Source organism: Luteimicrobium sp. NPDC057192, assembly GCF_042670205.1.
GTDB lineage: Bacteria > Actinomycetota > Actinomycetes > Actinomycetales > Cellulomonadaceae > Luteimicrobium.
The window spans coordinates 57,672-115,342 of sequence record NZ_JBHUWD010000005.1 but is presented as its reverse complement, the minus strand read 5'-3'; the positions used below and the strand labels follow the sequence as shown (position 1 = coordinate 115,342).

40 protein-coding genes (2 of these 40 cut by a window edge) are annotated in these 57,671 nt (G+C 73.7%); 31 read left to right on the top strand and 9 right to left on the bottom strand.

Annotation, left to right across the window (positions count from 1 at the left end; genetic code table 11):
* Positions 1-2,911, top strand: partial view of a glycosyltransferase gene (locus tag ACFT5B_RS04460; protein ID WP_386796774.1) — the 3' portion only. The gene continues 503 nt to the left of window position 1, outside the view; only the last 2,911 of its 3,414 coding nucleotides appear in the window; the start codon falls outside the window, past its left edge; its stop codon occupies positions 2,909-2,911.
* Positions 2,908-4,581: a DUF5719 family protein gene (locus ACFT5B_RS04455; protein ID WP_386796773.1), complete on the top strand. Its 1,674-nt coding sequence runs from the start codon at positions 2,908-2,910 to the stop codon at positions 4,579-4,581. Before ACFT5B_RS04460 ends, ACFT5B_RS04455 begins: the two co-directional genes overlap by 4 nt.
* Positions 4,582-4,636: 55 nt before the next feature.
* Here ACFT5B_RS04455 and ACFT5B_RS04450 read toward each other — a convergent pair whose 3' ends face one another.
* Complete coding sequence (locus ACFT5B_RS04450; protein ID WP_386796772.1) at positions 4,637-5,134, bottom strand: metallopeptidase family protein; 498 nt, start codon at positions 5,132-5,134, stop codon at positions 4,637-4,639.
* A gap of 84 nt (positions 5,135-5,218) precedes the next feature.
* Between ACFT5B_RS04450 and ACFT5B_RS04445 the strand changes: the two genes are divergently transcribed.
* The 13 genes from ACFT5B_RS04445 (at position 5,219) to rfbB (ending at position 23,292) form a co-directional block, all read left to right on the top strand.
* Positions 5,219-5,563, top strand: a complete 345-nt coding sequence (locus ACFT5B_RS04445) for a DUF3499 domain-containing protein (RefSeq protein ID WP_386796771.1) — start codon at positions 5,219-5,221, stop codon at positions 5,561-5,563.
* A gap of 120 nt (positions 5,564-5,683) precedes the next feature.
* Entirely contained in the window at positions 5,684-7,606 is a 1,923-nt protein-coding gene (locus ACFT5B_RS04440; RefSeq protein WP_386796770.1) for a polysaccharide pyruvyl transferase family protein, read from the top strand.
* Positions 7,607-7,674: 68 nt separating this feature from the next.
* The gene (locus ACFT5B_RS04435) at positions 7,675-9,504 is read left to right on the top strand and encodes a hypothetical protein (RefSeq protein ID WP_386796769.1); all 1,830 of its coding nucleotides are present in this window, start codon (positions 7,675-7,677) and stop codon (positions 9,502-9,504) included.
* Positions 9,501-12,464, top strand: coding sequence for a polysialyltransferase family glycosyltransferase (locus ACFT5B_RS04430; protein WP_386796768.1), 2,964 nt, complete (start codon positions 9,501-9,503; stop codon positions 12,462-12,464). The genes ACFT5B_RS04435 and ACFT5B_RS04430 overlap by 4 nt, the downstream gene beginning before the upstream one ends.
* A 15-nt stretch (positions 12,465-12,479) precedes the next feature.
* Positions 12,480-13,940 carry a polysaccharide pyruvyl transferase family protein gene (locus tag ACFT5B_RS04425; RefSeq protein ID WP_386796767.1) on the top strand — a complete coding sequence of 487 codons (1,461 nt, stop codon included), beginning with the start codon at positions 12,480-12,482 and terminating at the stop codon, positions 13,938-13,940.
* Positions 13,941-13,955: 15 nt separating this feature from the next.
* On the top strand, positions 13,956-15,119 hold the full coding sequence (locus ACFT5B_RS04420) for an FkbM family methyltransferase (protein WP_386796766.1): 1,164 nt from the start codon (positions 13,956-13,958) through the stop codon (positions 15,117-15,119).
* A gap of 25 nt (positions 15,120-15,144) precedes the next feature.
* Positions 15,145-16,626, top strand: coding sequence for a phosphomannomutase/phosphoglucomutase (locus tag ACFT5B_RS04415; RefSeq protein WP_386796765.1), 1,482 nt, complete (start codon positions 15,145-15,147; stop codon positions 16,624-16,626).
* On the top strand, positions 16,623-16,817 hold the full coding sequence (locus tag ACFT5B_RS04410; RefSeq protein WP_386796764.1) for a Trm112 family protein: 195 nt from the start codon (positions 16,623-16,625) through the stop codon (positions 16,815-16,817). Before ACFT5B_RS04415 ends, ACFT5B_RS04410 begins: the two co-directional genes overlap by 4 nt.
* Positions 16,818-17,001: 184 nt before the next feature.
* Positions 17,002-18,942 (top strand): N-acetylmuramoyl-L-alanine amidase, encoded by a 1,941-nt coding sequence (locus ACFT5B_RS04405; RefSeq protein ID WP_386796763.1) that lies wholly within the window; start codon positions 17,002-17,004, stop codon positions 18,940-18,942.
* A gap of 95 nt (positions 18,943-19,037) precedes the next feature.
* Positions 19,038-20,042: a glycosyltransferase gene (locus ACFT5B_RS04400; RefSeq protein WP_386796762.1), complete on the top strand. Its 1,005-nt coding sequence runs from the start codon at positions 19,038-19,040 to the stop codon at positions 20,040-20,042.
* Complete coding sequence (locus ACFT5B_RS04395; RefSeq protein WP_386796761.1) at positions 20,039-21,001, top strand: glycosyltransferase; 963 nt, start codon at positions 20,039-20,041, stop codon at positions 20,999-21,001. The genes ACFT5B_RS04400 and ACFT5B_RS04395 overlap by 4 nt, the downstream gene beginning before the upstream one ends.
* Before the next feature lie 58 nt (positions 21,002-21,059).
* Entirely contained in the window at positions 21,060-22,235 is a 1,176-nt protein-coding gene (gene glf / locus ACFT5B_RS04390; protein ID WP_386796760.1) for a UDP-galactopyranose mutase, read from the top strand.
* A 40-nt stretch (positions 22,236-22,275) separates the two neighbouring features.
* Positions 22,276-23,292 carry a dTDP-glucose 4,6-dehydratase gene (gene rfbB / locus ACFT5B_RS04385; protein ID WP_386796759.1) on the top strand — a complete coding sequence of 339 codons (1,017 nt, stop codon included), beginning with the start codon at positions 22,276-22,278 and terminating at the stop codon, positions 23,290-23,292.
* A 13-nt stretch (positions 23,293-23,305) separates the two neighbouring features.
* Here rfbB and ACFT5B_RS04380 read toward each other — a convergent pair whose 3' ends face one another.
* Positions 23,306-23,920 (bottom strand): dTDP-4-dehydrorhamnose 3,5-epimerase family protein, encoded by a 615-nt coding sequence (locus tag ACFT5B_RS04380; RefSeq protein ID WP_386796758.1) that lies wholly within the window; start codon positions 23,918-23,920, stop codon positions 23,306-23,308.
* 75 nt (positions 23,921-23,995) lie between these two features.
* Here ACFT5B_RS04380 and rfbD point away from each other — a divergent pair, with 75 nt between their 5' ends.
* The gene (gene rfbD / locus ACFT5B_RS04375) at positions 23,996-24,892 is read left to right on the top strand and encodes a dTDP-4-dehydrorhamnose reductase (RefSeq protein WP_386796757.1); all 897 of its coding nucleotides are present in this window, start codon (positions 23,996-23,998) and stop codon (positions 24,890-24,892) included.
* A gap of 9 nt (positions 24,893-24,901) precedes the next feature.
* On the opposite strand, the gene rfbA is transcribed toward rfbD, so the two are convergent.
* Positions 24,902-25,777 (bottom strand): glucose-1-phosphate thymidylyltransferase RfbA, encoded by an 876-nt coding sequence (rfbA, locus tag ACFT5B_RS04370; protein ID WP_386796756.1) that lies wholly within the window; start codon positions 25,775-25,777, stop codon positions 24,902-24,904.
* A 118-nt stretch (positions 25,778-25,895) separates the two neighbouring features.
* Between rfbA and ACFT5B_RS04365 the strand changes: the two genes are divergently transcribed.
* The 4 genes from ACFT5B_RS04365 (at position 25,896) to ACFT5B_RS04350 (ending at position 31,590) form a co-directional block, all read left to right on the top strand.
* Positions 25,896-27,413 (top strand): glycosyltransferase, encoded by a 1,518-nt coding sequence (locus tag ACFT5B_RS04365; RefSeq protein ID WP_386796755.1) that lies wholly within the window; start codon positions 25,896-25,898, stop codon positions 27,411-27,413.
* An 8-nt stretch (positions 27,414-27,421) separates the two neighbouring features.
* Entirely contained in the window at positions 27,422-29,194 is a 1,773-nt protein-coding gene (locus ACFT5B_RS04360) for a glycosyltransferase (protein ID WP_386796754.1), read from the top strand.
* 100 nt (positions 29,195-29,294) lie between these two features.
* A complete protein-coding gene (locus tag ACFT5B_RS04355) occupies positions 29,295-30,548 on the top strand; it encodes a CDP-glycerol glycerophosphotransferase family protein (RefSeq protein ID WP_386796753.1) in 1,254 nt (417 codons plus the stop codon).
* 139 nt (positions 30,549-30,687) lie between these two features.
* Positions 30,688-31,590, top strand: coding sequence for a TylF/MycF/NovP-related O-methyltransferase (locus ACFT5B_RS04350; protein ID WP_386796752.1), 903 nt, complete (start codon positions 30,688-30,690; stop codon positions 31,588-31,590).
* A 42-nt stretch (positions 31,591-31,632) separates the two neighbouring features.
* Here the strand turns inward: ACFT5B_RS04350 and ACFT5B_RS04345 are convergent, their stop codons facing one another.
* The 6 genes from ACFT5B_RS04345 to ACFT5B_RS04320 all read right to left on the bottom strand — a co-directional run bounded on the left by ACFT5B_RS04345 (position 31,633) and on the right by ACFT5B_RS04320 (position 40,195).
* A complete protein-coding gene (locus ACFT5B_RS04345) occupies positions 31,633-32,805 on the bottom strand; it encodes an acyltransferase family protein (protein ID WP_386796751.1) in 1,173 nt (390 codons plus the stop codon).
* A 76-nt stretch (positions 32,806-32,881) separates the two neighbouring features.
* Positions 32,882-34,456 carry a glycosyltransferase gene (locus ACFT5B_RS04340; RefSeq protein WP_386796750.1) on the bottom strand — a complete coding sequence of 525 codons (1,575 nt, stop codon included), beginning with the start codon at positions 34,454-34,456 and terminating at the stop codon, positions 32,882-32,884.
* Complete coding sequence (locus ACFT5B_RS04335) at positions 34,453-36,159, bottom strand: CDP-glycerol glycerophosphotransferase family protein (RefSeq protein WP_386796749.1); 1,707 nt, start codon at positions 36,157-36,159, stop codon at positions 34,453-34,455. The genes ACFT5B_RS04340 and ACFT5B_RS04335 overlap by 4 nt, the downstream gene beginning before the upstream one ends.
* A gap of 14 nt (positions 36,160-36,173) precedes the next feature.
* Positions 36,174-36,881 (bottom strand): SDR family NAD(P)-dependent oxidoreductase, encoded by a 708-nt coding sequence (locus ACFT5B_RS04330; protein ID WP_386796748.1) that lies wholly within the window; start codon positions 36,879-36,881, stop codon positions 36,174-36,176.
* A complete protein-coding gene (locus tag ACFT5B_RS04325) occupies positions 36,874-37,563 on the bottom strand; it encodes a 2-C-methyl-D-erythritol 4-phosphate cytidylyltransferase (RefSeq protein WP_386796747.1) in 690 nt (229 codons plus the stop codon). Before ACFT5B_RS04325 ends, ACFT5B_RS04330 begins: the two co-directional genes overlap by 8 nt.
* Positions 37,564-37,606: 43 nt before the next feature.
* Positions 37,607-40,195, bottom strand: a complete 2,589-nt coding sequence (locus ACFT5B_RS04320; protein ID WP_386796746.1) for a glycosyltransferase — start codon at positions 40,193-40,195, stop codon at positions 37,607-37,609.
* Between the two features lie 199 nt (positions 40,196-40,394).
* Between ACFT5B_RS04320 and ACFT5B_RS04315 the strand changes: the two genes are divergently transcribed.
* From ACFT5B_RS04315 to ACFT5B_RS04265, 11 genes are all read left to right on the top strand, one after another.
* Positions 40,395-41,375 (top strand): ABC transporter permease, encoded by a 981-nt coding sequence (locus ACFT5B_RS04315; protein WP_386796745.1) that lies wholly within the window; start codon positions 40,395-40,397, stop codon positions 41,373-41,375.
* Positions 41,368-42,219: an ABC transporter ATP-binding protein gene (locus ACFT5B_RS04310; protein ID WP_386796744.1), complete on the top strand. Its 852-nt coding sequence runs from the start codon at positions 41,368-41,370 to the stop codon at positions 42,217-42,219. The genes ACFT5B_RS04315 and ACFT5B_RS04310 overlap by 8 nt, the downstream gene beginning before the upstream one ends.
* Before the next feature lie 54 nt (positions 42,220-42,273).
* Entirely contained in the window at positions 42,274-43,227 is a 954-nt protein-coding gene (locus tag ACFT5B_RS04305) for a cation diffusion facilitator family transporter (RefSeq protein WP_386796743.1), read from the top strand.
* A gap of 133 nt (positions 43,228-43,360) precedes the next feature.
* Complete coding sequence (locus tag ACFT5B_RS04300; protein ID WP_386796742.1) at positions 43,361-46,507, top strand: CDP-glycerol glycerophosphotransferase family protein; 3,147 nt, start codon at positions 43,361-43,363, stop codon at positions 46,505-46,507.
* Between the two features lie 12 nt (positions 46,508-46,519).
* Complete coding sequence (locus ACFT5B_RS04295; protein ID WP_386796741.1) at positions 46,520-48,577, top strand: capsular polysaccharide synthesis protein; 2,058 nt, start codon at positions 46,520-46,522, stop codon at positions 48,575-48,577.
* A gap of 10 nt (positions 48,578-48,587) precedes the next feature.
* Positions 48,588-49,376, top strand: coding sequence for an acyltransferase (locus ACFT5B_RS04290; protein WP_386796740.1), 789 nt, complete (start codon positions 48,588-48,590; stop codon positions 49,374-49,376).
* Between the two features lie 149 nt (positions 49,377-49,525).
* The gene (locus tag ACFT5B_RS04285; RefSeq protein WP_386796739.1) at positions 49,526-51,175 is read left to right on the top strand and encodes a stealth family protein; all 1,650 of its coding nucleotides are present in this window, start codon (positions 49,526-49,528) and stop codon (positions 51,173-51,175) included.
* Between the two features lie 109 nt (positions 51,176-51,284).
* A complete protein-coding gene (locus tag ACFT5B_RS04280; protein ID WP_386796738.1) occupies positions 51,285-53,966 on the top strand; it encodes a CDP-glycerol glycerophosphotransferase family protein in 2,682 nt (893 codons plus the stop codon).
* Complete coding sequence (locus tag ACFT5B_RS04275) at positions 53,963-55,993, top strand: hypothetical protein (RefSeq protein WP_386796737.1); 2,031 nt, start codon at positions 53,963-53,965, stop codon at positions 55,991-55,993. Before ACFT5B_RS04280 ends, ACFT5B_RS04275 begins: the two co-directional genes overlap by 4 nt.
* Positions 55,990-56,811 carry a hypothetical protein gene (locus ACFT5B_RS04270; protein WP_386796736.1) on the top strand — a complete coding sequence of 274 codons (822 nt, stop codon included), beginning with the start codon at positions 55,990-55,992 and terminating at the stop codon, positions 56,809-56,811. The genes ACFT5B_RS04275 and ACFT5B_RS04270 overlap by 4 nt, the downstream gene beginning before the upstream one ends.
* Positions 56,808-57,671, top strand: partial view of a hypothetical protein gene (locus tag ACFT5B_RS04265; protein ID WP_386796735.1) — the 5' portion only. 759 nt of this gene lie beyond the right edge of the window; 864 of the gene's 1,623 nt are visible here — the first part of the coding sequence; it begins with the start codon at positions 56,808-56,810; its stop codon lies off the right edge, out of view. Before ACFT5B_RS04270 ends, ACFT5B_RS04265 begins: the two co-directional genes overlap by 4 nt.

Genomic DNA, 57,671 nt, shown 5'->3' with positions numbered 1-57,671 from the left:
GCTGCTCGAGGTCGGGGTGACGACCTCGCGCGGCGGGCGGCGCGTGTCCGTCGTCGAGCCGCACGAGATCGACCAGGGCCAGCACGACGCGCGCGACGACGTGCTCGGCGTCGGCCTGGCAGGCGCGCTGGTGCGCCGCAGCGTCTGGGACGAGCTCGGCGGCACGGACCCGGAGCTCGGGCCGTTCGGCGACGGGCTCGACCTCTGCCGTCGTGCCCGGCTCGCGGGCCACCGCGTCGTCGTCGTGCCGGGCGCGGTCGTCGAGCACGCGCAGCTCAGCCTCCACCGCGTCGACCCGGCCGTCGGTGCCCGCCCGGGCGACCCCGAGCTCGACGACGGCGGGGACGCGTCCTTCGGCGCGCGCCGCCGCAGCGAGCTCCACCTGCGGCTTGTGGGCGTGCCGCTCGCGCTCCTGCCCGCGCTCGTCGTGTGGCTCGTGCTGTCGGCGCCGTTCCGCGCCATGTACCGGCTCGTCCTCAAGCAGCCCGGCCACGCGCGCGACGAGCTGCTCGCCCCGCTCCTCGTCCTCGTCCGCGTGCCGGGGATCGTGCGGGCCCGGCGGTCGGTCCGCCGCACCTCGACGGTCCCGCGGCGGGCCGTCCGGCCGCTGCAGCAGGACTGGCGCGAGGGCGCGGCGCAGCGCCGCGACCGCCGGCTCAGCGCCGCGGAGCAGCGCCGGTCCGCGTACGCCCCGAGCGAGCTGGAGCGCGCCGAGCTGGCCCAGCTCGCGGGTCGTCGTCGCGTGGCCCTGGGTGCGGTCGCGCTCGCCCTCGTCGTGCTCACCGGCCTCGTGTTCGCCTCGCTCACCGGCGCGCTGGCGTCGGGAGAGCGCCTCGTCGGCGGGGCGCTCCTGCCGGCGTCGTCGACGTGGGGCGAGCTGTGGTCCGCGACGACGACCGGGTGGGTGCAGTCCGGCTTCGGCCACGCCGCGCCGGCCGACCCCCTCCTCGCGGTCGTGCTCGGCGCGTCCGTGCTCACGGTCGGGCACGTCCAGGTCGCCGTGAACCTCCTGCTCGTCGCGTCGTTCGTCGCGTCCGGCCTCGGCGCGTGGTTCGCCGCCGGTGCCCTCACCCGGTGGAACCCGGCGCGCGCCTGGGCGGCGCTCGTCTGGGCCGCGTCGCCCGCGCTGCTCCTCGCCGTCGGGCAGGGGCGGCTCGGGGCGCTCGTCGCGCACGCCGCCCTGCCCTGGTTCGTCCTCGCGACCCTGCGCGGGGTGGGCGTGGTCGTCGACGACCGCATCTCGCCCGCGTCCGGGCCCCTCGACGCCACCGGCCGCGGCCCCGCCCGCCGGCTCGGCGCACCGTCGCTCGGCGCGCTCGCGGGCGCGGCGCTGCTGCTCGTCCCCGTCGCGGCTGGCGCGCCCGCGCTGCTCGCGGTCGCCGTCGTGGTGGTCGTCGTCGCCGCGCTCGCGACCGCCGTGACGTCCGCGCCGCCCCGACGGTACGTGCGGCTCCTGCTCGTCCCCGTGCCCGCGCTCGTCGTGCTCGGGCCGTTCCTCTGGCACGTCGGCCGCACCTGGGGACGCGAGGGCGGCGGCTGGCGCCTCCTGCTCGCGTCGTCGGGCAACCCGACCGGCTACGACGCCGTGGCGCCGTGGCAGAGCGCCCTCGGCTGGCCCGCCCCGCCCACGACGGCGCTCGGCACGTCCGGCGCCTGGGTCACGGTGGTCTCGTGGGCCCTCGTCGGCTCGGTGGCCGCGGTCGCCGTCGTCGCGCTCGTCCGGTCGCGCCGGCCCGTGGCGGCCCGCGTGGCGTGGCTGGTCGCCGCGGCGGGGCTGGCGCTCGCGGTCGCGGCGCCGCACGTCGCCGTCGCGACCAGCGTGTCCGGCCTGGTGCGGGCGTGGCCGGGCCCCGGCACGACCCTGGTCGTCGCGGGCCTCCTCGCGGCGGCCCTGCTCGGGCTGCCCGAGCGGACCGTGCTCCGCGGTCGCTACGACGAGCGGCACCGCGGACGCCAGGCCGCCCGGGCGGCCGTCGTCGTGGTGGCGCTCGCGGTGCCGTGCGCGGCGGTCGGGACCTGGGTGGCCCACCAGGTCGACCCGACGCGCCACACCGTCGGTGACCTCGCGCTCACCGGCACCCCCGTCGTGCCGCCCGTGGGGCAGCAGATGCAGGCATCCGGCGCGCGCCTCCTCCTGCTCGACGCCGTCCCCACGACGGGCGCCGTCCCGACCGTCCGCTACACGCTGCTACGCGCGGACGGCACCCAGCTCGTGGACTCGTCGGTCGTCGTCGACGGGCGGACGGCTCGTGCCGCGCTCGACGGCACGACGCCGAGGCCGACCAGCCCCGAGGCGCAGCTGGCCGGGGTGGTCGCGCAGCTCGCGGGCGACGGCGTCGCGCCGTCGTCGCGGGGGATCGCCGACGCGATGTCCGACCTCGGGGTCGGCGGCGTGCTGCTGCCGGCCGACGGCACGACGCGCGGCTCGACCCGGTCCGCGCTGACGGCCCGGCTCGACACCGTGCCCGGCCTGGCGCGCGTCACCGAGGGCCAGGCGTCCGTGCTGTGGCGCGTCGCGCTCCCCGGCGCGGACGCCGCGCAGACGTCCACGAGCGGCGCCTGGGCGACGCTGCGGGACGGCGACGGCAAGCTGCTGCGGTCGCTCGCGTCCCAGGACTCGGGCGTCGACCTCGACCTCCCGGCGCGCACCTCCGCGACGACCCTCGTGCTCGCCTCGCACGCGCACCGGCACTGGCGCGCGACGCTCGACGGGCGGTCGCTCGCCCCCGCGGACGGCGACGGCACGACCTGGCAGCAGGAGTTCGTCGTGCCCGCAGGCAAGACCGGCCACCTCGTCGTCACCTACGACGCTCCCCACCGCGCGCTCTGGCTCTGGTCGTCGGGCGTGCTCCTGCTCGTCGTGGTGCTGCTCGCGCTGCCGGTCCGGCGTCGGCGGGTGGTGCTGCGATGACGCGCCTGTGGCGCCGCGCCGTGCTCGGCGGGACGGGCCTGGTCGCGGTCGCGCTCGTGGCCGGCGGTGCCGCGCTCGCCCCGCACGTCCTGCCCGACCCGCCCGCCGCGGCGTCGGACGCGCTCGCCCACCGCACCGAGACGGTCGAGGTCGCCCCCGGCGACCGGATGCTGGTGTGCCCCGCCCCGGCGCGGCTCACCGACCCCGACTCGGGCGGCGACGCCCAGTTCAAGGCGTCGCCGGTGCCGACCTCGTCGCAGCTCGGTGCGGTCGCCCTCGCGTCCGGCGCGGGCACGGTCCGGGCGCTCGACGGCACCAGGACCGGGACGCTCGCCGCGTCCCCGGGCGGGGACCGCGCGAGCGTGTTCCGGCAGGCCTCGCCGTTGCCGGGCGGCCTCGTGCTCCGGGCACCCGCGCCCGACGACAGCGCCGACCGGGTCGCGGCCGCGGTCTCCTCGACGACGTCGTCGGGCGACCTCCGCGGGCTCGTCGCCGCGAGCTGCCAGACCCCCGGGAGCGTGGCGTGGCTGGCCGGCGGCGACACCAAGGTCGGCAGCAGCACGCAGCTCGTCCTGCAGAACCCCGGCCTCACTCCCGCGACGGTGAGCGTGCGCGCGTGGGGTCCCGACGGGGAGATCTCGCTCGCGAGCTCGGCGTCGCTCGTCGTCCCCGCGGGCAAGGAGGTCGTCCGGCTGCTCGAGGCCGCGGCCCCCGGCGTCGACCGGCTCGTGGTCGAGGTGAAGGCCTCCGGCGGCCTCGTGAGCACGTACCTCCAGCACTCGACGCTCTCGGGAATCGTCCCGCAGGGCGTCGACGACGTCGTCCCCGGGGCGGCACCCGCCCAGCACCTCGCCCTCGCGGGCGTCGTGAGCCGCGGGGAGGGCATCGCGGACGCGCGGGCGCCGGTCCTGCGGCTCCTCGCGCCCAGCCACCGGGCCCAGGCCACCGTGAGCCTGTGGGGGCCGAAGGGTCGGGTGCACCTGCGCGGCGCCGAGCAGATCGCCCTCGACGCGGGCCAGGTGGTCGACGTGCCGCTCGGCGGCCTCCCGGCCGGGACGTACACCGTGAGCGTCGACGCCGACCGCTCCGTCGTCGCGGGCGTCGTCGAGCAGCGCCCCGGCACGACGGGCGCCGCGGGACAGCCCGCGGCGTCGGGCGCGAAGACCCCCTGGGACCGGGCGTGGGTGCCGGCGCAAGCCGTCGCGGACGGCTCCGCCGCCGCGACGGCGACCACCGACCCCGCGGACGCCGGCGAGGCCGCGCTCCTGCACGGGACCGCGAGCACCCTCGTGCTCACGGGTCTTCCCGCCGACCGCACGCCGGACGCGAAGGCGACCGGCAGCGTGAAGGCGACCGTGCGGATCTTCGACGCGACCGGCGCACAGGTGTTCACCCGCGACGTCACGGTCGCCGCGGCCACGACCACGACGCTCGACCTCGCGGCCCTCGCCCCCGGCAAGGACCTGGCCGGGGTCGCCGTCGACGCCGTGACGCCCGAGGGCGGGGCGACCCTCGCGTGGGGTGTCGTGACCTCGGTGGGGGCGCCGTCGTCGGGCGTGCCGACGGGTGGTGCGAGCGGCCAGCTCGTCTCGGTGCTCGCCCCCGTGCCGAGCGTCCGCTCCGGCGGGACGGTCGCGGCGCAGGAGGACCCGACCCTCGGCCTGCCGTGACCTGCGACCTGGCGGAAGCTCGTGACCGTCAGCCCGCACGTCCTGACGGGTCCTCTCAGTCGCCGTCGTAGCGCGGGTCGATGTCCTCGGGCGAGCGCGCCAGCAGGTGCGCGACCTGCTCGACGACGACGTCGCGCACCAGGTCGGCGAGGTCGTCGTCGTCGAACGCGCGGGCCTCGACCGGCCGGCGGTAGACCACGACGCGCGCGGGCTGGCCCGACTCGGCCGGGAAGCAGCGGCCCAGCGGGACCGTGCCGTCCTCCCAGGGCGCCGGGTCGGACGGCGGCACGTCCTCGACCGCGAACTCCGTCCCGTCCAGCTGCTCGCCCCACCGCGCCTCGAGCCGCTCGACGACGGCCAGGACGAGGTCGTCGAACCGGTCGGCGCGCGTCCGAGCGGCGGGAAGCCCCGGAGGCAGCAGAGGCCCCCGCAGTCCCCGGCCGCGACGGTCGCGGCGGCGCGGGCCCGGGCGTGCCGGTGCGCCGTCGGCGGGGACGGGCAGGGCGCCGTCACCGGGCGTCGGGGTACCGGGGAACGCGGCGGAAGGGGTCACGCTCCGAGCCTAGCCACGGGCGAGCGGGTCCGCGGGCGGCGTGGGAGCAGCGCGCCGGCGCCGGGGCGGAGTACCGTTCCCTCCGTGCAATCGGTCAGGCAGTGCTCGCGGACGGCGTGCACCGGGGCAGCGGTCGCGACGCTGACCTACGTGTACGCGGACTCCACCGCGGTCCTCGGTCCCCTCGCGCACTACGCCGAGCCCCACAGCTACGACCTGTGCGCCGACCACGCCCAGAAGCTCACGGTGCCCCGTGGGTGGGACGTCGTCCGGCTGGCCGACCGGTTCGAGGAGCCCCCGCCCAGCCCGGACGATCTGTCCGCGCTCGCCGAGGCGGTCCGGCGGGCGGGTGCGACCCAGCCCGAGCCCGAGCCCGCTCCCGACGGCACCCGGCGCGCGCACCTGCGCGTCCTGCGCGAGGCCGACTGACCGGCGTCGCGGACCCGGCGGTTCATCCGCCGTTCACCGCCCGGTGCCGGGGTGTGAGGGTGGCGTGCAGAAGGCGCCGCGCGCCCGTCCGGTCGCGAGGCGTCGTGGTTCGCTGACGCCATGTCGCACGACACCCGGCCCGCGCCGAACCTGCCGGGCCCCCTCGGACGCGTCGCCCGTCCGGCCGTCCGCCGCCTCGACCGTCGGGTGCGCGCCCTGCTGCGCCAGGAGCTCGCGGGCACCGTCGCGCTCCAGACCGAGCTGACCGGCCGCCTCGACGCCCTCCGGGCCGAGCTGGAGGACCTCCGTTCCGAGCTCGCCGAGGTCCGCGGCCGGGAGCGGGCGCTCGCCGCCGACGCCGAGGACGAGCGGGCGCGGGGCGAACGGCTCCGCTCCCGGCTCGCGTCCGAGGAGGCGGTGACGGCCGCGCTGGCGGTCGTGGCCGAGGAGCGGCTGGCTCGGCTCGCCGTCGGAGGGCGGCGGCTGCCCCGCGGGCTGGTCGACGCCTACCTGGCGGCGCTGCGGCCCGCACCCGAGCCGACGCAGCGCCTCACCGACGCGCGGGACCGGGCGCTCGCCCTGGCGGCGGACGCCGATCACGGCGCTGCCCTCGACGTGCTGGCCGCCGTCGCCGACGAGCCCGGCGTCCTCGACTACGACGGTGTCTTCCTCGTCGCCGACCTGCTCCGTGCCACGAGCCGCTACGACGCGGCGCGGGACGTCGTGCGGCTCGCCGGGACGGGTCCCCGCGCCCGCGCCCGGGCGGGCGTGTTCCGGGCGCAGACGAGCTGGCTCGTGCACGACTACGCGGCCGGCGAGGCCGCGGCCCGGGGGGTGCTCGAGATCGAGCCCGAGCACGAGCTCGCCCGCACCTGGCTCCGGCGCAACGAGGACCCCGTCACGCCGCGGACGCCGCCCGGCGACGCGCCCACGGGCGGCGTCGGGCACGCGGCTCTCTACCTGCCCGAGGGCGGGAACTTCGGCGACGTCGCGCTCCCGCACGCCGTCCGGCAGTCCGTCGAGGCCGCGGTACCCGACGCGGCCCCGCTGGACTGGGTGCCGTTCCACGTGCACCAGGTCTTCGACGACGCGCGGGTCGAGCTCGCGAACGCCCAGCGCGCGCTCGTGGTGGGCGGGGGCGGCCTCTTCCTGCCCGACACCGCGCCGAACGGCGCCAGCGGCTGGCAGTGGAACGTGCCGCGCGCCTCGCTGGACCGGCTCGAGGTCCCGCTGCACGTCTTCGCGGTCGGGTACAACCTGTTCCGCGGCCAGTCGTTCCGGACGGACCTGTTCCGCGAGAGCCTCGTCGCGCTCACGGATCGCGCCGCCCAGGTGGGGCTGCGCAACCACGGGTCGATCGAGCGCGTCCGCGAGCTCCTGCCGGCCGCGCTCCACGACAAGGTCACGTACGTCCCGTGCCCGACGACGGTGCTCCGGCTCGTCCACCCCGACCCGCCCGCCGCGACGCCCGGCTCAGGACGGGTGTACCTCAACGCGGCGTACGACCGCAGCGAGCGCCGGTTCGCGGACGGCTACCCACGGTTCCTCGCCGCGATGGCGGGCTACGTGACGGCGCTGCGGGCGGAGGGTGCGGAGGTCGCGCTCACGGCCCACCTCGACTCCGACGAGCGGCTCGCGACGGACCTCGCGGCGCAGCACGGCGTGGACGCGCCCGTCGTCCCGATGTACCGGATGACCCCCGACGAGGGGTATCGGCTCTACGCCGACGCGTCCCTCGTCGTCGGCATGCGGGGGCACGCGACGATGATCCCGTTCGGGCTCGGGACGCCCGTGCTGAGCCTCGTCTCGCACCCCAAGACGCGGTACTTCCTCGAGGACCTCCGGCGACCTGAGTGGGGCTTCGAGGTGAACGACGACGGGCTCCGCGATGAACTCTTGGAGCGTTCTCTCGATGTGCTCTCTCACGAGCCCGAGTACCGCCAGGACGTGAGTAATCTCCAGGCAGATCTCTGGGAGCACGTGCGTGCTGCGGCGCGCCGCGTGGTCCCCGACCCGCACGAGGCGGCCTCCTCGGCCGGCTAGGGAGCCGCCGCCGACGCCGACCGCCGCACGACACGGAACGGGCCCGAAGGGCCGGGAAGGGCGGGCCCGTGGAGGCTCTCAGCCGTCTGGACGTGACGCGTCCCGTCGTCCTCGTGACGGCGCGCGTGTCGCTCGAGGAGATCGACTACGCGAGCCTCCCCGCCGACTCGTACGTGTTCCGGGAGGGCGACATCGCCGCCGAGGACCACTACTGGTTCGGGCGCGAGGTCGCCGCGTGGTTCGTCGCGCCGCGGCAGGCCGCGCTCCAGAAGGTGCGCACGACGGTCTACCGAGGGGACTACGAGATCGGGGCCGTCCTCACGGACCTGCGCCGGGCCCAGCAGCTCGTCGGTCACACGCTCGAGGGCATGGTCCGGGACGGCCAGGTCGAGGACTGGGCCGACTACCTCGTCGGCTCGCCCGCGACAGCGTCGATCCTCGGCGACCCGCACCCGCCGAGCATGCTCGCCGTCATGCTCGGGACGGCCCTGTCGCTCGGGTTCGAGCAGGTCGTCGTGCTCGACGGCCAGGCCGACGGCACGTACGTCGGCAAGATCCGCCGGTCGATCCTCACCGAGGACGCCGTGGGCGCCGGGCTGCGCTCGACGAGCCGGGTCGCGTACTCCTACGAGCTCGGGCACCTCAAGCGCCTGCGCGACGCGTTCCCCGGCGCATCGATCGTCGACGGCGCCGCGAGCGAGCCGCTCAAGCAGTTCGTCTCGCACGCGCCGGCCGCGGACGGCGCCCGGATGACCCCCGAGGCCAAGCAGGGCCCCGACCTCGTCGGCCAGCAGCTGTACGCGCTGCGCCGGACGCCCGCGGGGGAGCGGCGGGTCGCCTACGTCACCTACTTCGACGACGACGGCTACTTCTGGGGGGCGCTCGCCATGGCGCGCTCGCTGGCCAAGGTCTCGTCGTACCCGCTGCTCGCGCTGGTGCCGGCGGGCTACCGTCTGCCGGACGTGCCGTACCTGCCGGAGAACCTGACCGTCGTGCGGGCGCCGCGCATCCGCAACGCGCTGTTCGGCGGCAAGCACCAGGGCCGGTTCGAGTACACGTTCTCGAAGCTGGGCGTGTTCGCGCTGACGTTCCTGGACCGCGGCGTCTACCTCGACGCGGACACCGTGGTCCTCGACGGTCTGGACGACCTGTTCGACCGGGACGGCCTGTCGGCGGCGCCCGACTTCGGGTTCTCCCTCAACCGCGAGATCTTCAACAGCGGCGTCTTCGCGTTCCGCCCCGACGCCGACGTGTTCCGCGACATGATGGCGAAGAACGGCACCCTCGAGTCCTACGACGGCGGCGACCAGGGCTTCCTCAACAGCTACTTCCCGGACGTGGACTGGCTGGACAGCTCCTACAACACGCTGTGGCGGATGCTCGACTCCAACCCGGGCGTGGTGGGGCTGGGGGACGTCAAGGTGCTGCACTTCGTGGGGCCGAAGCCGTGGAACCGCGACCGCGACCTGCCCGAGTCGCTCGTCGGGCTGTGGATCGACCGGCTCGGGCCCGACTACCTCGGGTACCTCACGCTGTGGCAGCTCGCCCGCGAGCGCGCCCGCCGCGAGGCGGCCGAGCCGGCGCGGGAGGTGGAGCGGGTGGCCGCGCTCCCGGGCGACCCCGCGGAGCCCGGCGCGGACGACGTGCCGGCTCCCGAGGACGCCGACGCGGCGAGCACCAAGCGGTGGCTCGCGGCCCGCGAGCTCATGGAGGCAGGGCGCCTCGACGAGGCCGAGCGCGTCGCGCTGCGCACCCTCGAGCGCTGGCCGGGCTCGGTGCGCAACCTGCGCGTGCTCGCGCAGATCCAGCGCCGCCGCGGCCACCGCCGCGAGTCCGCGGGGACGTGGGCGCGCATGTGGACGACGGCAGGCCGGCGCGCCGTGGGGCTCGGCGCATGACCACGCTGCACCTGGTCACCGGCCTGTACTCGGCGGTCAACTCGTTCGCGTCGCGGTACGTCGGCCCCGAGGACGACCACCACGTCGTCGTCCTGTTCTCCGACCCCGCGGACGAGCGACGCCTCGCGCGCCGGATCCGGCGGCTGCGGGGCGTCAAGACGGTCTCGTTCCTGCCGGAGCCGGCGGAGTACCTCGAGATCCTCGCGGACGCGGAGCGGATGACCGAGCTGTGCGGCGGCCGGACCCCGCAGCAGCTCCGCATGTTCCTGTCCCACTCGCACTGGCTCCTGGACGCGCTGGCCGGCGCCTTCCCCGACGCCGGGGTGAGCCTGTTCGAGGAGGGCATGGCCGGGCTGTATCCCGACGACCTGCGCCCGCTGCAGTTCCTCGACCGGGTCGTGCGGGTCGAGTACCACCACTACCTCGGGGCCTTCGCGCCCCTCTCGGCGCTCGACCGCCCCGAGCTGTTCGAGGAGATCGACGCGACGGCGTTCACGGGTGCCCTCGAGCGGGCGTGCGGCCGGCACGACGCCGGGCTGACCCCGGACACGGTGGTGCTCGTCGAGCAGTACTTCGACCGCAAGGGCGACGCGGTGTCGACGGACGAGCTCGTCGCGGTCTACCGCGGCGTCGTCGAGGACCTCCTCGCGAAGGGGTACCGGGTCGCGTACAAGCCGCACCCGCGGCACGCGTCGGCGGTGTACGAGGCGATCGCGGCCTCGTTGCCCGGCGCCGCGGGCGACGGGCTGACGCTCATGACGGACCGGGACCTGCCGCTCGAGGTGCTGATCGCCACGTCGCGCCCGGCCGCGGTCGTCGCGGTGAACTCGACCCTGCTGCTCACGGCTCCGCACCTGCTGGGCGTCCCGTCGTTCCTCGTCGACGTGGACTTCGGGCTGCGCATGGCGGCCAGCCTGGGCGCGGAGCGCACCGGCCAGCTCGCGAACTACCTTGCGCTGCGCGACCGGATCCCTGCCGTGGAGCAGCTCCCGGCCGTCGACGCCGGCGTGGACCCGTGGAGCGTGCTCGAGCGCCAGGTCGACTCGGTCCCGCCGACGACCCAGGACCCGCTGCTCGCCGCGGTCCACGGCGTCGGGGGAGCGGTCACGCCCGGCCTGCCGGACGCGTTCCGGGCGTTGCGCTCGTCGACGGCGACCCACGTCTCGTTCGACGTGTTCGACACGCTGGTGGTGCGGCCCGTCTCGCGGGCGTCGGACCTCGTCAGCGTCCTGGACCGCGAGCTCGCACCCGACCTGCCGCCGATGGCGCGCTACAGCAACGCGCGCAACGCCGCGGTCGGCACGCTGCGGGCGGCGGACCGGGCGGCGGGCGGCGAGCGTGGCGAGTACACGCTCGGGGCCGTCGCAGACCAGACGTCCCGGCTGCTGGGCGGCCTCCCACGCGGCAAGGCGCTCCTCGAGGCGGAGGTCGCGCTCGAGGAGCAGCACCTCGCCCCGCGGGCGCTCGGCGTCGCGCTCATGCTCTTCGCGCACCGGCTGGGACGGACCGTCGGGCTGGTGTCCGACACCTTCTACTCCGCCGACGAGCTGCTCGACCTCGTCGGCCCGCACCTGCCGGTCGAGCCGGCGTTCGTCTTCGCCTCGGCCGACGCCGACGCCACCAAGGCGGACGGCGCGCTGTTCGACGTCGTCCTGGGGGACCTCGGGCTCGACGCCGGCGACCTGCTGCACGTGGGCGACAACCCCGTCGCCGACGTCGAGCGGGCGGCGGCGCGCGGGATCGCCACGCTGCACGTGCCGTCCGCGGCCGACGCAGCCCGGCGCACGCACGCGCTCGGCGGACTCTGGAAGGGCTTCCGCGAGGAGAAGGGTCTCTCGCTCGTCAAGGGCGTCGTCGCCCACCGCTTCTTCGACAACCCGTTCGTCGCGTTCCCGAAGGGCGCGGTCTCCCTCGGGACGCCCTACGCCCTCGGCTACGGGATCGCCGGTCCCGCGCTCCTCGGCTGGACCCTGTGGGTGGCCCGCCAGGCGCGCGACCTCGGGTACGACGACGTCTCCTTCCTCGCGCGCGACGGGTACGTCCCGCACCTCGTCTACGAGCGGCTGCGTGCCGCCGACCCGGAGCTCCCGCCCGCGCGCTACCTGCTCGCGTCGCGCCGCGCCGCGTTCCAGGTCTTCTCGGGGGACGCCGCGCACGTGGCCTCGACGCAGTTCGTGCACGGGCTCAACCCGGCCAACACGCCGCGCACGCTCCTCACGACGCGCTTCGGGGCGGGCGCGGTGCGCCTGCTCGAGCCCGCGCTCGCCCGGGCCCGGATCGGCGAGCTCGACGCCCCGCTCGGCAAGGACCGCGCAGCCGCGCTGACCGCGGTGCTCGTCGAGCGCGCCGACGAGGTCGCCGCCGCGTGCGCCGAGCGCAGCGCGGACGCCCGCCGCTATTACGCGGAGCAGCTCGGGGACGCCGCGCGGCCCGTCGTCGTCGACCTCGGCTACTCGGGCTCGTCGCAGCGCGCGATCATGACGAGCGTCGGCCGCCGCGTCGACGGCCTCTACTTCACGGGCATGGAGCACGCGCTCGAGTACGCCGTGATCACCGGTGCCCGGTTCGAGCCGTGGTCGCAGGACCGCACGTTCTTCCGGTACGGGACCGTGCTCGAGTACCTGCTGACGCCCGTCGGCCTGCCCGAGTGCCACGGTTTCGGCCCCGGCGGCCGGCCGGTCCTCGCGCCGACGGTGGCCTCCGACCGGCGCAACGCCGAGATCCAGCGGGGGATCGGCGACTTCGTCCGCGACGTCTTCGACCGGTTCGGCGAGCGCGTCCCGCTGCTCGCGATGCGGCCCGACTCCGCGACGTGGGCGCTGGCCCGGCTCATCGCGGCGCCGTCGGCCGCAGACGCGCGGATGCTCGTGGGGGCCCTGCAGGACGACGCCACCGGGTCAGGCACGGCCGGGCTGATGGACGCGTGGCAGCCGGGGCGCGACGCGCTCGCGGCGGCCTGAGACGAAGGAGCACGCATGACCACGACCCCGGCCGCCCCGACCCGGCCCGTCCGGCTCTTCTCCTGGCAGTACTACACGCACAACAACTACGGCGACGCGCTCCTCGTGGAGGCCGTCCGGGCGCTGTTCCACTCGTTCGGGGGGCGGCGGTACTTCCGCGTCGAGGACGGCGCCGACAGCCGGTACCCGATCGGGCCGCGGCTCGTGGAGCGGGCCAACACGTTCGACGCGGCCCTGATCGCGGGCGGCGGCGTGATCATCCCGCGCAACCACGACCTGTCGGGCTGGGCGTTCCGGTCGAGCGTCGCGACGGCCCGCCAGATGCGGAGGACGATCGTCTTCGGCGTCGGCTTCAACCTCTACCGCAACCACACCGGCCTCGCTCCGGTCTTCAAGGAGCACTTCGAGGCGGTCATCGAGGACTCGCCGTTCGTGGGCCTGCGCAACCACGGGTCGATCGAACGGGTCAAGGAGATCGTCGACCCCCGGCTCCACCACAAGATCGTGTTCCAGCCGTGCCCGACGACGTTCCTGCGCCAGCTCGTCGACGGCGCCGGCGACCCGCACGCGGTCCCGGAGAGGGCGCGCCGCGTGACCCTCCAGGTCACGCGCTCGCCGTCCGAGAAGGACGACCGCGTCGCCGAGCAGGTGCTGCGGGCGTGCCGGTCGCTCAAGGCCGCCGGCTACGAGATCGAGCTCGCGTCGTTCTTCGCGAAGTTCGACGCGGTGTTCCCCGACTACCTGCGCGCCCACGGGTTCGACGACTTCACGTTCGTCGAGATGAACACCGAGGACCGCGACGTGCTGCTCGGGCCGCGCCACTTCTCGCAGGTGCCGATCGTCGTCGCGACGCGCGGACACGGGGCGATGGTCCCCTTCGGGGCCGGGTCGCTCGTCGTGCCGATCGACAACTCCCCGAAGATGGTCTACTTCGCCCGCGAGGTCGGCATCGACGACCTGCTGATCGACGTCGACGACCCGGACCTGGGCGCACGGATCGTGGCGAACGTCGAGCGGTGCCACGACGACTACGAGGCGATGCAGGAGCGCGCGACCAAGGAGCGCGAGCGCCTCTACGACGTCTCGCTCGAGAACCTCGCGCGGATCTATCACGCGCTCACCGGCGCGATGCCCGACGAGCGCGAGTGCGTGCCCCTCGGCGAGCTCGAGGTCTGGCTGTCGAGCCGCCTCCACGCCAAGACGATGCTGTTCGAGGGGCGGACGCGCGGGCCCGCGGCACCGAAGGCGAAGCCGTCGGGCCCCGCGTCGCTCACGGACGACGAGCGCGCCGGCGTCGCACGCGCGTGGCTGCGCGACCGCCGCGAGGAGCTGTACGCCGAGGGCGACGTCGCCCGCGCGACGCAGGTGCGTCGCGCGCTCGAGGTCGTGACCGACCCGACGGCGCCCGCGACGACGGTCGGGAGGGGCGCACGGTACGTGCGCCGCCGGCTCGGCCTGGGTGCGGGACGCCCCTGACGAGAGGACGAGCGCATGGGGGACGCACGAGCAGGACGGGGAACGGCGCCCAGCGGGCCGCGCCGGGTCGCGCTGCGGTGGGCCGACGCCCTCGCGGGCGGCGAGCTGCGCCGGCTGGTGGACCAGCGCGTCGAGGCGGCGCTGGACGCGCGCGACCGGGCGCCCGGCCCGGCGGCGGCCCCCGCGCCGGCGCCGCCCGCCCCGGCCCCGCGCCGGGGGACCCGGGAGTCGCTCGACGCGCACGCCGCACGCCCGTGGCTCGCGACCGGCGCCTCGGTGCCCACCCGGGTCCAGTCGCCCGAGCTGCGGGCCCTGCGGCGCGCCCACCCCTACACGGGTCCGGTGCTCGTGCAGGCGGGTGGCGGACGGCCGGTGTGGATGTGGTTCGACGAGGACGACCTCGTCGCGGCGGTGTCGTTCTGGTTCGGCCCGAACGCGTACGAGTCGCTCTCGACGGCCGTGTTCTCGACGCTCGCACGGACGGCGGCGACCGTGCTCGACGTCGGCGCGCACACCGGCATCTTCTCGCTCGTCGCGGGCGCGGCCGCGCCCGACGTCGCCGTGCACGCGTTCGAGGTGGTCGAGCGCATCGCCCGGCGCACGCGCACGAACGTGCGTCTGTCCGGGCTCACGGACCGGGTGCACGTCCACGCGGTCGGCGTCTCGTCGGAGCCCGGGGTGATGACGCTCCACCACAACGACGCCGTCCCGCTCGCGACGGGCTCGTCGTTCGAGCGCTTCGCCGACCGAGGGGCGGCCCGCGGCGCGGCCACGTCGCAGGTCGAGGTCACGACGCTCGACGCCTGGTGGGCCGCCGAGGGGCGCCCGCGCGTCGGCCTCATGAAGATCGACGTCGAGCGGCACGAGAGCCACGTGCTCGCGGGCGGGCGCGCCTTCCTGGACGCCGAGCGGCCCGCGCTCCTCGCCGAGGTGCTCTCGCGCGACGACTTCGCGACGCTGTACCGGCTCCTGGGCGAGCGCGGCTACACGCGGGCCTGGCACGTCGACGACGACGCCGTGCGCGCGTACCCGGTCGCGCCCGACCTCACCTACGCGACCAGCGCTCCCTACGCGTACGCGAAGTACCACAACGTGCTCTTCGTGGCGGAGCGCGACGCCGCGACCGTCGAGGAGGGCTTCGCGGGGCTCGGGGCGGTGGCGGAGGCGCCCGTCGGGTGAGCGGCCGTCCCGCTACGCTCGGACCGTGACGCGCATCGACCTGTCCTCCCTCATCAAGGCCTACGACGTCCGCGGGACCGTCCCCGACCAGCTCTCGCCCGACGTGGCCCGCGCGATCGGCGCGGCGTTCGCGCGGGTGGTGGCGCTTCCCGAGGCGGGCGAGGGCGCCCGGCCGAGCGTCGTCGTCGGGCACGACATGCGCGAGTCCGGGCCGGACCTCGTCGCGGCGTTCGCCTCCGGGCTCACCGACGCGGGCGTCGACGTGACCCGCATCGGCCTGTGCTCGACCGACGGCCTGTACTTCGCGTCCGGCTCGCTCGGCGTCCCCGGCGCGATGTTCACCGCGAGCCACAACCCGGCGGTCTACAACGGCATCAAGCTGTGCCGCGCGGGAGCCCGCCCCGTCGGGCAGGACACCGGGCTCGCCGAGGTCCGCGAGCTCGCCGGCGACTACCTGGGCGACGGTCTCCCCGACGCCGTCGACGCGGGCGCCCGCGGCGCCGTCGCCGACCGCGACATGCTCGGCGAGTACGCCGCGTTCCTCCGTGGGCTCGTCGACCTGTCCGGGATCCGCCCGCTCAAGGTCGTCGTCGACGCGGGGAACGGCATGGGCGGGTACACCGTGCCGGCCGTGCTGGGCACCGGCGCCGGCCTGCCCGCCCTGCCGCTCGACGTCGTGCCGCTGTACTTCGAGCTCGACGGCTCGTTCCCCAACCACGAGGCCAACCCGCTCGAGCCCGCCAACCTCCGCGACCTCCAGGCCGCTGTCGTCGAGCACGACGCCGACCTCGGCCTCGCCTTCGACGGCGACGCCGACCGCTGCTTCGTCGTCGACGAGCACGGCGACCCGGTCTCGCCGTCCGCGATCACCGCGCTCGTCGGGCTGCGCGAGGTCGCCAAGGAGAAGCAGGCCGACGCCGCGGCGCGGCCCGTGATCATCCACAACCTCATCACCTCGCGGGCCGTCCCCGACCTCCTGCAGGCCGCGGGCGCCGAGACCGTCCGCACGCGCGTCGGGCACTCGTTCATCAAGGCGCAGATGGCCGAGCACCAGGCCGTCTTCGGGGGAGAGCACAGCGCGCACTACTACTTCCGCGACTTCTTCTTCGCCGACACCGGCATGCTCGCCGCGATGCACGTGCTCGCCGCGCTCGCGTCCCAGCCGCACCCGCTGTCGGCGCTCGCGGACGCCTACCAGCCGTACGTCGCGAGCGGCGAGATCAACTCCCGCGTGGCCGACGTGCCCGCGGCGCGGGCGCGCGTCGTCGAGGCGTACGTGACCCAGCAGGGCGCCGGTCCCGTCACCACGGACGAGCTCGACGGCCTCACCGTCTCGCACTGGGACGCCACGCCCCAGTGGTGGTTCAACCTCCGCGCGTCCAACACCGAGCCGCTCCTGCGGCTCAACGTCGAGGCCGCCGACGAGGACATCATGGAGAAGGTCCGCGACGACGTGCTCTCGCTCGTCCGGGCCGCCGACACCGCCGACACCGAGGAGCAGGCATGAGCACCCCCCTTCCCCTGGACGCGTGGGCCCGTGACCTGCTGCGCTGCCCCGTGACGGGCGCGACGCTCGTCGACGGCACGGGACCCGACGGCGAGCCCGAGCTGCACTCGACCGACCCCGTCCGCCCGCTCGCCTATCCCGTGCGCGACGGGATCCCCGTGCTCCTCGAGTCGGACGCCCGGCCCCTGTAGCCCGGCGAGGCGTCCCGGGCCCGTCCCCCTCCGAGATGCGCTCCGGGCGTGCGCCCCGCACCCTGGTGTGCGGCGCAGGTGCGCAGATCGGGCACGAACGGACGAGGGGGTCGTCATGGGTGTCAGGGCATCAGAACGGGCGGAGGGGCCGGGCTCGCGCGTGGTGGTGGGGGCCAGACGCGCGGTGGTCAGGCTGACCGCGGCCGGGCTGCTGGCGGGAGCCGCCGTCGTGGCTCCGGTCGCGACGCTCCCCGCGCCCGCCGCGCACGTCGTGAAGCCGGAGGTGAGCACCCACCACGTCCGGGGCATCGACGGGAACGCGCGACGCGACGCGTCGGCGCTCGACCCGGCGGTCGGCGACGACGGCAAGGCGGTGGTCCCGCGCCGGGCGACCGCGAGCCCGTTCGCGGCCGCGCCGAGCGCCGCGCCGACGCCGGCGACGGCGGGCGCGCACCCCGCGCTGGACGGGGGTCGCCTCGCCGTCCTCGGCGCCCAGGAGCGCACCGGGCACTTCCTCGTCGCGGGCGTGACGTGGGCGTCCGGGACGTCCGACGTGGTCCTCGTCTCGGTCCGGATCCGCGAGGACGGCCGGTGGTCGCCGTGGACCGAGCTCGAGGTCAACGACGTCGGCGTGTCCGGCGAGCGGCCCGGGACGGACCCGCTGACGACGTCCGGCGCGGACGGGATCCAGGTGCGCGTCGTCACGAAGGACGGCTCGGCACCGAAGGACGTCCAGGTGGACGTCGTCGACCCTGGGAGCTCCGCGGCCGACGCGAGCGCGGGCTCCACGGCCCGCCCGCTCGCGAGCGCGGACGCCGCGACGGGCTACGAGAACAAGCCTTCGATCGTGACGCGTGCGGGGTGGGGCGCCGACGAGCGCCTGTCGAGCTCCTGGCCGGACGTCTCGGCGCACCTCGACGCGATGTACGTGCACCACACCGCGGGCACGAACAGCTACACCAAGGCGCAGTCGCCCGCGATCGTCCGCGGCATCTACGCGTACCACACCAAGTCGCGCGGCTGGCCGGACATCGGCTACCAGTTCCTCGTCGACAAGTACGGGACGATCTTCCAGGGCCGCAAGGACGCGATCTACGACAACCCGATCGGTGCCCAGGCCGGCGGCTACAACACCGACACGATCGGCGTGTCCGCGATGGGGAACTTCCAGACCGCCCGGCCGTCGTCGGCCCTGCTGACGTCCATCGAGAAGGTGCTCGCCTGGAAGGGCTACGAGTACGGGGTCAACTCGCTCGGGCACACGCGCCTGCTGACGGGATCGAGCACCGGCAGCAACACGAAGGCGAAGGCGGGTACCTGGGTGCGGGTGCCGACGATCCTCGGGCACCGCGACACGAACGGGACCGCGTGCCCGGGCAAGTACCTGTACGCCAAGCTTCCGACGATCCGGTCGGCGGTGCACCAGCGGATCGCCTCCGCGCGCGCGAAGTGGGGCACCATCCGCTACACCACGGCCGCACCGACCGTCCTCGCCGCGTCGAGCAGCGCGGTGCCCGTCCAGTGGTTCTCGAGGACGACGTACCGCTGGAAGGCCGTCCGGGGCGCCACGCAGTACCAGATCCTGACGCGTAGCGCGTCGATCAGCGGCAGCCTGCGGGACACCCGCATGTGGCACGTGTCGGCGACGGTGAAGGGGACGTCCTACACGTTCAGCACCCCTGCGGGCTGGTCGCGCGTCGTGGCGGTCAGACCGGTGGACTCGGCCCACCGGCGCGGTCCGGTCCGGATCCTGCACCGGATGACGCGTCCGGTGAACCCGGCCACGATCCACTGGTCGCCGTCCTGGACGCGGGTCAACGGCTCCGCGTACTTCAGCGGGAAGGTCTACACGACCGTCAGCTCGACAGCGGCCGCGAAGCTCTACCACGTCAAGGACGCGCGGAGCGTGGTCGTGAAGGCCGAGGTCGGGCCGCAGTTCGGGAAGATGCGCGTGGTCATCGGTGGCGTCACGTGCGGGTACCTCAACCTGTACAGCCCGACCCGGCGCCACATGGTCACCGTCAAGATCGCCATGAAGCAGCCGCACTCGGGGACCGCCGTCCTGCAGGGCATCGACCGCAAGCAGAAGGCGTTCTCGCTCGTGGCGTTCCCGCGCACCCCCTGAGGCGTTGCGCGGCGGGCACGACGACCGGCGAGGCCGGAACGCCCGGGGCCGACCCATAGGATGGAGGGATTGTCCGTCCGGTCCCGAGGAGCTGTGTGGAAGCCGTGCCCGCCCGTGTCGTCGCCGTCGTGGTCGCGTACAACCGGCGGGACCTGCTCGCCGCGGCACTGGACGCCGTCGCGGCGCAGACGCGCCCGGTCGACCACCTGGTCGTCGTCGACAACGCGTCCACGGACGACTCGGCCACCGTCGCGCGCGAGCACCGGAGCGCGCCCGAGGTGCTGGCTCTCGCCCGCAACACCGGGGGCGCTGGCGGCTTCGCGGCCGGCATGGCGCACGCCGTGGCGCCGTCGGACGGCTCGGTCCCCGCGGACCTCGTGTGGCTGATGGACGACGACACGATCCCCACGCCCACGGCGCTCGCCGAGCTCCTCGTCGCGCGCGACGCGTTCGAGGCAGCGGGCGGTGAGCCCGTCGCGATCGCCGGCTCGAAGGCGGTGTGGACGGACGGGCGCGAGCACCCCATGAACACGCCGCGCCGCCGCCCGCGCGCGTCGGAGGACGAGGTGCGGCGTGCCCAGGTCGCGGGTGCCGTGCCGGTCCGGTCGAGCTCGTTCGTCTCGATGCTCGTCGACGCGCGTGCCGTGCGGGAGGACGGGCTGCCGTCGGCCGACTACTTCATCTGGAACGACGACTTCGAGTTCTCGACCCGGCTGCTGCGGCGGCGCCCGGGGCTCTACGTCCCGGCGAGCGTCGTCGAGCACCGCACCGCGAAGTTCGCGGGCAGCGACCTCGACCCGGGGCCCCGGTTCTACAACGAGGTCCGCAACAAGATCTGGATGTTCTCCCGGTCGCGCGCGCTCGGCCCGGTCGACACCGCGACCTACGGTGCGTCGACGCTGGTGCGCTGGACCCGCACGATCGTCCGGTCCCAGGACCGCGGCACGCTCGTGACCTCCGGCTGGAAGGGCCTGCGCGACGGCGTCACGAGCGCTCCCCAGCCCGCCGACGCCGTCCTGGCGGGACTGGGCCCGGTCGAGGACGAGGTGCGCGCCGTCGAGGCGGGCGCGGGACGCCCGGTCGCCGGAGGGCGCGCATGAGCGTCGCGCGCGAGGACCGCGGCCCCGACGACCTCGCGCCGCAGGACGTCGAGCCGTTCACCGTGCTCATGCCGGTGTACGAGGGCGACCGTCGGCGGTTCGTGAAGCGTGCCTTCGAGTCGGCGAGCCGTGAGCAGGAGCTGCCGCCCACGCAGGTCGTCGTGGTCCGCGACGGGCCGGTGCGCCCCAAGCTCCAGGCGCTCCTCGAGAAGCTCGCCGCCACGCCGGGCTTCGACGTGGACCTCGTCGAGCTCCCGCAGAACGTCGGCCTGGCCGCGGCGCTCGAGATCGGGCTGGAGCACTGCGACCACGAGATCGTCGCGCGCGTCGACGCCGACGACGTGTCCTTGCCGCACCGGTTCGCCGTGCAGGTCCCGCTCGTCACGGCCGGGTACGACCTCGTGGGCTCCGCGATCGTCGAGATCGAGGACGACGAGGCCGAGTGGGGTCGTACGCGCACCCCGCCGACGACGCCCGACGAGATCGAGCGCTACTCGCGCTTCCACGACCCGTTCAACCACCCGTCGGTGGTGTACCGGCGCTCGGCGGTCCGCGGGGCCGGGGGGTACGAGACGCTCGACCTCATGGAGGACTACCTGCTGTTCGCCCGCATGATCGCGGCGGGCGCGCAGGTCGCGAACGTCGCCGAGCCGCTCGTGCTGTACCGGGTCGGTGCGGGCGCGTACGCGCGGCGAGGCGGGACGCGCCTGCTGCGCTCGGAGCTCCGGCTCCAGCGCACGCTGCGCGACGAGGGGTTCACCAGCCGGACGCAGTACGTTCGGAACGTCGTCGTCCGCGGGGGCTACCGTCTCGTCCCCGAGGGGCTGCGCAAGGCCGCCTACCGCACGCTGCTCATCCGCGAGCGGCCCGACGCCGCGGACGCCGCGCAGCAGGGCGCCACCGTCGGGTACGAGCCGGTCGTCGCGCCCGGCGAGCCGTCGCGCCAGGCGAACGGATGACCGTGCCGGACGCCACCCGTCCCCGAGCAACCGCACCCCGAGCAGAGGACACCAACTGATGGACATCGATCTCGTCGTCGTGGGGTCGGGCTTCTTCGGCCTGACCGTCGCGGAGCGGATGGCGACCGAGCACGGCGCGCGCGTGCTCGTGATCGAGCGCCGCCCCCACATCGGCGGGAACGCGTACTCGGAGGACGAGCCCACCACGGGCATCGAGGTGCACCGGTACGGCGCGCACCTGTTCCACACCTCGAACGAGCGGGTCTGGGAGTACGCGACCCGGTTCACGGCGTTCACGGACTACGTGCACCGCGTGTACACGACGTACCGCGGCGAGGTGTTCCCCATGCCGATCAACCTGGGGACCATCAACCAGTTCTTCCGGTCGGCCTACGGGCCCGACGCCGCCCGCGCGCTCGTGCGCGAGCAGGCGGCCGAGCTCGACGCCGTCCTCGCCGGGCGCGAGCCCGCGAACCTCGACGAGAAGGGCGTCTCGCTCATCGGCCGGCCCCTGTACGAGGCGTTCATCCGCGACTACACGGCCAAGCAGTGGCAGACCGACCCGACCGAGCTGCCCGCGAGCGTCATCTCGCGCCTGCCCGTGCGGTACACCTACGACAACCGCTACTTCAACGACACGCACGAGGGCCTGCCCGTCGACGGGTACACCGCCTGGCTGGAGCGGCTCGCCGACCACCCGCGCATCGAGGTGCGGCTCGACACCGACTTCTTCGACGCGTCGCAGCCCGTCCACAAGGACGCCGTCGTCGGCAACGTGCCCGTCGTCTACACCGGCCCCGTCGACCGGTACTTCGACTACGCGGAGGGCGAGCTCGGGTGGCGCACGCTCGACTTCGAGCGCGAGGTGCTCGACGTCGGCGACTTCCAGGGCACGCCCGTGATGAACTACGCGGACCTCGACGTCCCGTACACCCGGATCCACGAGTTCCGGCACTTCCACCCCGAGCGGGACTACCCGACGGACCGGACCGTGGTCGTGCGCGAGTTCTCGCGGTTCGCGGCGCGCGACGACGAGCCGTACTACCCGGTGAACACCCCCGCGGACAGGGCCCGGCTCCTCGCGTACCGTGAGCTCACCGAGCGCGAGCACGCCGAGCGTGACGTGCTGTTCGGCGGGCGGCTCGGGACGTACCAGTACCTCGACATGCACATGGCCATCGGGTCGGCGCTGTCGATGGTGGACAACAAGCTCGCGCCGCGCGTGCGGGTCTGAGAGTCGGGCCGGCGCGCCGGGCGCCGTCAGGGAGGACGTCATGCGGGTGCTCGTGACCGGCGGTGCCGGGTTCATCGGCGCGAACTTCGTGCACCACACGGTGCGCACGCGCGCCGACGCGCGGGTGACGGTCCTCGACGCGCTCACGTACGCCGGGGACCGGGGCTCGCTCGACCCGGTCGCGGACGCCGTGACGTTCGTGCAGGGCGACGTCGCCGACGCGGCGCTCGTGGACGGGCTCGTGGCCGACACGGACGTCGTCGTGCACTTCGCCGCGGAGTCGCACAACGACAACTCGCTCGCGGACCCGTCGCCGTTCGTCCGGACGAACCTCGTGGGGACCTTCACCCTGCTCGAGGCGGTGCGCCGCCACGACGTCCGATACCACCACATCTCGACCGACGAGGTGTACGGCGACCTCCCGCTCCGCGACCCGGCCGACCCGGAGACGGAGGCTCGGTTCACCGAGCAGACGCCGTACAACCCGTCGTCGCCGTACTCGTCGACCAAGGCCGGCTCCGACCTGCTCGTGCGCGCGTGGGTGCGCTCGTTCGGGGTGCGCGCGACGATCTCGAACTGCTCCAACAACTACGGCCCGTACCAGCACGTCGAGAAGTTCATCCCGCGCCAGATCACCAACCTCATCGACGGCGCCCGGCCCAAGCTCTACGGCGCGGGCCTCAACGTCCGGGACTGGATCCACGTGGACGACCACAACGCGGCCGTCTGGCGGATCATCGAGGACGGGACGCTCGGCGAGACGTACCTCGTCGGGGCGGACGGAGAGGAGTCCAACCTCGACGTCGTCCGGACCCTGCTCGAGGTCTTCGGGCGCGACGCCGGCGACTTCGACCACGTGACCGACCGGGCCGGCCACGACCTCCGGTACGCGATCGACTCGACGCGGCTGCGCACCGAGCTCGGGTGGACGCCCCGCTACACCGACTTCCGTGAGGGGCTCGAGGCCACGGTCGCGTGGTACCGCGAGAACGAGTCCTGGTGGCGGCCGCGCAAGGCCGCGACCGAGGCGAGGTACGCGGCGGCCGGCCAGGTGTAGCGCGTCGCGCGGGTCAGCGCCGCGAGGCGACGAACGCCTCGACGTCCTCGAGGCGCGGGAGAAGGCCCTGCTCGCGGGCCTCGTGGAGCGTCGGGGCGACGGCGTCCTTCTCGGACAGCAGCGGTTCGAGCGGCCGCCCGTCCCGCCCGACGCGCGGCCACTCGATCCCGATCGCCGGATCGAGAGGGTGCACGCCGTGCTCGCGGCCCGGCGCGTACGGAGCGGAGCACAGGTAGAGGACCGTCGAGCCGTCGTCGAGCGACATGAAGGCGTGCCCCAGCCCCTCGGAGAGGTAGACCGCGCGGCGGTCGACGTCGTCGAGCAGCACCGCGTCCCACCGCCCGAAGGTCGGCGAGCCGACGCGCAGGTCGACGACGACGTCGAGCACGGCGCCCGCGACGCACGTGACGTACTTCGCCTGGCTCGGGGGCACGTCCGCGAAGTGGACGCCCCGCACCACGCCCGCGGCCGAGACGGAGAGGTTGGCCTGCTCGAGGTCGAACCGGTGGCCCGTGGCACCCGTGAAGGACTCGTCGGTGAACCACTCGAGGAACGTCCCTCGCGGGTCGCCGTGCTGCTGCGGTGTCGCCTCGAACGCGCCGGGCACCGAGAGCTCGCGGATCTGCATGCGGACGAGCGTACTCAGGTGGCGTCGTCGCGGCCCTACGGTGGCTCGACGGCGGCGCGCCGCTAGAGTCGCCGCATGGCTTCCCGTCCGGTCCCCGTGCAGCCCTTCCCGGAGCCCGGTGCGCCGTGGGTCGTCGTCGGCGCCGCCGGCCTGCTCGGGCAGGACGTCGTCGCCGCGGCGCGGGCCGCCGGCCACGCGGTGACCGCCCTGACGCGTGGCGAGCTCGACGTCACGGACCCCGTGGCCTGCGCGGCTGCGCTGGCCGGCGCGGGCGTCGTCGTGAACTGCGCGGCGTACACGCGGGTCGACGACGCCGAGACCCATGAGCCCGAGGCGTTCGCGGTCAACGCGGTCGGCCCGGCGAACCTCGCGCGCGCGGCGACGGCGGTCGGGGCGCGGCTCGTGCAGCCGTCCACCGACTACGTGTTCGCGGGCGACGCCGTCGAGCCGTACGCGGAGGACGCGCCCGTCGCGCCCCGCTCGGCGTACGGGCGGACCAAGGCCGCGGGCGAGTGGGCCGTGCGCGCGACGGACCCGTCCCACCTCGTGCTGCGGATCGCCTGGCTCTACGGGGCGGGCGGCCCGAGCTTCCCGCGCACCATCGTCCGCCTGGTGCGCGAGCGGGGGACGGTCGACGTGGTCGACGACCAGCGGGGGCAGCCGACCTGGACGCGGGACGTGGCCGACCTCGTGGTGCGCCTGGTCGACGCCGGGGCGCCCGGCGGCACGTACCACGGGACGTCCTCGGGCGAGACGACCTGGTTCGGGCTCGCCCGCGCCGCGGTCGCGGCGGCCGGCCTCGACCCGGCGTCCGTCCGCCCGACCACGAGCGGGGCGTTCGTGCGTCCCGCGCCGCGGCCGGCGTACTCGGTGCTGGGCCACGCTGCGCTGCGCCGGGCCGGCGTGGAGCCGATCGGCGACTGGCGCGAACGGTGGGACGCGGCTGTCCCGTCCGTCCTGCTGCCGGGGTAGGCCGGCGGGCTACCGCGTCGACTCGGTCTCGAGCAGCCGCAGGAGGTAGCGGCCGTAGCCGGACTTCACCAGCGGCTCGGCGCGCTCGCGCAGCTCGTCGTCGGTGAGGAACCCGCGCCGCCAGGCGACTTCCTCGGGGCAGCCGATCTTGAGCCCCTGGCGGTTCTCGATCGCGCGGACGTAGTCGCTGGCCTCCAGCAGGGAGTCGAACGTCCCGGTGTCGAGCCACGCCGTGCCGCGCGGCAGGACCTCGACGTGCAGCCGCCCCTGGGCCAGGTAGGTCCGGTTGACGTCCGTGATCTCGTACTCGCCGCGGGGGGACGGGCTCAGGCTCCGGGCGATCTCGACGACGTCGTTGTCGTAGAAGTACAGCCCGGGTACTGCGAAGCTCGACCGGGGGTGCGCGGGCTTCTCCTCGATCGACAACGCCCTGCCGTCGTCGTCGAACTCGACCACGCCGTACGCGGTCGGATCGGCCACGCGGTACGCGAAGACGGCGCCGCCGTCGACGTCCGCGAAGCGGAGCAGCTGCCGCCCGAGCCCGGGACCGTAGAACACGTTGTCGCCGAGCACGAGCGCCACGCGGTCGGCGCCCACGAAGTCGGCGCCCAGCACGAACGCCTGGGCGAGGCCGTTCGGCTCGTCCTGGACCGCGTACGACAGCGACACGCCGAACTGCGAGCCGTCGCCCAGCAGGCGGTGGAACGCGGGGGCGTCGTGGGGCGTCGTGATCACGAGCACGTCGCGGATCCCCGCGAGGATGAGCGTGGCGAGCGGGTAGTAGACCATCGGCTTGTCCCACACCGGCAGGAGCTGCTTGCTGGTCCCGAGGGTGATCGGGTGGAGGCGGGTGCCGGAGCCACCCGCGAGGATGATCCCGCGCACCGGCCCATTCAACACCGAGCGACCCGGCTCCCGCTCGCGGACGACGCCGGTCAGGTGGTCGGCAGGGCCGCCGGAGGATGCTCGACGGCAGGCAGACCACGACCGGAGGTGCGTGCGGGTGGTGGACGGTGTCGGGGCCGAGCCGAGGGTCAGCGTGGTCGTGCCGGTGCACGAGCCGTCCGTCGGCTTCGACGACCTGTGCCGGTCGCTGTGGGACCAGACGCTTCCCGACGACGCGTACGAGGTTGTCCTCGTCGACGACGGCTCGGCCGACGAGACGCCGCAGCGGCTGGCCGCGATCGCCCGCGCCCATCCGCACGTCCGCGTGGACCGCATCCCCGCTTCGGGCTGGCCGGGCCGTCCCCGCAACGTCGGCGTCGGGCGGGCGCGGGGACGGTACGTGTTCTTCGCCGACCAGGACGACTACCTGTTCCCCGAGGCGCTCGAACGGATGTGCGCGGTCGCCGACACGAACCTGTCGGACCTCGTCATGGGCAAGGTGGTCCAGCTCGGCGCGCCCACGCCGTACTGGTCACTGTGGCAGCGGGACGTGGCCCGTGCCGACCTCGTGCGGGACGGCGTCACCCTCTCCCGCACCGTGCACAAGCTGTTCCGGCGGGAGTTCCTGCTCGCCCACGACGTCCGGTTCCCGGAGGGCAGGGTCCGGCTCGAGGACTACCACGTCATGGGCCAGGTCTTCGCCCGCTCCCCGGCCGTCTCGGTGCTGGCGTCCTACCCCTGCTACCGCTGGCTCAGGCACGGGGCCAACGCGTCCGGCCGCTCGACGCCCCGGGCTGCGTACTGGGACTACTACGCGGAGGCGATGGGGATCGTCGACGCGCTCGGCGGGCCGGCCGAGGTCGCCGACGCGGTCAAGATCGCGGCGACCGGACAGGCGTTCACGCGCGCGGCGCTCGCGGGCTGGCTCGAGCACCCCGCCGACCAGCAGCGCGCCGAGCTCGCCGTGCTGGCGGACTGGGTGGACGACGCGGTCCCGGAGCGTCTCGACGAGCGGCAGCCGGTGGTCCGCCGGGTCCAGCTCGCGGCGCTGCGTCGCCGCGACCCGGCTGCGTTCCTCGCGGCCCAGCGGCTGCGCGCGGACGCCGCGGCGACGAACGTGCCCGTGTCCGCCGCCTGGACGCCCGACGGCCTCCTGGAGGTGACGTGCCGGATCCGTGCGGTGCTCCCGGGCCTCCGCCGCGACGATCCGCTCGGCGGCGAGCGCTGGGCGGTCCTCGGCATCCCCGACGACGGCACGTACGACCTGCGGCTGCTCGACGTCGACCGGCCGTCGGCGAGCCTGAGCGTGCGCGAGCGGGCGTCGGGCGTCGAGTGGCCCGTCGCGTCGCGCTTCACCGTCGCGCCGGAGCCGTCGGGGGCGGAGCTGGTCGTCAGCGGGCACCTGGACCCCACCGCGGGCGCGTTCGGCGGGCCGTGGGGGCCCGGCGTGTGGGACCTCAACGTCCGGGCGGCGCTGCTGGGCCGTCAGTTCCTGCGGCGGGCCCGGGTGCCCGAGGGCTGGGCCGCCCCCGGGCGCCGGTGCGGCGACCTGACCGCCTCTCCGTACCGGACGCGGGCGGGCACGCTGGCGGTCCGCGCCGTGCCGGTGCCCGACCGCGTCGCCGCCGATGGTTGAATCGTCCGGTGCCGTCCCCTCTGATCCTTCAGCGCCTCGCCCTCGCCGACGCCGACGTCGCCCCCACGCTCTGCTGGCACGGCGACGCGGCCGTCCTGGGCTCGGGCGGGCTCACCGTCCCCGCCGGCGCCACCGCCGACCTCGGGACGTGGTGGAACGCCGCACCCCTCGGCTGGTGGGCGCGCCTCGGGGTCGCTCGCGTGCGCCTCGTCGTCACCGGAACCGGGGCGGTCACGGTGCGGACCGCGCTCGACGGTGTCCTCCGCACCGCCGGGAGCGCCGAGCTGCGCGCCGACGAGCCCTGGACCCTCGACCTCGCGACCGATGCGGACTGGGGGTGGGTCGAGCTCGCCGCGCCCGCCTCCGGTGACGGCACCCTCGCCGGCGTCGAGTGGCAGACCGCCGGCACCGCCACGCCGCAGCCCCTCACGGTCGTGGTGCCGACGTTCCGTGCCGAGGACGACGCCCTCGCGCAGCTCGCCCGGCTCACCGGCCCCGGCCTCGACGACGTCGTGGGACGGGTCGTCGTGGTCGACCAGGGCGGGACGCTCGCGGAGCACCCGGGCACCGCGCGGGCGCTCGCCGCGGCCGGGGACCGCGTCCTGCTGGTCGAGCAGCCCAACCTGGGCGGCTCTGGCGGCTACTCCCGCGGGCTCTGGGAGGCAGCGCGGCGGTGGCCGGAGAGCCCGGTGTTCCTGCACGACGACGACGCCGTGGCCGACGCCGAGAGCCTGCGCCGGCTCACGGTGCTCGCGGCGCTCGCACCCCGGACCTTCTTCGGGACGGGTCTGCTGGACGCCGACGCGCCCACCCGCCTCCAGGCGCTCGCGGAAGGCGTGGAGCGACGGAGCTTCCGGTGGGGACCGACGGACGGCGTCGCGGCCGGTGCCGACGAGGGCGGCGTCGACGTGGGCAGCGGGTCGCCCGGTGGCTGGACCTTCACGCGCCCCGGCGACGGCGCCCAGTACGGCGGCTGGTGGGGCTGTCTGGTGCCCGCCGGGGCGAGCGACGACCTCGGTCTCGCCGCGCCGTTCTTCCTCAAGTGGGACGACGCCGAGTACGGGCTGCGGGCCGGCCGCGCCGGGTACGACGTCAGGACGCTCCCCGGCTTCGCGGTCCGGCACCCGACGTGGGCGACCAAGGGGACGAGCTCGTCGTGGTCGTCCTGGCCGCTGCACCGGAACCGGCTCGCGACGGCCGCTGCCTACGGGGCCGGCGTCGGGGTCCTCGCCGACTCGTTCGCCCACCAGGTCAAGCACGTGCTGAGCCTGCAGTACGCGACGGCGGAGCTCTGGAACGCGGCGCTCGCCGAGGCGGTCGGCGGGACCGGCTGGCTCGAGGCCGACCTCACCGCGGTGCGCCCCCGCGCGCAGGCGCTCCTCGACGCGATGCCCGCGCCCCCGGTGGTGGGGCTGCCCGTCGCGGAGGAGCGGGCGGCGAGCACGACGCCGGGACGTGCCACCGCCGCGGCGCGGGCGGTGACCGGTCTCGTGCGCGCCGCCGGCGTCACCGGACCCGAGGGAGTGGCACACCTCGCGGGCCCGAGCGCCTTCGGCTGGTCCGACGGGCTCGGGCGCGACGCGGTCGTCTTCGCGGACGGTGCGGCGCCCCTCGTCCGTGACCCGCGCCGTGCTCGTCGCGCCCTCGCGCGCACCGTCCGGCTCCACCTGCTCGCGCTCGCGCGCTGGGGGCGGCTGCGCCGGGCGTACGCCGAGGCGCTTCCCCGTGCCTCGACGACCGCACGCTGGCTCGAGCGGTTCGGGGCCGACGTCCGCGCGTAGCTCCCGGAGCGCGCACCGCAGTCGCCGTCACCTGCACCGACGGTCCGTCTACACTTGCTCGGCGGCTCACGCCGCCGTCCGACGACCCGAGAGGAACCGCATGGCACCGGCGACCCGTGGGGCGAGCCTCAAGAGAAGGGTCCGCTCGGTCGGCGGGACGTTCATCCGACGGATGGGCCTGCTCCCGGGAGGGGTGCCCGACCGCAACGGCGACGACGCCCGGCTCGCGACCCAGCGCCTCGACGCCGAGGTCCTCGTCTTCTTCGCCGACACCGAGGACGGCCTCTACCAGCTCCGGCAGTGGTACGCGCCGCTTGCCGCGCTCGACGCGCGCCACCGCATCGCCGTCGTGACGGCCGACTCTCGCACCGCCGCCCTCATCCGCGCCGAGACCGGGTTCGAGGTCGTGACGGTCGCACGGTACGCGACGCTCGACGGGCTGCTCGCCCGCTCGGACGTACGCCTGGTGCTCTACGTGAACCACAACCCGGAGAACTTCTCGATGCTCCGGTTCGCGTCCGTGGTGCACGTGTCGCTCCTCCACGGCGACAGCGACAAGGTCGTCTCCGTGTCGAACCAGGCGAAGGCGTACGACTTCTCGTTCGTCGCAGGACGGGCCGCCGTCGACCGGATGGCGCGCTACCTCCCGCTCTTCGACGCGGAGCGGCGGTGCGTCGTCGTCGGGCGGCCGCAGCTCGGCGACGCGCTCGCGCTGGTCGCGGACCGTGCGGAGCCGGTCCCGGGGCGACGCCGGACGGTGCTGTACGCGCCCACGTGGGAGGGCGCCCAGCCGTCCGCCGCCTACGGGAGCGTGGACACGATCGGGGAGGCCCTGGTCGCTGCGCTCCTCGCGGAGCCCGACCTGCGCGTGGTCTACCGGCCGCACCCGCTCACGGGTGTGCGCCTCGCGAGCTACGGGGAGGCCGACGCGGCGATCCGGCGGCGGATCGACGCGGCCCGCGCCGCGGACCCCGGAGCCGGGCACACCGTGTCCGACTCCGGAGATCTCATGGTCGACATGGTGAGCGCCGACCTGCTCGTGTGCGACGTCTCGGCCGTGGCGATGGACTGGCTCGTGACCGGAAGGCCGCTCGTCGTCACCGAGCCCGCGAGCACCGAGGTGGTCACGGCGTCGACGCCGCTGCTGGACGCGACGGCGCGGATCGGGACCGGGACCGTGGGCGACGTCGTCGCGGTGGTCAGGAGCGAGCTCGACGACGACCCCCGGGCGAGCCGGCGCCGGGAGCTCGCCGAGTACTACCTCGGCGACCTGCGTCCGGGCGCAGCGACGCAGGCCTTCCTGACCGCGTGCGAGGAGGCGATCGCGGCGCACCGGGCGGCGTCCGCCGACTGACCCGCGGACCCGCGGCCGTCGGGTGCGCGTGTCCCCGTCGGCTCTTGACGGCGCGTGGTTATATAAGCGGGTGTCCAGCGCGGGTCATGAGGCCAACCGTCCGACGACGGGGCGACGCGAGGCGTCCGCCCGTTCCGTAGTGGTGCGTGCGGTCGACAAGGTCGCCCGAGCATGGCCGACGACGCGACAGACGACGCTCGTCGAGCGCGATCTCGCGGACGCGCGGCGGGAGAACGCCGCCCTGCGCAAGAAGAACGCCGCCCTCAAGGCGCAGCTCGTGGGCGCCGACGTCGCCGCCGAGCTGGCCAAGGAGCGCGAGGTCACGGCGAGGCTGCGACGGCGGGTCCACCGGCTCGAGAGCGAGGGTGCGCTCGCGACGCTGCCCGAGGCCCTCGGCGCCACGGTGTCGCGGGTCCGCGCGGAGCACCTGACGCTGCTCCAGCCGACCCCGCTCGCGGAGCTCGGCCACGCGATGCTCGACACCGAGCTCCGCGGGCTCGAGGGCCTCGTGGTCGAGTGCGGGACGGCTCGCGGCGGGTCTGCGATCGTCCTCGCGAGCGCGAAGGCGCCGGAGCGTGCGATGAAGGTGTACGACGTGTTCGGCATGATCCCGCCGCCCACCGACCGCGACGGCGAAGACGTCCACGACCGCTACCGCACCATCGTCGAAGGACGCGCCCAGGGCGTCGGGGGCGAGACGTACTACGGGTACCGCGACAGCCTGTACGAGGAGGTCACGGCGTCGTTCGCGCGGCTCGGGGTCCCGGTCGACGAGGCCCGCGTGAGCCTGGTCAAGGGCCTGTTCCAGGACACGATCACGGGGGACGAGCCCGTGGCCCTCGGGCACCTCGACGGCGACTGGTACGAGTCGACCAAGACGTGCCTCGACCGGATCGGCCCGCGGGTCGTGTCGGGAGGCAGGCTCGTCATCGACGACTACTTCTCGTGGTCGGGGTGCCGCGACGCGGTCGACGAGTTCGTCGCCTCCCACCCCGGCTTCCGCCGCGAGCTGCACAGCAGGCTCCACCTCGTCCGGGACTGACCGCCCGGCCGTCCCCGCCCGGCCCGCGGCGCGGTCGTCCCGTCACATGACGGCGGCTCGGCGCGTCGCTGCCGGCTCCGGCTCGGTCCGTGCGCGCTCCGTTCCGGCCGACGAGGGAGCGGGCTCCGACGCGCTCCTCGCCGGCTCCCGGACGGGCACGTCCTCGAGCGCTCGGCCGACGGCGCCGCGCAGCCGGTCGTGGACCCGGTTCTCGACGGCGTAGTGCAGCACGGCGGCCAGCGCGACCGACACGGCAGCCGCGAGCGCGAGCACGACCCAGCGGTTCACGGACCCGTGCAGCACGTCGATCACGAAGAACCCGAACTGGCCGTGCACCAGGTACAGCGGGTACGTGAGCGCGCCGAGCACGGTGAGGAAGCGCCAGTCGAGGTTCCGCAGCGGGCCGCACGTGCACAGCCAGATGGCCGCGACCATCGCGACGACCGCGAGCGCGCACAGCGTGGGCGACACCGCGGCGCCGACGCTCCTGCTCGCGGCCGCCGCGTAGTCGTGCGCCTGCTGGGCGGACAGGATCGTCGTGAGCCCCAGCCCGAGCCATACGACGACGTCGTTCCCGTCGCGGTAGAGCAGGTAGAGGAGCATGCCCGCAGCGAAGTACGGCGCGTAGGTCGGGATCAGGAGCGAGTCGAGGATCCCCGAGTGGGTGGCATGGGCGAGCTGGGCCACGAGCGGCCAGAAGACCGCGAACGCGATGATCCGGCGACGGGTGATGCCGACCAGGATGAACACGCCGATGAGCAGATAGAACTTGAGCTCGTACCAGAGCGTCCAGAACGCGCCCTGCACGCCCATCGCGTCCCACGCGCCCTGCAACATGGTGAGGTTGACGAGCGAGTCCATCTTCGAGGGTTGCCGGCCCCCATGCCAGAAGACCTGGAGCAGCACAGTGACGACGACGGCAGCCCAGTACGCGGGAAAGAGCCGGGCGATGCGCGAGGCCGTGAACGCGGTCACGGGCCGGCCGTACGCGGTCATGAGGATGACGAAGCCGCTGATCACGAAGAACAGCTGGACACCCAGGAACCCGTAGCGCGTGAGGTGGTTGAGGCCGGGGAACTCCTCCGTGGGCGCGACGCCCCAGAAGCTCGTCCGGATGCCCGTGTAGTGATAGAGCAGCACTGCCGCGGCCGCCAGGAAGCGGAGGCCGTCGAGGGCGCGGAGGCGGGATCGGCGGGGAGGGGCGGAAGCACTCACCGGCACACCCTACAGACCGCAGGGACCGGACCAGCCGGATATCTCCGGCATCCCCGGCGATTGCCGACATGCGGCGTCAGGACGCCCGACGCTCTGCCAGTCGGTCATGGGCCTCGGTCAGGACCTTCCACCACGTCTCGAACACGACGTCGTTCGAGTACTGCGACAGGATCGAACTCCGCCCTTCCGCACCCATCCGGCGCCCGAGCTCGGGGTCCTCGAGGACCTCGACGATACGGTCCACCAGCGCCGCGCGGTCACCGAGCGGCACGACGAAGCCCGTCACCCCGTCGTCGACGAGGTCCCGTGGGCCGTAGCGGCACGCGTAGGAGACGACAGGCGTCCCGCTGCGGTAGGCCTCGAGGAAGTTCACCGGGAGCCCCTCGTAGTGCGACGTGCACAGGACCATCGCGGAGCGCGCCATCGTGCCGAGCGCGTCGCGCGAGTAGCCGCGCAGGCGCACCGAGCCCTCGAGACCCCTCTTCTTCACGAGCGCGCGGAGCTGGCCGTCGAGCCGGCCCTCCCCGTAGATGTCGAGCACGGCGTCCGGCACCCGCGCGACGACGTCGCCGAAGATCGCGACGGCCTCGGGCAGGTTCTTCTGCCCGACCAGGCGGGAGAACATCGAGACCGTCCGGGGGTCCCGCTCCTCCGCCTCGACGGGCGCGGTGGCGACCGAGTTCGGGACGACCCTGATCTTGTCGAAGTTGTCGAACTCGTCGCCGATGTCCCGGGCCTGCTCGTCCGTCAGGACGATCAGAGCGTCCATCTCGTCCGAGCGGGCGAAGATCGCCCCGTAGTCGTCGCGGACGGGCGCGCCGGGCCGCCACGGCGACTTGAAGTGGTTGTTGTGGACCATGTAGAGCGTGGCCGCGTCGCGCCTCGGCACCCGGAAGACCTTGCCGGCGCTCCCGGGACCGTCGCAGATGAAGACCGCGTCACCGTCCTCGCGCCGCGCGAGCCGGGTCAGGTAGGCCGCGAGCCAGGCCGTCTGTCCGCTGTACCGCCGCGTGACCTTGCCGTCCCGGTCCAGGGCGAAGCAGGCCGACGGCCTGCCGCCCTCGAGGTACGAGCGCCGCAGGTAGACGTGCCCGGACGGGGCGAGGAACCGTTCCTCGAGGACGTCGCCCGTGGTCGGGTCCAGGTCGGTCTCGTGGCGCAGCGCGCCCGAGGCGTCGTGCTCGGTCACCCTGACGGCGGCGCCGTCCGCGTCCCGGTGCTCGACGCGGCGGACGGAGCCGTCGTCCCGGTGCTGGACGTCGACCGTGAGCCCGCCGTCGTCCGGCAGCCGGGCAGGGGCCGGACGACCGGGCCGGCGGCGACCCGGGAGCGACGCGCGGAGTCGGGCGAGCAGCCCGCTCGGCTCGGGCGGCAGGGTGCTGTCCAGGGCGAGCGCAGCGTCGTCGAAGGCGTTGCGGACCTCGACCCGTGGGTCGAGCCAGCCCATGGCGGCGTACTCGGCGTTCCTGCCGGCGTGCTCGAGGTCGTGCTGCAGCGTGACGATCGTCGTGCGGACGCCGTGGTCGGCGAACATCCGCGCGCGGTTCATCATCGCGCTGGTCATGCCACCGCGGCCCAGGATGCCGACGACCATGAACACGTGCAGCCCCGCGCGGCCGTCCGCCCGGGCCGGCGGTGCGAGGGCGGTCATCGCGCGCCTCCCGGCGTCCCGGGAACGGGCGCGGCGGGGGCCGGGCAACGGCTCGCGACGAGCGCCTCGACCGCCCGGCCGAAGACGTCCGCGTACTCGTCGCGGGGGAAGTCGCCGAGGTAGTACGAACGCATGGCCTCCCGCTCGGACGACGACGCGTCGTGCTCGAGCGCGTCGAGCGCCGCCTCGAGCGAGCCCGGCTCCTTCAGTCGCGCGACGTACGAGGCGCGAGCAAGGGGGAACTCGTCGAGGAAGGCGTCCGAGGGCCCGTCGTCGACCTGCGTGATCACGAACGGCTTCGCGCTGTACAGGTAGTCGGCGGGGACCGAGGAGACGTCCGACACGAGCGCGTCCGACAGGTTGAAGCAGTCGACGATCGACATCGTGCTGCTGGCACGGTCGCCGAACACGTGCTCGTGGCCCGACGCGGCGGCGTCGGCCTCGAGGAGCTGGTGGATCTCCTCGATCGCTGCGAGGGAGCGTGCGTCGTCGAGCGAGTACGGGTGGGGGCGGAAGACCACGGTCCAGCCGCGCGCCAGCAGGGCGCGGACGATCGCCGGGCCCGTGGGGTCGAGCGAGCCGAAGTCGTTGTCCTGGTTGAAGCCCGTCCACGTGGGCGCGTAGAGGACGGTCCGCAGCGGTGCTCCGGGAGCCGCCGCGGCGATGTCCGCGACCTGCGGCCGGCCCACGACCACGAACTTGTCGGCCGGGATCTCGACGCCGTGAGCCGCGTACCGGTCGATGCCGGCCTGCCCCGCCACGAAGATCTTGTCGAACATCGCGGTGACCGGGTTGTAGCTTGACGGCTTGTCGCTGTCGCCGTGGAGCAGCTGGACGTGCGTGAGCTCGCGATAGCGGACGTTGTGCCCGTTCTTCGCACCGTTGTTCACGTACAGCGCGACGCGGAAGGTCTCGACCTGGAGGCCCTCCAGGTCGGCCATCGCGGGAGCCGACACGACGGGCAGCGACGTCATGCCGGCGACCACGCGGGCGAGGGCCGTCTCGCGGACGACGACGACGAGCCGGACGCTCAGGCGTTCGAGCGTCCGCAGCCAGACGCCGAGCTGGTACTCGGTGCCTTCGGGACCGCTCAGGTAGACCATGACCGGCGCGTCGTACGAGCGGAGGGCCTGCGCGATCCTCGCGGTGACCGTCGCCTTCGCGCGGATGGCGGCGCGGGTCACGAGGACGAAGGCGGCCGCGGTCCCCAGCGCGACCACCAGGGCGGCGAGCCCCAGCACGAGCTCGCCGCTCCGGCCGTCCGCCGTGAGCGTGGCGAGCACGACGGCCAGGTACCAGCCCGCCGTGATGACCTGCTGACGGGCGCCGAGGCTGTGCGGCGCCGTGTAACCGGGGAGCCGCTCGACGACCCGGGTGGCCTCGCGCCAGGCGTAGCCGACCAGGCCCTCGAGCCAGACCACGCCGAGCGCGACCACGGCGGCCGCGCCGGCGCAGACGGTCGCGGCCGTCACGCCCGTCGTGACGAGCGCCGCGAGGGCCGCGGCCGCGGCCGCGGCGCGCGAGACGGCGTCCGGGGTCCGGAGCGTCGACCGCAGGGCGATCGGGCCGAGCTGGCCCACGACCTCGAGCGCCCCCGCCACCGCGACGAGCGCGGCGACCACGAGCGGCGGCGCTCCGAGCGCCGCGAGGACGAGGGCGCCGACCCCCAGCGCGGCGAGCGCCGCGATGCGGGCGTTGGTCACCGCGATCTCTCGCACTACTGGCGCACCACCAGGTTCGCGGAGTCGACGAACCGGCCGACCGGCGAGGCGAGCATCTCGATCACGGCGGCGACGTCCTCGGGCTGCATGATCGTCGTCGGGTCCTCGTCGGGGGCGAGCACCCGGCGCAGGGCGGTCGCGGTCCTGCCGGGGGAGATGCACACGACGCGCGTGCCGTAGATGGCCAGCTCCTCCCGCATGACCTCGCTCATGTTGATCACGGCCGCCTTGGACGCCGAGTAGGTCAGCCAGCCCGAGCGCCCGTTGATGCCCGCGGTCGACGCGATGTTCACGATGAGCTGGAACTGGTTGCCCTGGTGCAGGAGCTCCTGCACGAAGGTGAACGGCGCGTAGAGGTTCACGGCCATCGTCCGCTCGAAGTCGGCGAAGTCGACCTGCTGGAGCGGCACGGGCTTCGTGTAGCCCGCGTTGTTCACGAGGATGTCGACGGTGCCGTGCTCGCGTGCGACGTCGGCGCACAGGGCGATCACGCCCTCGCGGTCGGCGAGGTCCGCGAAGTACGGGGCGAGCGTGACGCCGCGCGTGTTGAGCTCCTCGAGCTCGGCCAGCGCCTGCGTGTACTCCTCGGACTTCCGGGCGACGAGGACGACGGTCGTGAGGTCCGCGTCGTTCTGGAGGAAGCGGCGGACCGTCTCGAGCCCGATGCCCTTCGAGGCACCGGTCACCATGAGGGTCTTAGTCATCCCAGTTCTCCTCGCCGCCGGTGAGCAGGTACGTCGCGAGCTGGACGTCGGTCGGGGTCGTGACCTTGATGTTGCGGTCCTGCCCGTTGATGAAGTGGACCTCGTGGCCGGCGACGGCGACGAGCGTCGCGTCCTCGGTGAAGGTCCGGCCCTCGCCTGCGGCGTAGGCGTGCGCCGCGACGAGGTCCGCCTTGGCGAACTTCTGCGGCAGCTGCACGTTGCGCAGCGTCGAGCGCTCCAGGTAGCCCGTGACCGTGCGGGTCCCGGGGTCGACCGGCGCGACCGTGAACGGGATCTCGAGCATGAGCGAGACGTTCGCCGACGGCTCGGCGATGAGCGCCGAGAAGTCCGCGGAGGACACCAGCGGGCGTGCGGTCTCGTGGATGATCACGTCGTCGTTCGTCGCCGAGCCCAGCATCTTCGCCACCGAGTCGTGGCGCGTCGTGCCCGCCTCGACGTACGTCACGGGCGTCTTGATCGCGTACGCCGAGACGATGCGCTCGACGTCGTCGCGCCAGCCCTCGGGGTAGTTCAGGACGATCTGGTCGATCTCGGGAACGGCGTCGGCGGCCACGAGCGAGTACACGAGGATCGGGATCCCGCGGACCTTGATGAGCTGCTTCGGCTGCCCCGCGGCCACGCGGCTGCCGATCCCTCCGTTGAGCAGAAGGAGCGAGTACATGGTTCTTCCTCTCGGTCGACGAGGAGCGACGGTGGGTGCCGGGTCAGGCGTGCGCTCGCGCGGCCTCCAGCCACAGCGCGCGGCCCGCGGCGTAGTCCTTCGACCACGGCTTGGTCGCGTCGGCCCAGTGCCAGACGGCGGGCTCACGCGCGCTGTCGCGGGTCGGGACGTACGCCCAGCGCTCGTCGAGGACCGTGCGGTGCGGCCCGAAGACCCAGACCAGCGCCTCGCGGTCGTTGAGGCGGAACGCCCGCATCACGGTGAGCGCGTCCGCGGCCGTGCCGGCAGCGCGCATGCCCGCGAGGTCGGCGACGAGCACGCCCGTGTCGAAGGCGTCGAAGTCGAACACGTGGCGGCCGTGGATCTGGCGGTACAGCTCGTACGCGGTGTCGGGGGCGTCGTCGAACCGGCGTGCCGCGGCGTACATCACCGAGAAGCCGCTCGTGTCGGCGCTCGACGTGGTGCGGGCCGCGAGGAGGGTGTCCTCCAGGTCGACGTCCACGAGCTCGGCGAGGTCGCCGACCACGAGCGCGTCCACGGGCAGCACGACCGCACGGTCGACCGGGACGAGCTGCGCGATCAGCGCGCGGTCGAGCGCCCGCTCGTTGGTGACGCCGGCCTCGGCCGCGTCGAGCGAACGCGTGTCGACGACGTGGACCTCGACACCCGGGACCTGCAGCGCGTCCGGGTCGAGGCGGCCGACGAGCCACGCCCGGACCGGGCGCGTGGTGGCGGCGGCCGCGCTCGCGAGCACGGTCCGCGCGTGGTCGAGCTCGCCCGGCGTCGGCGTCATCACGACGTCGACCGGCCCGTCCGCGGGCTTCGCGGGGGCGAGGCCGAGGGCCCGAGCGGCGAGCGCCTCGGCGCCCGCGTCGGTGGGCGCGGGGCGGGCGTGCCGCTCCCGGGCGATCCGGACGTCGGGCTCGGTGATCTCGCGCCACAGCGCGTAGACGTCCTCGCTCGACTTGCCGGCGAAGATCGCCTCGAGGACGGGCTGGAGGCGGTCGCGCATCGGAGTGCGGATCGCCTCGAACTCGGCGGCGTCGAGACGGAACAGGCCGTTGAACCGCGCGTCCGCGTTGTTGCCCGGTTCGAACCTGACCTTCATCCCGAGGGACGTCGTCGGGAGGTAGCAGTGGAGACGGAGGGTCACCACGTCCGTGTAGTTCTGGCGGTACCGCTCGAGGAGGTCGACCGCGTCCTGCATGTTCTCGGCGAAGGTGCGCTTCTTGACCTCGCCGTAGGACTGGCGCACGTTCTCGTGCCCGGCGGGGACCGTGCTGCGCTGGACGTCCACGTAGACGGTCGCCGGAGCGGGCTTGCTCGGCAGGTCCGGGAACACGGTGTTGACCGTCGTCGTGAGGCAGCCCGAGAAGAACGCGGGGACGTCGAGCGACAGCAGGAGGTCGACGGTCGTCCAGTCGCGGCAGCCGATAGGGCCGTGCGCGCGGAGGTACTCGATGGCCTCGGGCGTCATCATGTTGCGCTTGCGGCAGTGGAACGACACGAAGATGGGCCGCAGGTTCGGGTGCATCGGGAAGTCGTACTCCTCGAGCCCGAACAGGCCGTGCATGTGCCAGCCGAACTCGAGGAGCCACGTGTCCTCGGGGAACTCCTGGTACGTCGACGCGTCGCGCGCGACCGTGTGGAGGTCGACGTCGGCGGCGACCGAGTCGAGGGCGAGCTCGGGCCGCACGCGCTGCTGCATCCGCTCGACGAAGTCGACGACGTCGGGCTGCCCGTGGAACCGCAGGTTCTGGTGCCGGACGACGTGCCCGAGCGACGCGAGGGTCTGGATCTGGTCGCCGATGTTCTGCGACGCGGTCTGACGGCCCGGCTGCACGTAGTCGATCAGTCCGAACGAGACGCGCCCCTCCGGCGCGGGGCCGGTGCTGCGGCGACGCTCGGCGCCGATCCACTTCTCGAGCCACGCGATCTCCGTCGCGGCGGTCTTCCAGACGCCGGGGTTCGCGCGGTCGGCCTCGACCATGCGGTCGAACAGGCGCTGTGCGAGCGCGCCGTCGCGGTGCCCGAAGGCGAGCTTCACCAGCTCGAACCAGGTGCGGGCGCCCCACGCGGAGGGCTCGCCCGCGACGGCGCTCGCCTCGGCGAGGCCGCGGTCGGCGTCGACGACGAACAGGCTGCGGAAGTAGTCGCCCGCGGCGTGCTCGCGCACGAGCGCGGCGTCCACGCCGTCGAACGAGCCCAGCGCGAGCTCGTGGTGCGCCTGGCGGGAGGCGACGACCCCGGTCAGCAGGAGGCCGACCTCGCGGGTCTCGGGCCGGTCGGTGAACGACGCGGCGAGCGCGCGGGCCTCGGTGAGCTTCTTCGCGGCGATCATCTCGCGCACGGTGCGGACGGAGACGCCGGCGAGCGAGCCGCCGTGCTGGACGCTCGTCAGGAACTGCGAGCCCGCGCGCTGCTCGGCGGCGCGGCGGACGCGCGTCGCAGGGTCGGGCTTGGGGAGACGGCCGGGCGTCTTCCCGACGGCGCGGTTCTCCGCCGCCGCGAGCAGTCGCTCGTACGCTTCACGCCATGCGGTCGTCCGTGCCTCGACGGCCCGGACCTGGTCCTTGGTCGCGATGGGCAGACGTTGCGCGGCGATCCGCCGCAGCTTCCTGAAGCGAGGCAAAGTATGTCTCCTGTGAGGTGCGTGAACCGGGCACGGCGCGAACGGACGGCGCTGCCGCTCGTCGTAGCGCCCGAGTCTACGATGCGTCCCGATGCGTGCCGAACACGGTGCCGCGGGACGGCTACGATGAGCGGGACCACGGCGGCTCGCACGCGGCCCCAGGCCCTGCGCCCCAACCCAGGAGAGAGTGCACCCCCACGTGACCGCTTCTTCCCACCCGGTCGCGCCCGCCCCCACGACGAGAGACGCGAAGAGCGCCGTCGCGGCGGCGAGCCCGCCCCCGCCGATCCAGTCCACCGTGACCTCGGAGGAGCTGCGCGCCCTCGCGCTCGCGAGCGGGCTCGAGCGCATGGGCGTGCGACCGCAGCTGCGCCAGTACCTCTCTGAGCTGTGGGGGCGTCGCGCCTTCACGTGGGAGCTCTCGCGCTCCAAGGCCTACGCGCGCAACCGCAACAACTACCTGGGCCAGGCGTGGTCGGTGCTGACCCCGCTGCTCAACGCCGCGGTCTACGTCATCATCTTCGGCATCGTGCTCGAGACCGGGCGCGGCCTCGACAACGCCATCGCGTTCATGGTCGTCGGGACGTTCATCTTCCGGTTCTTCGAGCACTCGGTGACGGGCGGCGCGAAGGCGATCCGCGGCAACACCTCGCTCGTGCGGGCGATGCGCTTCCCGAGAGCCGTGCTGCCGGTCTCGGTGGTGCTCTCCGAGCTCGTGACGCTCGGTCCGGCGCTCGTCGTCATGGTCGCGGTGTCGTACGCCTCGGGCTACTTCCCGAACTACGGTGCCGTGCCGATCTCCTGGCGCTGGCTCCTGCTGCCGTTCGCGATCCTGCTGCTCGCCGTCTTCAACGCGGGCTGCGCGTTCGTCATGGCACGGTGGGTCGCCGTCGCGCCCGACGTGCAGAACCTCATCGGCTTCGCCATGCGGTTCGTGATGTACGGCTCGGGCGTGATCTTCAGCATCCAGCACTTCGTGCACAACGACGCGATCGGCCGCATCCTGCAGCACCTGCCGGTCGCGGAGTTCCTCGACCTGTGCCGGGCGTGCATCCTGAACGAACCCACGATCCCCATGACGTGGCAGATCTGGGTCTGGGCCGCCGGCTGGGCCGTGGTGACGTGCGTCGCGGGCTTCGTCTACTTCTGGCGTGGAGAGGAGCGGTACGGCCGTGACTGAGGCGGAGCTCGACTTCGAGGTCGACCCCGAGGACCTCGAGGGTCTCGCCCCGCCGGACAAGGTGCTGGGCGGTCCCTCGCTGGTGGTCGACCACCTGGACATCACCTACCGGGTCTTCGGCGGCAGGAAGCTCGGGACCTCCGAGAACGCCGGCACGCGCTCGCTGCGGCGCGTCGTGGGCCGGGGGTCCGGGCACGTGGGCGCGGTCCAGCAGATCCGCGCCGTCAAGGACATCTCCTTCGTCGCGCGGCACGGCGAGTCCATCGGGATCGTCGGTGTCAACGGGTCGGGCAAGAGCACGCTGCTGCGTGCCGTGGCGGGTCTCATCCCGCCGACGTCCGGTGCGGTGTACGCCGCCGGCGAGCCGTCGCTCCTCGGCGTGAACGCCGTGCTCATGGGCGACCTCACGGGCGAGCGCAACGTCATCATCGGCGGGCTCGCCCTCGGGCTGTCGCGCGCGGAGATCCAGGAGCGCTTCAAGGACATCGTCGACTTCTCGGGGATCGGCGACTTCGTCTACCTGCCGATGAAGGCGTACTCCTCGGGGATGGGGGCGCGCCTGCGGTTCGCGATCTCGACGGCGTCCACCCCGGACATCCTCATGATCGACGAGGCGCTCGCGACCGGTGACGCGTCGTTCCGCGAGAAGAGCAAGGCGCGGATCGACGCGATCCGCGAGCAGGCGGGCACGGTGTTCCTCGTGAGCCACTCGCTCGCGACCGTCCAGGCCATCTGCTCGCGCGTCCTGTGGATCCACGAGGGGAACCTCGTCATGGACGGGCCCACGGACGAGGTCACGGAGGCCTACCGGCAGTACGTCCGGGGCCGCGCCAAGAAGCGCTGACGCCCGTCGGACGGCGTCCGGGGAGACCCGTCGCGAACCACTAGGCTCGCGACCATGACCACGGCCTCCCCGGACGAGCACGTCGCCCCTGCCGAGCATTCCGCCCACGGGGGCGGCACGCGCGCCATCCTCGCCGCGCTCGCCGCGAACGTCGGCATCGCGATCACCAAGTTCGTCGCGTACCTCCTCACGCAGTCGTCGTCGATGCTGGCCGAGTCCGTGCACTCGCTCGCCGACTCCGGGAACCAGCTGCTGCTGCTGCTCGGCGGGAAGCGCGCGCGCAAGGAGGCCGACGAGACCCACCCGTTCGGCTACGGCCGCGAGCGGTACCTGTACGCGTTCATCGTCTCGATCGTCCTGTTCACGCTCGGTGGCCTGTTCGCCCTGTACGAGGCGTGGCACAAGTTCGAGGACCCCCACCCGATCGACTCGTGGCAGTGGGTCCCGGTGGCGGTCCTCCTGGCCGCGATCGCCATGGAGGGGACGTCGTTCCGGACCGCGATGCGCGAGTCGAAGCACGCGCGCGGCACGAAGTCGGTGTTCCGGTACATCCGGGAGGCCAAGGCCCCCGAGCTGCCCGTCGTGCTGCTCGAGGACTTCGGGGCGCTGGTCGGTCTGGTGTTCGCGCTGTTCGGCGTCGGCATGACGCTCGTGACCGACGACGGCCGCTGGGACGCGGTCGGGTCGGGCGCCATCGGCGTCCTGCTCGTCGTGATCGCGGTCGTGCTCGCGCTGGAGACGCGCTCGATGCTCCTGGGCGAGGCGGCCTCGCCGTCGGACGTCGCCGCGATCAGGGCGGCGCTGGTCGGCGACGGCGTCCCGTCGGTGATCCACCTGCGCACCCTGCACCTCGGGCCCGAGGAGCTGCTGGTGGCCGCGAAGGTCGAGGTGTCGTCCGCCGAGACGGCAGCGGAGATCGCCCAGGCCATCGACGACGCGGAGGCCCGTGTGCGGGCCGCCGTGCCCATCGCGCGGACGATCTACCTGGAGCCCGACCTGCGGCGCTGATCCCCGCTCCAGCGAGGCCGGCCTTCCGTCCCGACGCCAGGGCGGGCCTATACGATGGCGGGCACGTGTCGCGGCCGTCCGGCGGCGACGACAACCCGGGCCGGGGGGCCCGACAGCAGGCCACGGAGGGCATGTGTCGCAGCGGGACAAGCGCGTCTGGATGTTCAACAGCGGAGACACCTTCACGGGGAACCCCAAGTGGTTGTTCGTGTACGTGAGCAAGTTCCGTCCCGACATCACGGCGTACTGGCTCTGCGAGACCGAGGAGACCGCGCGCCACGTCCGCGGGCTCGGTTACAAGGCGCTCACCTTCAAGAGCCCGCAGGCTCCCGCGTTGCAGGCCCGCACCGGGGTGTACGTGGTGAACCAGGTCAAGGAGGTCGTCCCGGACGAGCTCCGGGGCGCCGTCTTCCTCAACCTGTGGCACGGCGTCGGCGTCAAGGGCGTCGAGCGGGCCATGAACAAGGGATACCTCGAGGAGCGGATCGCCAAGAAGTACATCCGCCACAACGCGCTCTACCGGAACAACCAGCTGTTCCTCGTGACCTCGCCCATGATGGAGGAGAACTTCCGCCGCCAGCTCGGGCTGGACGAGGAGAGCGTCGTCCGGGGCGGCTACCCCCAGAACCTCTACCCGCAGCACTTCGGGGACTACGCGACGTACGACCACGACGTCCTGGCTCGGCGCGGCCTGCCCGCGGGGACGAAGGTCGCGCTGTACGCGCCGACGCCGCGACGCACGTCGACGCCGGACTTCCTGCGCCGCGCGTTCCCCGACATGGAGCGCCTCGTGGAGACGCTGGAGCGCACCGACACGCTCCTCATCCTCAAGATGCACCCGCACATGTCGAAGGACCGCTACTTCCGCCAGCTCAAGGAGTCGTTCGGCGACCGGCGGCACCTGATGTTCTGGGACAACAGCGAGGACGTCTACGAGATCTTCCCGAAGATCGACGTGGCGGTCATGGACTACTCGTCGATCCTCTACGACATGATGGACGCCGGCGTCCGCAGCTTCGTGCGGTACATCTTCGACTACGACGACGGCAACGACGTCGTCGCACCGGGCTTCGACTACCTCGGTCTGTCGTGCGGCACGATCGCGTCGACCTTCGAGGAGCTGCTCGAGGTCCTGGGCCAGGACAACCGCGTCGACGACGCCAAGCTCGCCGAGCTCGAGGAGGCCTTCTGGGCGTACTCGACCAAGGAGAGCATGGAGCAGATGGTCGACCGGGCGCTCGAGTACGAGATCCGCGACCTCCCGCTCAAGACCCTGCACACGTTCGACGTCTTCGACACGGTGATCCACCGCCGCGGCGTGACCCCCGCGTCGGTGTTCCTCTACGTGAAGAGCCGGATGGAGGAGAGCGACCTCGGGTTCCCCCGGTACCTCGTCGACCGCTTCCCCGAGGTGCGTCAGCAGGCGGAGTCCGCCGAGCGCGACCGGAGGCGACGCAACCCGCAGCTCGTCCGGGACGCGGTGCTCGAGATCACCTTCGAGGAGATCTACGAGCGGGTCGCCGACGTCTTCGACCTCACGCCGGAGCAGACCGCGGCGCTCGCCGAGTGGGAGATCGAGGGCGAGCTCGCGAGCAGCGTCCCCGACACGGCGATGGTCGCCCGCATCCGGGAGATCCTCGAGGGCGGCGACCCGGTCGTGCTCATCAGTGACATGTACCTCCCGCGCGAGGTCGTCACGAACCTCCTCAAGGCCGCCGACCCCTTCCTTGCCGAGCTGCCCCTGTACCTGTCCTCGGACAACCGGGAGCAGAAGGCGACCAAGTCGCTCTACCTCAAGCTCTACCGCGAGATCGGGTACGACTTCGCGGAGTGGGTCCACCACGGCGACGCGCCGTGGGGCGACGTGAAGCAGGCTCGCGCGCTGGGGATCACGGTCGACGTCGTCCCGCGGACCAAGCTGGGCCGGTTCGAGAGCGACGTGGTCGAGGACATCCCGACGTTCGACGGTCACCTGTACGCCGGGATGCTCCGGTCGTTCCGCATGGAGGGCCCGCACCGCAGCGCCGAGAACTACGCGTTCAACCACGTCGGCAGCTACCTGGTGCCCTACGTGGACTGGGTCGTGCGCGACGCCGTCCGACGCGGGTACCGCACGCTCTACTTCGTCTCGCGCGACGGGTACCACCTGAAGCGGGCCGCGGACGCGCTGATCGAGGAGCGCGGCCTCGACCTGAAGACCCGCTACATCTACGGCTCGCGCACCGCGTGGCGGATCGCGTCGCAGGTCGACGCGCTCGACGAGGACCTGTTCGAGCCCCACGGCGACTTCCTCAACGCCCGGACGGTCGATGCGCTGCTCACCAACGCCCGGCTCGGTCGCGCGGAGTTCGCCGCGATGTTCCCCGAGTTCGCGACCCTCACGGACGCCGAGCTCGACGACGCCCAGACGCGCACGGCCGTCGTCGCCGCGTTCGAGGGGTCCGACGCGTTCCGCGAGCACCTGCTGCGCGCGGCGGCCGAGGAGCGCGCGCTGGTCGCGCGGTACTTCCGGCAGGAGATGGACCTCGACGAGCCGTTCGCCGTCGTCGAGTACTGGGGCCGCGGCTACACGCAGACCTGCATGACGCGCATCCTGGCCGAGGCCGCGGGACGCCCGATCGACAACCCGGTGTACTACGCGCGTGCGGTCCTGCCGACGGAGGGGCACTCGATCCGCCACCGGTTCACCACGGCGACGCACTCGATGCTCTTCGTCGAGGCGATCTTCGCGAACCTGCCGCACGGGACGGTCCTCGGCTACGAGGACCGCGGCGACCGGGTCGAGCCGATCGTCCGCCCGCGCGCCAACAACGCCGAGCTGCACGACGCGCTCGAGCGCGAGCTCGTCGAGTACGCGCACCGGTTCGGGGCGCTGGACTTCCTCGACGTGGACCGGATCGCACGCGACGTGTTCCGGTTCGGCTTCGAGTACTTCCGCCGGGAGAACGACGCGCCCACCTTCGTCCGTAACCTCGCGCCGCTCCACGACGCCGTCGCGCTCGGCACCAAGGAGCAGGAATACGCCCCGGGCATGACGCGACGCGAGCTCAAGGAGCACCTCAACGGCAACAGCTTCCAGCGCAAGACCCGGTCGATGCCGCTCACGCTGGCACGCTCGTCGGAGTGGGTGCGCCTGAACTACGAGCTCGCGACCGAGAAGAGGAACGCCCGTACCCCCGCGCCGCGGCGGCTCCTGCTGCGCAGCGAGGTCCTCGTCCGGACGGGCGTGCGCAGAGCACGCAGGGTCGCCGGGGCGGCACGCCGCCGGGTCGCGGGCTGAACGGACGAGACGATGAGCAAGCTCAAGTTCCGCAGATCGACCGACGACCGTGCGGCGAACGGCGCTCGGCCCGGGGAGACACGCGCCCCGGCGGCCCCCGTGCGTCGCTTCGCGGCGGCGGACGTCGTCAACCTCGTCCCCAACGGCGCGTTCGGCCTCGCGGGCGACGGCGACCGTCCGCCGGTCTTTCCCGCGGCGGGGGGCTACTACCTGCACCGCAACATCGACGCGACGCTCTCGCGGGAGTGGGCCGCGTCGGGCTCGCGATCGCTGCGCGTGGTCGGCGTGAACGAGAAGTACGACACGCACTTCGCGCCGGGCGGGCGCGACGCCGACGGCGCGTTCCGGCTCGGGCTGGAGCCCGGGCGCACGTACACCGTCGGGGCGACCCTCCGGCTCCCGCACCCGCTCACGGGACGGCTCGCCGCCACCCACCTGCGCATCTCGCCGGGGTGGATCACGGGCGGCACCCGGCGGTGGAACCCGTCGCCGTCGCTCCCGGCCACCAACGCCGTGGGGACGCACACGCTCCGTCACACCTTCACCGTGCCGTCGGACGCCACCGCGGCCTGGATCCGGTTCGTCGCCGGCATGGCCGAAGGCGGGGGAGAGGTCTACTGGGACGAGCTCGTGCTCACCGCGACCGACAGACCGGTCGACTTCTTCGACGGGCGGACCCCGGACACCGACCTGCACACGTACGCGTGGACGGGCGCCCCGGACGTGTCGACGTCGGTGCGTCGCCTGCGCGAGCCCGAGGACCTCGCCCGTCTGCTCGCCGCCGCGCCGTCGCCCGCCCGACGGCTCGTCGAGGTGGCGGAGACGCTCCGGTCCGAGCACGCCGTCGAGGAGCTCGCGCTGCTCGAGGACTGGTTCGCCGACACGTACCCCGAGGACCCGGGGGTCGCGCTGGTCCAGGGCACGTTCGCCCGCTGGCGGGGCGACGACGGGCGGGCGGTCGCACGGCTCGAGGTGGCGGCGAGCGCCCCGACGGGCGGCCTCGCGGAGCTGACGCTGGGACGCATCGCGGAGGAGCGGCGCGACCTCGCCCTCGCGGAGCAGCGCTACCGGGAGGCGTACGGCGCCGGTGCTCGTCCCGCCGGCTACGCCCTGTCCTCGGTGCTCGCGCGGCGCAAACAGCTCGACGCCGCGAAGACCGTGGCGCTCGAGGCGGCGGTCGGTGACGACACGCTCCCGTTCGACATGACGACGGCCATGCGGATCGACCCCAAGGGCATCGAGCCCCGCATCGAGCTGGGCAGGTTCGTGCGCGACCACCTGGACGAGATCCGGGCGCGCGCGCTCGAGCCGGCGCCGTTCGCCTCGCAGCTCCAGGGCCGGCGACCCGTCTTCACCTACTGGCACCAGGGCTTCGCGACGGCGCCGCACCTCGTCCGGCGCTGCCACGACACCGTGCGCGAGGTCTTCGGCGACCGGGTGCACGCGCTCGACGGCGAGTCGCTGCCGTACTACGTCGACATCCCGGCGGTCGTCCGCGAGCGCGTCGGGACGAACTACACGCACCTGTCGGACCTGATCCGCGTCGACCTCCTGGCCCGTTTCGGCGGCCTGTGGCTGGACGCGACGTGCCTCGTGACGCCGGAGTTCCCGGCCCTGAGCGAGCTCGTCGACCAGGACTTCTTCTGCTTCAACTACTCGGGGCCGCGAGTCGGATCGTGGCTGATGTCGTCCGTGGCCGGGGGGTACGCGGTCACGCTCCTGCGCGAGGCGATGTTCCTGTGGTGGGAGCGCAAGGACCACCTCGCGGACTACTTCCAGCTCCACTACGTGCTCGAGATGCTCTACCTCCTGGATCCGCGGTTCCGCTCGGACTGGGACGCGTCGCGGCACCAGCACCCGCGCAAGGCGCTCGCGCTCCTGGCGGCGCTGGAGAGCGAGAACGACGGTGACCGGCTGGGTGAGCTGGTGGCGTCGTACCCGGTCCACAAGATCACGTACAAGTTCGGTCGCGGTGCCGTCACGCCGTCGACGGTGCTGGCCGCGGTGGTCCGCGGCGAGCACCTCGTGGCGGCACCCGAGGTGTCGGGGAGCCGTCCGGGGGGCCGTTAGGCTACCCGTCATGCCGACGACGCTCGAGTCCCTCGCCCCCTGGTCCGACGACCGCGGGAACCGCGTGGAGTTCGAGGGGACGCTTCCCGCGGACGCCCGGATCAAGGTGGTCTTCCGCGGCTCGGGCAACGTGCTGCGCGTCGACGCGAAGGCGCGGCTGGCGCACCTGTCCGTGACGTTCGACTGCGACGGCGGCACGTGCGAGATCGGCTCGAGCGCGGGCGTGCCGCCTTTCCGCGCCATCGTGCGCGTGGGGCAGGACTCGACGGTCGTCGTCGGGCAGAACGTCTCCTCGACCGGCAACGTCGTGATCTCCGCGGTCGAGGGCACGACGGTCACGATCGGGGACGACGTGATGTTCGCGACGGGCAACCAGGTCCGTGCCGACGACGGGCACCCGATCTTCGACGTGACGTCGGGCAAGCGGGTCAACCGGTCGCGCTCGATCACGGTGGGCAGCCACGTGTGGCTGGCGTTCGACGCTGCGCTGCTGGCCGGTGCCCAGGTGGGCGACGGCGCGGTGGTCGGGTTCCGCTCGGTCGTCAAGGGACGGATCCCGAACAACTGCATCGCCGTCGGCGCGCCCGCGCGCGTCGTGCGCCGGGACATCGCCTGGGAGCGACCGCACCTGTCGGTCGCGCGTCCCTACTACAAGCCCGACGCGAGCACGGTGAAGAAGTCCGAGGCGTACTGGAACCTCACCGAGGATCCGGCGGAGCAGGCCGACGGCGGCACCCCGGCGGTGCGGTCCGTCCGGCCGGGGGTCCGGAGCCGCGTGCGACGGGTGCTCGGACGGTAGGTCCGGCGAGGCCGTCCACAGGCCGAACGAGGTCCCCGAGGCCGGCGCGGAGGGAGGATACACTGTGTCGCGCCTCCATGCTTGGGTTGAGCCTGTGCGTTCGACGGACGGTGGCAGGGGGACGTGTAGTCGACTGATTGAGGGACCGGATGGGCGTGCGCACCGCTGCGGCGGCTCACCTCTCGATCGGTTCGCGCCTGCGCATCTCGCGCTTCCTGCGCGGCCAGCTCGGCTGGCAGCGAGGTCTCTCCGCGGCGGCGCTCACGTTCCGCGTCCCGCGCGTCCCCGAGGGCTACCGGGTCACCGGTACCTTCCGTGAGCCGCTGCTCGGCCGCGTGGTCGACCGGTTCGACACGTGGGCGGCGCGGAGGGAGACCGCCGAGGCCGTCGTCGGGAGGCTGCGAGACGCCGGCGTGCCCTTCGCGGTCCTGGGCGAGTCGCCTGCCCGTGTGGTCGTCCCACGCGAGCACGCGGCGGCGCTCGCCGACGCGCTCGCGCCCCTCGCCGACCGCGAGTGGACGCTCGTCCGGCCGTCCGGCGCGCGGGTCCCGCTCGCCGGGTGGCTGCGGCGCGGACCCCACGACGCCGCCGTCGCGGTCTACCGGCTCCTCGTCGCGGCCGACGGCACGGTCCTCGGGACCTCGACGGAGGCCGTCGAGCTCGAGCTGTGGTCGCGCGTCGAGGACGACACGACCCCGTGCCCCGACGGCGGCACGTACGAGCGGGGCACCCTCGTGGCGCCGCGGTACAACGGCATCGCGGCGTACCTGACGCCCGCGTCGTGGGCGGCGGCCGAGCGGCGCGTGGACCGCAGGCTCGTCACCCACCTCGGTCTCACGGAGGTCGCGGAGCCTGTCGACGTCGTCTACACCTGGGTCGACGGGACGGACCCGGCGTGGCAGGCCGCGCGGGCGCGGGCCGAGGCAGAGCTGTCCGACGGCGCCGTCAACCCGAACGCCGTGAGCAGCTCGCGGTTCCTCGGGCACGACGAGCTGCGCTACTCGATGCGTTCGATCGAGATGTTCGCGAGCTGGGTGCGGCGGATCCACGTGGTGACCGCCGGGCAGGTGCCGGAGTGGCTCGACGTCTCCCACCCGCGCGTCTCGGTCGTCGACCACCGCGACATCTTCAGCGACACGACGTCGCTGCCCGTCTTCAACTCGCACGCGATCGAGTCGCAGCTCCACCACATCCCAGGTCTGGCCGACCGCTACCTGTACCTCAACGACGACGTCTTCTTCGGCCGGCCTGTCGCACCCGAGCTGTTCTTCGAGGGCAACGGGCTGTCGCGGTTCTTCGTGTCGCGGTCCGTCCTCGAGCTCGGGCTCCCCTCGGTGCGCGACCTGCCCGTGATGTCGGCGGCCAAGCACAACCGTGAGCTCATCGAGAACCTCGTCGGCCGCACCATCACGCGCAAGGTGAAGCACACGCCGCACCCGCAGCAGCGCGGGGTGCTCGAGGAGCTCGAGGACCGCTACCCGGAGGTCTTCAAGCAGCTCGTCGCGTCGCGCTTCCGCGACCCCGAGGACCACTCGGTGGCGTCGGCGCTGCACCACTGGTACGCGTACGTCACCGGGCGGGCCGTCGAGGGGGACATCGCCTACGACTACCTGGACATGGCGAGCGACGAGGCCGTGCTCACGCTCAACCGCATCTCTCGGGGACGTGACTTCGACGTCTTCTGCCTCAACGACACCAATCTCGTCGACGCCGAGCGCGAGAGCCGTTCGCAGATGATCCAGGAGATGCTCCGGACGTACTTCCCGCTCAGGTCGGCTTTCGAGCTCGACGGCCGCTGAACCGGCCGGGGCACGCGTTGACTGCGTGCCCGAGCACACCGATCGCCACCCTAGAATTGCGTCGCCGCCGGAGCCGCCGGGCCCCGGCGGAGCCTGAGGAGAGGAACGTATGAGCGCGAGCGCAGGGGCGCCCAGCCTGATCGCGGTGGTCGTCGCGCGGGACGTCGAGGCCGAGCTGCCTGCACTACTGGCCTCGTTCGAGGCCCAGGGTGACGCGTGGACGGGGCTCCGGGTCGTCGCGGTCGACGCCGGCTCGCGGGACGGGACGCCGGCCGTGCTCGCGCGGTGGGCCGGCAGGTTCCCCGGCCAGGTCACGGTCCTCGACGCCGAGGCAGACGTCCCCGCGGCTCGCAACGCGGCGCTCGCCTGGGCCGAGACGAACGCCGCCCCGGGCACCTGGGTCACGTTCCCCGACGCGCGCGACGTGTGGGCTCCTGGGTTCGTCGACGCGGTGCGTGCGACCGCCACGAAGCACCGGACGCGCGCCGTCCTGGCGCGCGAGCTCGTGTGGGATGAGGCGCGCGGCACGGTCGAGCCGCCGAGGTCCGAGGGCCCGTTCGCGACCCGCGACGCCGTCGTGGACCTCGCGGTGCGGCCCGACCCCGTGACGTCCGCGCTCCGGACCCTCGTGCTGGACCTCGAGGTGCTCCGCGCGGCCGGGCTGCGGTTCGCGCCGGAGCTCGCGTCGGGCTTCGGCGACCTCGACCTGGTGGCGCGGGCGCTGCTAGCCGGTGACGCGCGGGTCGCGCTCGCCCGCGGCGCCGAGTACCGGTTCCGCAGGCGCCAGGAGGAGGCGACCGGTGCCCGGGAGCCGTTCCGCGACCCGGCGAAGTTCACGACGGCGCTCGAGCACGGTCACCTGAGGCTCCTCCAGGACTGCGCGGTCTCGGGCCCGGTCCCCACCTGGGTGCAGAAGCTCGTCCTGCAGGACGTCGGTACGTACTTCCGCGCCGACGAGACGCTGTCCGGGCAGATGAACGCGGAGATGCACCACGTCGCGGACACGTTCCACGACCTGGTGGAGCGCATCGTCGCCTTGATCGACACGGACGTGCTCGATTCGCTCGACACCGCGTCGTTCCCGCTGGACCGCCGGATCGCCTTCAGGCGCGGCTACCGGGGGGAGTCGTGGCACGAGGAGCCGATCGTCCTCGAGCAGCACGACAGCCGCCGCCGCCTCGTGCGGCTCTCCTATCGCTACACGGGGCCGGCGCCTCGCGAGGAGCTGCTCGTCGACGGGCGACCTGCCGCTCCCCACCACGGCAAGGTGCGGTGCCAGGTGTACGCGGGCCGCACCCTCGTGCGCGAGCGGATCATGTGGGTCAGCAGCCAGGCGGCCGTGGAGGTCCTGCTCGACGGCAGGCCGGTGCCGATCTCGCGGGTCCGTACACCGTTGTCGCGCACCCAGTGGCAGCCGCCGGGCCTGGCCGAGGCGTTCGCCGGCAAGGCCAAGGGCGAGGCGCCTGATCTCACCGCGAAGGGTCTGCTCGGCCGCGTGCTCTCCCCGCGCTGGTGGGGCCACCGTCTGACCCGGACGATCGCGGGTCTCGGCCCGATCCGGCGGCGGTACCGTGGTTCGTGGGTGCTCCTGGACCGCGTCGACAGCGCGCACGACAACGCCGAGCACCTGTTCAAGCACCTGCGGGCTGAAGAGCAGGGCACGCCGGCGTGGTTCGCCCTCGAGCGCGGGACGCACGACTGGAAGCGGCTCAAGCGTGAGGGGAACCGTCACCTCCTGGCGTACGGCTCGCTGCGCTGGAAGCTCGTGTGCCTCAACGCGACCCACGTGATCTCGTCGCAGGCGGGGCCGTACGTGTACAACCCCGTGTCGCTCCGGCCTCTCGGGGCTCCGGCCTGGCGGTTCATCTTCCTCCAGCACGGCGTCATCGCCACCGACCTGTCGCGCTGGCTGAACCGGCGCAACTTCGACCTCTTCCTCACGACGACGACCGACGAGTACGCGGCCATCGCCGGCACCGAGTCGATGTACCGGTTCACGTCCCGCGAGGTCGCGCTCACCGGGTTGCCCCGCCACGACCGCCTGTTCCGCCTCGACCAGCAGGCCGGGGGCGCGGGGCGGCGCCGGATCCTCGTGCTGCCGAGCTGGCGCGAGTACCTCCTGGGCAAGATCGGCCCCAAGGGCGACCGTGAGCTCATCGACGACTTCGAGCAGACCCGGTACGCACGGGCGTGGTCGGGGCTGCTCCGCTCCCCGCGCCTCGCGGAGCTGGCGCGCCGGCACGACGCGACGATCGCGTTCATGCCGCACCCCAACATCCAGCCGTACCTGTCGCGGCTCGACCTCCCGCCGCACGTCGAGGTCCTGACCTACGGCGGCAACGACATCCAGGAGGTGCTCGTCAGCGCGAAGGTCGTCGTCACGGACTTCTCGTCCGTCGTCTTCGACGCCGCCTACGTCGGGCACCCCATCGTCTACTACCAGTTCGACCAGGACGAGGCGTTCGGGGGGACGCACACCGTCCGGCAGGGCTACTTCTCCTACGAGGAGGACGGCTTCGGGCCCGTCGTGCAGACCGAGGACGGCGCGCTGGACGCGCTCGAGCGCATCGCCGCCGACGGCTTCACCCCCGGACCCGAGCACGCCGCCCGGATGGCCGCGACCTTCCCGCACCGGGACGACCGCTCCTGCGCACGTGTCGTCGAGGCCGTCCGCGCGATCGACGCACCCGAGCCGGTCACGGCATCCGTCCCCGCACCCGAGGCGCCGCCCGTCCGTCCGACGCCCGCGCCGGCGCTCACGGGCGACGACGCGGTCAGGACCGTGCGGTGACACCCGGACGGCTCCGCGCCCTCGCCGGGAAGGTTCTGCCTGCGGCCCGTCCGCGCGTGACCGTCGTCGTGACCGGCGACGAGGGCGCCGACGAGACCGTGGCGGCGCTCGACGCCCAGCGTGACGTCCGCGACGCGCTCGAGGTGCTGGTCGTCTCCGAGGTCGCGGACCGCGCCCTGCCGCACGGCATGCGCCTGGTCGAGGCGGTCGGCCGGAGCCCGCACGACGGGCGCGCGGCCGGCTTGACCGAGGCCCGGGCTCCGTTCTGCGTCGTGCTCGACGCGGGGGAGCGGCCGCGCCCCGACTACCTCGCCGCGCTGCTCGCCGCCGCGACCGCCCCCGAGGACGTCGTCGTCCCCGTCGGGGTCTCGTGCCCGCCCGAGCGTGCGGCGGCCGTCGCGACCGAGCGGCTCCTCACGGCCCGCGGCGTCCTGCTCCCCACCGACCTGGCACGCGCGGCGCTCGCCGACGACGTCGTCACCCGGGGTGACGTCGGTCTGCGCGTCGGCGTCGCGAGCCGCCTGTCCACCGCTCCCGTCCCGGCTTTCGTCGTGATCCCTGCGCGGACGACACCGCCGCCGACGGCCGACGAGGTCGGCGCCCTCGTCGAGGCTGCCGCGCTCCTCGACCCCGAACCCGCGGACACGCGCTGGGCGCCGGCCTGGGACGCCGCCCGCGGCGCGCTCACCGCGGAGCTCGGCCGTGCGGCCGCGGCGGAGCCGGCGCTGCGGGGCCGGATCCTCGACGACGTCGCCGCCCGGGGTCTGCGCCGTTTCGACGCCCAGCGGCTCAACGCGGCGTGCTCGCGCGGGCTCACGGTGGCGTACGTGTATCCGCCGTTCCTCGACACGTCCGGCTTCGTCGTCGCCCGCCGTCTCGAGACCGGGGACGACGCGTACGACGTCGTCACCAACGACATGACCGGCCGGCGTCCCGTCGACGAGCGCTCGCTCGAGCTCTCGCGGCGCAACCTCGGCCGGCGGACACAGGTCCGAGGGCGCATCACGTCCGGCCACTGGCCCGACGTCGAGCAGTTCTGCCGGCTCGGCATGGCGGCCGTCGAGCGACGCGAGGCGTCGGTCGGGACCTACGAGTGGCTGTACAGCAGGTCCATGTGGGCGTCGGCGAGCGTCCTCGCCGCCTGGTACAAGACGAGGCGCCCCGACGTCCCGTGGACCGCGGAGCTGTCGGACCCGCTCGCGGTCCGCCCCAACGGCGAACGTCGGGAGAACCCGATGCCGCCGAGCGAGATCCTCGACGAGATCGACGCCGCCGTGCGGGCACGCGGGCTGCCTGGCTGGTCGGGAGACAGGTTCTTCGACGCGGTCGAGTGGATGGTCTTCGCGCTCGCCGACCGCATCGTCTTCACCAACGAGAACCAGCGCGACCTCATGCTGTCGCTGTGCGCCGCACCCGAGGTCGCGGAGCGGGCGAGGCGCCACAGCGAGATCGCGCCCCACCCGATCCCGGCCCCTGCGCTCTACGAGCTGGGGGACGTGGACGCACGCCTGCCGACGGGTCCCGTCACGATCGGGTACTTCGGCAACTTCTACACGGTGCGCGGCGTCGGGGACATCCTCGACCCGTTCGCGGAGCTCGCAGCCGACGAGCGCGCACGGGTCCGGCTCGTCGTCTACACCGCGGCCTACGACCGCACCGTCGAGGCGGTGGCCGGACATCCCGCCGAGGACGTCGTCGAGGTTCACGAGGCACTCTCGTACTTCGACTTCCTCGCGACCGCCCGGCGGATGGACTGGCTCGTCCTCGCCGACGCCCGGACGCCCGAAGCGTTCCCCGTCAACCCGTACCTGCCGTCGAAGCTGGCGGACTACCGCGGCGCCGGCGTCCCGATCTGGGGGATCGTCGAGGAAGGCTCGACCCTCGCCGCCGTAGACCTGGACGCACGCTCGACCCTCGGCGACACCGCTGCCGCCCTCGAGGTCCTGCGCACGATCCTCGCGCAGGCGGCGCCCGAGCCCGCTCTCTCGAGCGTGCCCACCGAACGAACCATGAGGAGAAGCTCGTGACGACCAACGCGGTGCGGCGCAGGCTCGCCGATGCTGCCCGGGGCTTCGGATACCGCCGTGCCCGGGCCCTCGGCGCGCTGGTGCTCGTCGCTTATCTCGTGCTTCTCGGACTCGCCGTCGCGGACGTCCCCGCGACGCGGGCGCTCGTCCTCGTGGCGACGGGGCTCCTCGTGATCGTCGGGCTCGTCGGGCTCGACCTGCTCTACCGGCGGCTGGCGACGCAGAACCGGGAGGTCCGGCGCCAGGCGACCCGGCTCGCACGGGTGCCGCGGCCGCAGCGGACCGCGGCCCCGGCCCCGGTGCCGGCGCGACCCGCGCCGACCGCCTCGGCCGCAGTCGTCGCGAGCACCGCGCCCGAGCCCCCCGCTCCGGCGCCCGAGACGGCCACTCTGGCCTTCCGTGCGGCCGGTCGGGCCCTCGACGAGCCGGCGACCGACTTCCGCGTGGCACTGGTCGCCTCTCCTGCGGCTCTTGCGGAATGGCGCCCGGTGGGCACCCTTCGTCCCTTGGTCCCAGGCCTCGCGCTCGCGTCGCTCGACGCGTTCCAGCCCGACGCCGTCGTGGTCGACGAGCGAGCCTTCGCCGAGGGCGCTTGGTTCGCGACGACGTCGAGCGCAGGGGAGGGGCGCCTCGTCGAGCTCCAGGCCGTGGCGGACTGGACCGAGCGCCATGGTCTGCCGTTCGTGGTCGTCACGGCCGCACTCACGCCAGACGTCAACACCGCGGCGATCCGTCAGCTCGCCACCTCGACCGTCCCGGGCGGCGTGGCGGAGATCGTAGCGATGGTCGGCGCACACCTGGGGGGATCGCTCCGATGAACCAGCCAAGCTCGTCCTCCACGCCCCGTCGCGTGCTCCTGTACGGCCACGTCAACCTGAACGTGCTCGACGGGTCCGCGATCTGGCTCCTCTCGATGGCGGAGTCGCTGTCCAGGACGTCGTTCGACGTCGACGTGCTCCTCAAGGCACCCGTCACCGGCGTGCTCGCCCAGGACCTGCAGCGGATCGAAGGCGTCCGCTGGCTCAGCGAGCCCGAGCGCACGCGCCGCATGCCGGCGCGGCAGTACGACGTCGGCGGCGCGTCCGCACGGATCGAGCAGCTCGTCGAGCGGGAGGGCTACGACGTCGTCATCTGCCGGGGACGCGCGGTGTGCGGCGCGCTCGCACGGTCCGAGGTCGTCGGGCCTCGACTGTGGTCCTACATGACCGACGTTCCGCAGACGGCTGCCGAGATGACGACGGAGATCCAGGCGGAGCTCGCTGCGACGGTCGGGGCGTCCCGTGGTGTCTTCGCACAGACGGACGAGGCGCGTGACTTCCTTGAGTTCCACGTGCCGGAGGCACGAGGCAAGACCCACCTCCTTCCCCCTATGGTCCCTGACTCGTCGTTCGCCGAGCCTCGGCCGGTCGCTGGGGCCGATGGCCCGCTGCGCCTGGTCTACTCCGGCAAGTTCGCGCGCCGCTGGTACACCCGCGAGATGTGCGCGCTGCCGGCGCAGGCGGCGGAACGAGGGTTCGACATCGAGGTCACGCTGATCGGGGACAAGTTCCAGAACGACCCGGCCGTGCCCGACTGGGTCGGCGGCATGCGAGCTGCCGTGACGGGGTCGCCAGGCGTGACCTGGCTCGGCGGAATGAGCCGCGACGAGGCCGTCGCGCGTCTTTCCGGCTTCGAGATC

What these genes read in the sequence shown, in the direction of transcription:
- ACFT5B_RS04455 (WP_386796773.1), top strand. Translation starts at nt 2,908, where the DNA reads ATGACGCGCCTGTGGCGCCGCGCCGTGCTCGGCGGGACGGGCCTGGTC.
- ACFT5B_RS04440 (WP_386796770.1), top strand. Translation starts at nt 5,684, where the DNA reads ATGTCGCACGACACCCGGCCCGCGCCGAACCTGCCGGGCCCCCTCGGA.
- ACFT5B_RS04430 (WP_386796768.1), top strand. Translation starts at nt 9,501, where the DNA reads ATGACCACGCTGCACCTGGTCACCGGCCTGTACTCGGCGGTCAACTCG.
- ACFT5B_RS04425 (WP_386796767.1), top strand. Translation starts at nt 12,480, where the DNA reads ATGACCACGACCCCGGCCGCCCCGACCCGGCCCGTCCGGCTCTTCTCC.
- ACFT5B_RS04420 (WP_386796766.1), top strand. Translation starts at nt 13,956, where the DNA reads ATGGGGGACGCACGAGCAGGACGGGGAACGGCGCCCAGCGGGCCGCGC.
- ACFT5B_RS04410 (WP_386796764.1), top strand. Translation starts at nt 16,623, where the DNA reads ATGAGCACCCCCCTTCCCCTGGACGCGTGGGCCCGTGACCTGCTGCGC.
- ACFT5B_RS04395 (WP_386796761.1), top strand. Translation starts at nt 20,039, where the DNA reads ATGAGCGTCGCGCGCGAGGACCGCGGCCCCGACGACCTCGCGCCGCAG.
- glf (WP_386796760.1), top strand. Translation starts at nt 21,060, where the DNA reads ATGGACATCGATCTCGTCGTCGTGGGGTCGGGCTTCTTCGGCCTGACC.
- rfbB (WP_386796759.1), top strand. Translation starts at nt 22,276, where the DNA reads ATGCGGGTGCTCGTGACCGGCGGTGCCGGGTTCATCGGCGCGAACTTC.
- ACFT5B_RS04380 (WP_386796758.1), bottom strand. Translation starts at nt 23,920, where the DNA reads ATGCAGATCCGCGAGCTCTCGGTGCCCGGCGCGTTCGAGGCGACACCG.
- rfbD (WP_386796757.1), top strand. Translation starts at nt 23,996, where the DNA reads ATGGCTTCCCGTCCGGTCCCCGTGCAGCCCTTCCCGGAGCCCGGTGCG.
- ACFT5B_RS04355 (WP_386796753.1), top strand. Translation starts at nt 29,295, where the DNA reads ATGGCACCGGCGACCCGTGGGGCGAGCCTCAAGAGAAGGGTCCGCTCG.
- ACFT5B_RS04340 (WP_386796750.1), bottom strand. Translation starts at nt 34,456, where the DNA reads ATGACCGCCCTCGCACCGCCGGCCCGGGCGGACGGCCGCGCGGGGCTG.
- ACFT5B_RS04330 (WP_386796748.1), bottom strand. Translation starts at nt 36,881, where the DNA reads ATGACTAAGACCCTCATGGTGACCGGTGCCTCGAAGGGCATCGGGCTC.
- ACFT5B_RS04325 (WP_386796747.1), bottom strand. Translation starts at nt 37,563, where the DNA reads ATGTACTCGCTCCTTCTGCTCAACGGAGGGATCGGCAGCCGCGTGGCC.
- ACFT5B_RS04305 (WP_386796743.1), top strand. Translation starts at nt 42,274, where the DNA reads ATGACCACGGCCTCCCCGGACGAGCACGTCGCCCCTGCCGAGCATTCC.
- ACFT5B_RS04295 (WP_386796741.1), top strand. Translation starts at nt 46,520, where the DNA reads ATGAGCAAGCTCAAGTTCCGCAGATCGACCGACGACCGTGCGGCGAAC.
- ACFT5B_RS04290 (WP_386796740.1), top strand. Translation starts at nt 48,588, where the DNA reads ATGCCGACGACGCTCGAGTCCCTCGCCCCCTGGTCCGACGACCGCGGG.
- ACFT5B_RS04285 (WP_386796739.1), top strand. Translation starts at nt 49,526, where the DNA reads ATGGGCGTGCGCACCGCTGCGGCGGCTCACCTCTCGATCGGTTCGCGC.
- ACFT5B_RS04280 (WP_386796738.1), top strand. Translation starts at nt 51,285, where the DNA reads ATGAGCGCGAGCGCAGGGGCGCCCAGCCTGATCGCGGTGGTCGTCGCG.